Source organism: Sphingomonas sp. STIS6.2 (assembly GCF_000732685.2).
Lineage (GTDB): Bacteria > Pseudomonadota > Alphaproteobacteria > Sphingomonadales > Sphingomonadaceae > Sphingomonas > Sphingomonas aerolata.
Genome location: NZ_JPDP02000039.1, coordinates 5,623 through 62,507, shown reverse-complemented (window position 1 = coordinate 62,507; position 56,885 = coordinate 5,623). Strand labels below are relative to the sequence as shown.

Below are 56,885 nucleotides of genomic sequence, written 5' to 3'. Positions count from 1 at the left end.
TCGGCCTCGGCGAGCCGCGCATAGAAGTCGACGACGTCGGCCTTCTTCACTGGCTCACAGCCCCAGCACGTCGCCCATCCGGTAGCGGCCGGCGGGCTGGTCGGCGAGCCAGAGCGCGGCGCGCACCGCACCGCGCGCGAAGATGCTGCGATCGTCGCCGCGGTGGTTGAGCTCGATCCGCTCGCCTTCGCCCGCGAAGATCACGCTGTGGTCGCCGATCACCGATCCGCCGCGCAGCGAGGCGAAGCCGATCGTCCCCTCGCTGCGTGCGCCGACCAGCCCGGCGCGGCTGTCGACGCGCAGCTCGGCGAGCGTCGAATCGCGCCCGCGGGCGGCGGCCTCGCCGAGCAGGAGCGCGGTGCCCGAGGGGGCGTCGACCTTGTGACGGTGATGCATCTCGACGATCTCGACGTCCCAGTCGGGGCCGAGCCGCGCCGCGGCCTCGCGCACCAGGATGCCGAGCAGCGTGACGCCGAGCGAGGTGTTGCCGGTCTGGAGGATCGCGATGTCGGCAGCCGCCGCGTCGATCAGCGACTGGTGCTGCGGGGTCAGGCCGGTCGTGCCGATGACGAGCGCGGTGCCCGCCGCGCGCGCGGCGGCGAGATGCGCCTCGATCGCCGAGGGGGTCGAGAAGTCGACCAGCACGTCGGCGGCTGCCGCGAGCGGGCTGGGGTCGTCGCCCGCATCGACGCCGCCCGCGAGCGTCGCGCCCGCGGTCTCGATCGCGTCGGTGATCGCGCGGCCCATCCGGCCGGCGCTGCCATAGATGCCGATCGCGGTCATGCGGGCCCGGGGGGCGGACGGAGGCGAGGTCGGTGCAATCATGCGCGCGCTTTCGCACGAAGCGGGGGGTCGCGAATAGACCCCAAATCCGCGCGATAGCGTTATCGCGGGACGGACGGGAGCGACCGGACGAGGTCGAGATCGGCGGGCTTGTCGACATCGACCGCGGCCAGCCCGTACGGCGTCGCGACCGCCGCGGCGACCAGCCCCGCCTTGCGCCCGAGATGCGCGATCGCATCGCCGAGCGTGAGCCGGCCCAGCGCATAGCGCAGCAACAGCCCCGGGCCGAGCCGGCGGACGATCCGCCACGGCCGCTTGCGATCCGCCTCGACCTGCCGCCACAGATCGATCGCGGCGATCGACCTGGGGGTGGCGAAGCGGAACAGGTTGCACCCCGACCAGCCGCCATCGGCGAAGCGGAGATAGGTGCGCCGCGTCCCGGGCGCCGCCGCCTCGACCACGTCGCGGCGCGCGAGCAGCACCGCGACATCGGCGTCGGCGGGGATGTCGGCCTGGAACCGCGTGATCCATTCGGGCCGGAGCAGCGCATGATCCGCGGTGGTGACGAGCAGCGGGGTGCCGAGCGCGGCGATCCCGTCGCCGACGCTCAGACTCGGGCCGCTCGCGGCGTCGAGTACCCGCAGCCCCAGCGCGACCGCGTGATCGCGCACCGCGTCGTCCGATACCGATACCGCGATCACGCCCGCGCCGGCCTCGCGCAGCGCGTCCGCGACCCGCGCGAGCAAGGTCCGTCCCTCGAGCAGGATCAGCGCCTTGTGCGCGACGCCCGCATAGGCCGCGAGCGGATCGACGCCGCCGCGCGACCCGGCGAGGATCAGCGCGTTGAACGGGGTAGGCACCTCCGTCATACCGCCTGCCGCGCGCGCCAGACGCGCCACAGCACGCCGGGCGCGGCCAGGATCGGATGCCGCTCGGCCCAGGGCGACAGCGGCACGGCGATCCCGGTATGTCGCTCGATCTTCCACGCGCCGTAGCGTGCCGCGCCGTCGAAGGTGAAGGCGGCACGCATCAGCCGGGCGATGTTGATCGGCTTGCCCGCGCGCCGCCGCAGCCGCCACGCGCGCAGCACCGCGGCGCGGCGTGCGGGCGGCAGGGCAGGGCGCAGCGCCTCGCCCTCGGTCGTCACGACAATCCCGTCCGCCGCCCAGGCGAGCGGGAGCAGCCGGTCATAGCGGTCGGGGTCGAAGCCGATGATCTGATCCTCGCGCCCGCCCTTTTCGACGCGGAATTCGGCGGCATAGGTCTGGCGGAACAGCGCCTGCCAATAGTCGCGCGGGGTGCCCGTCTCGGGGCCGAGCGCGGCGGCGAACCGCGCGGCGGAGCGCGCGGCGGCGGCGATCGCCTCGGCGATCCGGGCGGTCGTCGCCTCGTCGCGCGACCAGACCAATGCACAGGGCTGGACGAAGCGCGTCCAGATCGTCGTGTCGAGCGTCCCCGCGTCCGCCGCCTTGGCGAAGGTCGACAGCCGCATCGTCGCGATCTTCGCGCGCAGCGTCTCGCCCGCCGCGTCGAACTCGCGGTAACTGACAGTCGGCCAGATGCCGCGTTCGGGCGGACCCGCGGTCAGCACGTAGAAGTCGAGCACGCCCTCGGTCGCCCCGGTCCGCAGGTTCGAGCCATAGAACAGGATGCCGACCGCGCCGGGCGTCGCCGCGAGCGCCTCGGCGACGTGCCGCACCGCAGGAATCACCGGGGCGGCGAGCTGGTCGCGGACGAGCGCGCCGAGCGTCGCGCTCACGGAACGACGAAGCTGATCGGCGCCGCCTGGCGGATCGTCAGCGCGCCGCCCGGATAGACTTCGCCGTCGAGGATGAAGCCCGCCTCCATCGTCACGTCGAGCGCGGGCGTGTCGATCCGGTGATAGCCCGCCCGGTCGAGCCATTTCGCCGGCGACCCTGCGACGATCAGCGGTGCGGCGGCGGCGAGCCAGCGCGGCGGCGCATCGACCAGCAGCGTCTTCAGCCCGTCGCGCGCCGCGCCGAATGGCTGGACGCCCAGCGGCATCCGCGTCAGCGTCGAGGCGAGCAGGATGTAGCGGTGCGTGTCGGTATCCGCGACCCGGCCGGCATCGGCGGCGGCATCGTAGCGGACGTGCATCCGGTTGCCCGCGCGCCACATCCCAGATGCGCGGCCGAACAGCGTCTGGACGATCGCCCAGCTCAGCGCGACGCCGACCGCGAACCCCTTGAACGCGCCCGCGCGGTGTGCGCGCTGGGCCAGTCCGGTCGCCTCGACGAACGCGCCCGCGCCGAACAGGAAGCCACGGAGTTTCTGGCCGGTGCCGGCGCGTTCGACCTCGACCGGGCGCCGGACGATGCTCGCGCCGTCGCGCGCCGCGGCGAGCGCCTGGTCGAGCGTCCAGTGATCGGGAATGCCGAGATCGAGCGCGAGCGCGTTAGTCTTGCCCGACGGGACGATCGCGACGCGCGGCATCGCGCCCGTCCACACCGTCGCCGCCGCGGTCAGCACGTCGCGGATCGTGCCGTCGCCGCCGTCGATCACCAGCAGCTCGATCCCGTGCTGCGCGAAATCGGTCAGCACCGCGGCCAGCTCGGCCTGGGTCCGCGGCGTGACCGCGAGCACCGTGCCCGACACGAAGGGACGCGTCGCCTCGACGCTGCTGCGGTTGCGGTGGCTCTTGGGGTTGCAGATGATCCCGGTGCGGATCTGCGACGCAGCACTGCGCGCGGTCACGTCCGGTGCCGCGCCGCGTCTGGCCGCTGGAAACGGCACGCCATCAAGGGCCTGGAAATTGGAAACGGCGTCGCTCACACTCTTGGCTACCTGTCGCAGGCTAGTATCGCTACATTTTTATGGCACGTCTGCCCCTGATCGACGCTAGCGCCGATACCGCATCTTCATCCGCACGACCGTCCCCCCGGCCGGCAACGCCACCCGCGCCGACGCGAAGGAGGGCAGGCCGACCGATGTGGGGGCGTCGTTCGAAAATCCAAACCCCTCCTTGGGCAGGAACAGCGTGCGGTTGAAATCATGGTCGCTGTTCTCGTCATGATATTGCGCGATCGCGTAATAGCCGGGTTTCAGCCAGAAACAGGCGTGCGGCTGCGCGGCGGGCACGCGCGCGCGCGCCAGCTTGCCGCCCTTGGACAGGAACCGGCCCTTGTCGTCGGGATAGACGGTGAACGCGACCTCGCCGACCGCATTGTGCAGCGTGGTCGCCTCGAGCACGAGCTTGGCCGCGCCGTTGCCGGGCGTGCCGACACATGTCTCCGCGGCAGCCGCGGACGTCGAGGCGAGCGTTGCACCCGCGGCGAGCGCGAGCAGGAGAGGCAGATTCGTCATGGGGGACCCTTGCAATCGCATAACGGCAATTTGGAGGCCAATGACGTCGGCTCTGTGAACCCGCGCTTTATCGACGGCGGCGGGGCGTGCCGCCCTCAGGGACGGCTGCGCGTCAGATTCGCCGCAGCAAAGCCGAGCAGGATCGCGACCGCGACCGAGCCGATCGCGACGCCCATCGCCACCCCGGACGAACCATAGAGCGGCATCAAGGCGAACGCGCCGATGAACAGCAGGACGACGCCCACGACGCGGATCGCGAACACCGTGCCCGCGCGGTTGACCGCGGTCAGCACGGTGTCGAGGCTGACGGTCGCCAGATCGAAACACCCCGCCGCCGCGAGCCACAACAGCACCGGATAGGCGCTGCCGAACGACTTGCCGCCGACCAGTTTGAGCATCGGCTCGCCGATCAGTGCGACGACCGCGAGGATCGCGAGCGCCGCCGCGCTGCTCGCCAGCATCGTCCGCACCAGGATATAGCGCAGCCGCTCGGGCGCCGCGGTCCGCACCGCGCGGACGATCTCGGGGAAGGCGGCGCGCGACAGGAGCTGCGACAATTTGGCGAGCGCCTGCGCGACCTGTGCCGCCAGCCGGAACGCACCCGCCGCGGCCGGGCCGATCGATGCGCCGACCAGCAGCAGCGGGATCTGCTTGCTCGACAGGCCGAGCGTCGCGCTGGCATTGGTGCTCAGCGCGAACTTCACCACGCCGGGATTTTCCGCGACCAGCGCGCGCCAGCCGCTGCGCCCGCCCAGCAGCAGTGCGAAGTCGCCGCTGCGCCAGACCATGATCCAGTAGGTCGCCGCGGTGACCAGCTCGGCCGCGGCCCAGGCGATCATGAAGCCGCGGATCGTCGGGTCGAACAGCATCGCTGCGCCTGCGCCGACGAAGCGGATCACCGGCGTCATGCTGTCGGCGAGCGCGGACAGCGAGAATTTGTCGCGCAGCCGCAGGATGCCGAGCGGGGTCGATCGGATCGTCAGCAGCTGGATCACCGCGAAGACGAGCGTGTAGTGCATCAGGTCGCGCGGGATGCCGAACGCGTTCGCCCAGATCTGCAGGATGCCGATCGTCAGCAGCGCGCCGAGGATCGCGCTCGACAGGTCGAGCCGCGCTGCCAGCCGGAACAGCCGCGCGAGCCGCGGGCTGTCACCGTCGTGGAGCGGCTGGACGCCGTACTGGACGATGATCTGCCACGTCTGGAAGCCGACGAACGTCGTCAGCGCCTGGACCGCGCCGGTGATCAGCGCGAACCGGCCGAAATCGACGACCCCCAATGTCCGCGTCGCAAAGCCGAGATAGAAGAGCGACAGGATCGCCAGCACGCTGCGGCTCGCGAGCAGCCAGCCCAGGTTGCGCGCCGCCGAACGCAGCACGCCACCGAAATCCTTGGTCGTGGGGGAAGGGGCGGGGGCCTGGGTCATGCGCCCTGCGGCCCCTAAAGCGCGCGGTGCGGTGCGGCAAGTCGCGGCCGCAAGACCGCCCGCCGAACCGCCCGATCCGACGCGATCAGGCGAGCCAGCTCGTGATCGCGCCGCCCTTCGCGCGCCGTGCCATCGCCTGGAACAGCCGGACGAGATGGACGACCAGCGAGATCGCGGTCCACGCCGCCACGCCGATGATCCCCCAGTCGGGCCGCGTCACGACCAGCCCCGCGAACAGGATCACCATGTTCGGGTTGCGCCGCGCGGTGATCAGCCGGAACCAGCTGTCGAAGCGTTCCCAGACATGGATGTGCATCCCGAACCGGACGATGAACGCCCCCTCGATCAGCCGCTGCGCGACATAGCCGAACAGCATCGTGCCGATCACCGCCCAGAAGGTCGCATCGTCGAGCGGCCGGCCATAGGGCGCGCAGCCCGCCGCCCAGGCCCACCACCAGAAGGGCGGATGGACCAGGTCGACGCCGTGATCCCACGCATTGCCGAGCTTCGACGCGGTGATCGTGCAGCGCGCGAGCTTCCCGTCGACGGTGTCGAGCACCATGAAGACGAGGCCGGTGGCAAGCCCGGTCCAGAACCAGCCATACCAGAAGGCGATCGTCGCGACGATGCACAGCACCGATCCCATCGCGGTGACCTGGTTCGGCGTGATCCCCGCACGCGCGCAGACCCGGGTGATCGCCAGCGCCCATTCGGGCCAGAGATATTTGGTCAGCAGGTCGGTGACGCCCTTGTACGCGCCGACATAGCTCGCCCGCTCGATCGCGGGGACCGCGGCGGGGACGAGCCGCTCGGCAAACGGCTTTTCGCGCTTGCGCAGCGCCTCGTTGAGGATCCCCTCGTCCGACTCGGCGGCGATGATCGTCAGCCCGCTGGCGGCGTCGAGGGTTGCGTCCGCGTGCATCGCCGCGGCGACCCGCGCGCGCTCCTCCGCGGTCCGGACATGCGCCAGCACGGGAACGCCCGCGCGCGTCATCACGGTGCCGGGGCGCGTCTTCAGATGCGCGGTCCAGACCGGGTCGAACGCGAACGCCATGTTGGCGAGGATCGCGGGGCCGTCTGCCGCGTCGCTTCCGGCAAAGCCCTGCGCCACGCCGATCCGACGCAGCCGCTCGTCGTTGCGCATCCCCCAGAGCAGGGTCGGATTGTCGCCCAGGGGCACGAGTGCTGGCATGTCTTGCATCCGCTGCCCGATAGCCGATTGCGCGCGGATTGCGAGCCCGGGCTGGTTCAGCGCAGCGCGGCGAGCACCGCCTGCGCCGCGCGCGCGGGTGCGCCGCCCGACACGTCGCCGAGCGCGGTCTCGACGAACCGCGTCTGGAAATCCCGATATCCGGGATGCAGCGCGGGCGCTGCGTCGATCGCCGGGATCAGCGCGTCGAGGCTGTCGACCACCGCGCCTGCGCCCCACATCGCATAAGAGGGGTCGCCCACCCAGTCGGCCCCCAGCGCGTTCAGGAACACGCACGGCCGCGGACGCATCATATATTCGACCACCTGGCTCGACGTGTCGCCCAGATACAGGTCGGCGGCGGCGGTGTAGCTGCCATCGACCATCGCGAAGCTGTCGAGATCGGCATGCACCCCCGCGCGGCCGGCGAGCCCGGCGACGAAGCCGCGCAGCTCGGGCGCGCGCTCGACCAGCCGCTGGTGCGGCGCGAAGATCAGGTTGTAGCGGCCATCGGCGAGGATCCGGTCGACCACCTCGGGCCCCCAGCGCCACCAGGACGAGCGGTGCGCCTGCCAGTGCGGGGTGTAGAGGATCACCGGCCGCGGATCGGCGAACAGCCGCGCGGCGGGGGTGCGCTGGCGGAACGCGGCCTTCACATAGCCGGTGGTGACGATCCGCTCGGGTGCATCGCCGCCGTCGATCAGCGCCTGTCGGTCGCGCTCGGCCGCGACCAAAGTGCGCCAGCCCGCGCGCCGCCGCCAGTGACCGCGCGCCATCATCGACCCCGCACCATGGAACGTGTCGATGAACCGCGTCCGCAGCGGCAGCGTCGCGGGCAGCCACAGGCTGGTCTGTTCCGCGCACACCACCACCGGCGTGCGCAGCAGATGCGGCAGGAGGCGGAACAGCGTCGGCAGCTTGGGCGGCAGCGGCGGGTTGTCGCCCTCGGCATGGTCGGGCAGCGCGCGAAACCCCGGTGCGCGCCGGATCGTGACCTGGCCAAGCCCCGTGCTCCAGCGTGCAAGCAGCGTCTCGTGCACCGAGGTGCTGACCCACAATTCGATCGGCAGCGTCGGCTCGGCGGCGGCGAGCGCCTCGACGATCGGATAGAGATGCGGGATCAGCAGCGTCTCGCCGAGGAACAGGAACGCGACCTTGCGGGTCATGGCGCCTGCCATTGGGCGATGTCTTCGGGCCGGTCGATCTCCTGCCAGCGCGCACCCGGAGGAATCCGCAGCGCGCGGACGCCGGCGCCTTCGGCAACGCGGCGGACGACCGCGTGGTGATAGGCGTGGATCCCTTCCTCCTCGCCGATCACCGCGTGCAGCGCGTCTGCATAGGCGGTGCCGCCGCCCGACAGGATCAGCCCGAGCGACCGGTCGGTCGCCTGATGCCCGACCAGATGCTTGCCGACCGCGATCACCCGCTCGCCCTCCGCCTCGACCAGCATGTCGTCGAGGCCGGGTTCGTGGAGCGGCTCGACCACCAGCGTCACGCCGGGCGCGGGCTCGGCACCCGCCGCCTGCAGGATCGCGGCGTCGAACAGCGTGTCGCCGTTCATCAGCGCGAACGCGGCGCCCAGATGCGCGCGCGCCGCCCAGACGCTGCCGATGCTGTTGGCGACCGACCAGAAGGGGTTGAAGATCAGCGTCGTCGGCGGATCGCCGCACCGCCCGGCCAGATGCGCGGCGATCTGGTCGATACGATACCCGCCGACGATCACCGCACCATCGAACCCCGCCGCCGCGACCGCGTCGAGCTGCGAATCGAGGATCGCCCGCCCGCCGACCTGCACCAGGCATTTCGGCGTGCTGAGCGTCAGCGGCAGGAGCCGCGATCCGTGGCCCGCGGCAAGGATGATGGCCTTCATGGCACCCGCTTATGCATCAACTGTGGCAGGAAAATGCAGCGCTTCGTCCGTGGATGCGGGGAGCAAAGTGGCGCGTGCCGTCCTGCTTGGCCTTGGACCCCCGCCTGCGCGGGGGAACGGTGGCGGATCCGGTGTGGCAGAAACTGTTCTCCCGCGAAGGCGGGAGCCCAAGGCCGCAAGCGGCGCCCTGCGTAACCCTCCTCAGCGCCGCACGATCGCCGCATCGTCGCGCGACCAGCCGCCGCCCATCGCCTGGTAGAGCGTCACATAGGCCGTCAGCCGGTCCGCGCGCGCCTGGACCAGCGACAGCTCCGCGGTCAGCAGCCCGCGTTGCGCATCGAGCTGGTCGATATAGGCCGAATAGCCCGCGCGGTAGCGGTTCGACGCGTTGCGCAGCGCGCCCGCGAGCGCATCGCGCTGCGCCGCGAACGCATTGGCCTGTTCGCCCGAGCGGCGGACGCCCGCAAGGCTGTCGTCGACCTCGCGGAACGCCTGGAGCGCGGTGCGGCGATAGGCGAACGCCGCCTGGTCGCGGCGCGCGGTCGCGGCATCGGCCTGCGCCCCCAGCCGCCCCCCGTCGAAGATCGGGCTGAGCACGCTCGCGCCGATCGAGAACACCGCGATCGGATCGGCGAGCGCACTCGACAGCACGACGCCCGCCGAGCCGGTGAGCGCGAGATTGGGCAGCATCGCCGCGCGCGCGCTGTCGAGCGAGCGGTCGGTCGCGACCAGGGTCTGTTCCGCCTGATAGAGATCGGGCCGGCGGCGGAGCAGGTCCGCGGGCAGCCCGTCGGGGATCGCGGGCGCGGCAAGCCGGTCGAGCGGCAGGCCGCGCGGAATCGGCCCGGGGACATCGCCGAGCAACAGGCTGAGCGCGTTTTCCTGGCGGCTGATCGACAGTTCGGCGGCGGGGACGAGCTGTTCGGTCGCGTGATATTCCGCCTCGGCCTGACGCAGTTCGAGGTTTGAGGTGTAGCCCGTCTCCGCCCGGCGGCGGGCGATGCGCAGCCCCTCGGCGCGCGCGTCGAGCGTCTGGCGCGCGACCGCTAGCCGCTGATCGAGCGCGCGCAGCGTGATGTAGCCGGTCGCGACGCTGCTCGCGATCGCAAGGCGGACGGTGTCGCGCGACGCTTCGCTCGCGAGCAGTTGCGCCTGTGCCGCGCGGCTCGCCTGGCGGAGCCGGCCGAACAGGTCGAGATCATAGCTGATGCTGACCGCGGGCTGCGCACCTATCGCATCGATCGGCGTGCCGAGCGCGCCGACCGTCTGCCCGGTGGTGCCGGGCGCCGACCCGTTGACCAGCGGCGTCTGCTGCGCCCGTGCCAGCCGCGCGGCGGCCCGCGCCTCGTCGATCCGCGCCGCCGCCGCCCCCAGATCAGGGCTGTTGGCAAGCGCCCGCGCGACGAGGCTCGTCAGCGCGGGATCACCAAACGCGCTCCACCAGTCCGCCCGGATCGGCGTACCCGGCCCCAGCGCGGTCCGCCACGCCGGCGGCGGCGCAACCGCGGTCGCGGCAGGCGCCTCGGGGCGGGGGCCGATACACGCGGAGGCGAGCAGCGCGAGGGGGAGGGCGGCGGCGGTCCGCCATGCGTGTTTGCGGCGCCACGTCCGCACGCCGCCCAACGTCCGCACTGCTAGCCACCACCCCGGCACGCCGCGCCGCACCCGCACTGTTAACCACCACCCCGGCGAAGGCCGGGGCCCAGTTGGGAAGGCCGCGGTAACGACGGACAGTGCTCCGTCATCGCCGTCCCCCAACTGGGCCCCGGCCTCCGCCGGGGTGGGGATACTCGCCGGGGTAGCGGTTTTGGTAGGGGTGGCGGCGTGAGGCGGCGCAGCGCCCTCCCTCAAGATGTCTCCCCGCGAAGGCGGGGACCCAGTCTGGGCTCCCGCCTTCGCGGGAGAACAGGACGCAAACGAAGCATCGGGTATCGCCCGCACCCCCTGCCACCACCCCGGCGAAGGCCGGGGCCCAGTTGGGAAGGTCGCAGTAACGGCGGACAGCGCTTCGTTATCGCCGTCCCTCAACTGGGCCCCGGCCTTCGCCGGGGTGGACGTTTTTGAGCGGTTTACCGTCTCTGCCAAAATGTCTCCCCGCGAAGGCGGCGATCCAGGCTGGGCTGGAGAACAGGGACCGAGGGGGGTTCGCGACATCACCGCGGCCCCGGCCCGCCGGCCGTATCGACCCGCGCCTGCACCGACATCCCCGGCCGCAATCGCGCACTCAGTGGCTGGCCCGGATCGACGCGGATGCGGACCGCGATCCGCTGCGGCACCTTGGTGAAGTTGCCTGTCGCATTGTCCGCCTTCAGCACCGCGAATTCCGAGCCGGCCGCGGGCGAAATCCGTTCGACGCGCCCGGTCAGCCGTTCGTTCGCGAGCCCGTCGACCGTAAACGACGCGGGCTGGCCGACCGCCATGCGCGCGGTCTGCGCCTCCTTGAAGTTCGCGATCACCCAGGTTTCGGGCGGCACGAGGAACATCAGCTGCGACCCCGCGGTCACATATTGGCCGAGCCGGACGCCGACCTCGCTGAGCCGCCCCGTCTCGGGCGCGCGGATCACCGTGTTGGCAAGGTCGATCCGCGCGAGCTGGCGCGCGGCCTCCGCGCCCGAGACGCCCGCCTCCTGGCCGCCGCGCCCGACCTCGACGGTGCGGATGTCCTGCCGGGCGATCTCGCGCGCGGCCTTGGCCTGCTGGACCTGCGCCTCCGCCTGGCGGAGCGCGGCGAGCGTCTGGTCGCGTTCGCGCAGACTGACCGAGCCGTCGGTGACGAGGTCGTTGACGCGCGCCATGTCCGCCTGCGCGCGCATCAGCTGCGCCGCGGCATTGGCGACTGCGGCGTCCTGCGCGGCAAGGCTCGCCTGGCGGCTGCGCGCGGTCTGCAGGCTGTTCGACAGCGTCGCCGCCTGCGCGTCGACCTGCGCCTGCGCCTGGTCGATCCGCTGGCGATAGATGCGGTCGTCGATCTTCACCAGCGGATCGCCCGCCTTCACATCGGCGAAGTCGCGGACGAGCACCTGCGTCACATAGCCGCTGACCTGCGGGCTGATCACCGTGGTGCGGCCGCGGACATAGGCATTGTCGGTCGACTGGTAGCTGGTCGCGAACGGCGGCAGCCGCCACGCCGCGAGCACCGCGCAGACGCCCGCGATCACGAGCAGGACGATGACGCCGATGACCCGCGGGCTTGGCGGCTGCGGTCGCCAGCCCGAGCCGACCGGGGTGGCGGGCGTCGCGGCGGGCGCAGGCGCGGCGGTCGGGGCGGCGGCCGTCTCCGCCTGTTTCTCCTCCGTCGCGGGTCCTTCTGCCACCGGGCTGCGGGCGTCGGTCATGTCGTCCTCTCAAGTCGCGCACGGCGTTCGCGTCGTTGGCGTCGCACCATCAGGAAGACGAGATACCCGAACGTCCCTCCGGCGAGAATCGCGACCAAGCGGAAGACGTCGGCATAGGCAAGCACGTTTGCTTCGCGCGTCGTGGTCTGCGACAAAATCGCCGCGCCTTCCGCGCTGCGCAGCGTCGGGTCGACGATCACCCGGCCGACCGCGGCGCCGCCCGCGGCGATGCGCTGCGCGACGATCGGGTCGGTCGGCGAGATCTGCTGGACCAGCGCTGCGCTGTTCGCCTTCTCGCGGATCACCTGATAGCTGCCGAGCAGCGCGGTACCGCCGAGCCCGCCCAATGAGTTGATGATCCCGAACAGCGCGATGAAGCTGATGATGTGCCCCGCCCCCTCCTTCAGCGCGCGCGTCATCCCGAACAGCAATGCGGGGCCGAGGAAAAAGGTCGCGGAGAAACCGATGATCGCCTGCGTCACGTACATCTGCGGCGCGCGCGTCAGGCTGGTCGCATAGGAGTCGAACCACGCTGCCACCGCGACGAGCCCGATCGCGAGCATGATCGGATGGCCGAGCCGCTCGACGTCGAGCGTCACCGCGCTCGCGATCACGCCCGCGACCGAGGCGACGAAGATGATCAGGAAGAAGGGGATGAGCTGGTCGTTGTTCTGCCCCAGCACGGTCAGCAGGCCGACCGCGGCATAGGTCTGTTCGGACAGCACGATCCGCGCCATCACGATGACGACCGTGAAGCGCAATATGTCCGCGCTGCCGAGCCAGCGGGTGTTGAGCAGCGGGTTGACGCGGTGATGCTCGACGACGATCGCGGCGGCGAACATCGGGATCGCGACGATCAGCGCCCAGCCGATCCACGGCGCATTGGTCCACCACAGGATCCGCCCCAGCCCGAGCACCGCGGCGAACAGCGCGGTCGACCCCGCGAACAGCACGAAGGTGAGGAAGTCGAGCGGCTCGAACGCCTTGCTCCGCGTCGTCGGCGGCAGCCGCAGCGCGGCGACCGCGGCGAGCGACAGCAAAGCGAGGCCGAGCTCGAACAAATACAGCGTGCGCCACTGCGACATGGCGAGCAGGTCGGGCGAGAACAGCCGTGCGAGCGGCGTCGCGCATTGCGGGATGCCGATGCCGAGCACCACCGCCTTCAGCCGCCATTTCGCGGGCAGCGACTGCATCACATAATAGAGGCACAGGCTGCTGAGCGCGGCGCCCGCCATCCCGCTGATCGCGCGCACCGCGATCGCGGTGGCGAACCCGTGGACGAACAGATGCGCGAGCGTCACCAGCACGTAGAGCGTGAGGAAGATCAGCGCGAAGGGCCTGAGCCCGAACTGCGCGCGAAACTTGATCATCAGCAGGTTGATGCTGACGTTCGTCATCACATAGACCGTCGGCAGCCATGCGATCTCTGCCGGATCGAGCCCAAGCGCGCCCTGCAGCGTGTAGGTGTTCGCACTGATCAGCGCATTGCCGAACCCGACCGTCAGCCCGAGGAGGATGCCGATCAGCGCATAGGCGATCTGGCGGTGCCGCGGATGTGCGGGCGAGCCCGGTGATCCGGGGAGGACGGGCAGTTCGTGCGGTGCGAACGTCCAGTCTTCCTCGCTCAGGAAGCGTCTGATTCTCCGGGCGATCATGATCGCCGTCTTGTGGCATGATCACGGAGGCGCGTCATCCGGGAAGACGGGGCGCGGCGAGCGATTTTCCCAGGGAAAACACCACCCCGGCGAAGGCCGGGGCCCAGTTGGGGGACGGCGGTAACGACGGGCCGCCCTCCATTACTGCGACCTTTCCAACTGGGCCCCGGCCTCCGCCGGGGAGGTGCTCATATCCAACGCGCCCCCCCCATGCTGCACCGCAGCGGAACATCCCCGCACCCGCACCGTTGCGCTGTCATGCGCATATTCAGATCGCTCCACATACCACCCGAATGGGTCTGGCTGGAAAGCGTCGCCGTGGTCTCCGCGGCGGTGCTCTTCGCGCTGGTCGCGCACTGGCTGACGATGCGGATCGCCGGCCATGCGCAACGGCGCTCGACCGCCAAGACCGACGGACTCGTCCTCGCGCGCGTCCGCCGGCCGCTGCGCGCGGTGTTCGTCGCGGTCAGCGTCGCGTTCGTCGCGCGGATCCTGCCGATGGACGACGATATCGAGGAATTGTGGAAGCAGCTGCTCGGCTTCCTCGTCCCCGCTCTGCTCGGCTGGCTCGCGGTCGCGGCCCTGCGCGCATTCCAGGACGTGATCGAGATCCGCTCGGACATCACCGTCGAGGACAATCTGCGCGCGCGGCGCAAGCGCACCCGTGCGGCGATCCTAGGCCGGATCGGCACCTTCTTCATCATCTTCATCAGCGTCTGCCTGATGCTACTCAGCGTCCCCGGCATCCGCTCGATCGGCGTCACGCTGATGGCCTCGGCGGGCATCGCCGGCCTCGTCGTCGGTGCGGCGGCTCAGCCTGCGCTCAAGAACCTGATCGCCGGCGTGCAGATGGCGTTCACCGAACCGATCCGGCTCGACGACGTGCTGATCGTCGACGGCGAATGGGGGCGGGTCGAGCAGATCAATCTGACCTTCGTCGTCATCAAGATCTGGGACGAACGCCGCCTCGTCGTGCCGGTGTCGAAGTTCCTCGAACAGAGCTTCCAGAACTGGACGCGCGAGACCAGCCAGCTGATGGGCTCGGTCTTCTGGTATGTCGATCCGTCGACCGACGTGCCGCGTCTGCGCGAGAAGCTCGCCGAAGTGGTGAAGGCCAATCCGCGTTGGGACGGCCGGTTCTTCAACCTGCAGGTCACCGACATGAAGGCGGACGCGGTCGAACTCCGCGCGCTGATGACCGCCAAGAACGCCTCGGTCGCGTTCGACCTGCGCTGCGACGTCCGCGAGGCGATGCTGGCGTATATTACGGCCGAAATGCCCGAAGCGATGCCCCGCGGCCGCCTGCTGATGGCCCCGGACCCGGTGCGCGGCACCGCGTCGTAACGCTGGCGCGGCGCACGACACCCGTCACCCTGACGAAAGTCAGGATGACGGGACGGGTCTTGGGGAGAACACGTCGCCGCTCGGCTCCATCCCTGATTCAAGCCGTCATCCCCGCGGAGGCGGGGATCCATATTGGCTGGCCATGGTGTGAACTCGCAGGGGTAGCCAGTCTGGATCCCCGCCTGCGCGGGGATGACGACGTTAGTTACGCCTCGACATGCTCCGGCGCATCTTCAAGCGCCGTAATGAACAGTTCGCACCACCACATCACGTCCTCCTTGCGGACGTTGTCGATCAGCTTCTCCCAGCGCGCCTTGCGCTCCGCCAGCGGCATTTTCAGCGCGCGCGCGATCGCGTCGGACATTTCCTCCGGGCTGTACGGGTTGACCAGCACCGCATCCGACAGCTGCGCCGCCGCGCCCGCGAACTGCGACAGGATCAGCACGCCGGGATCCTCGGGATCCTGAGCCGCAACATATTCCTTCGCGACCAGATTCATGCCGTCGCGCAAGGGGGTCACCAGCCCGACGCGTGCCGCGCGGTAGATCCCCGCCAGCACGTCGCGCGGAAAGCCCTGGTTGACGTAGCGGATCGGCGTCCAGTCGATATCCGAAAACTCGCCGTTAATCCGCCCCGACATCGAATCGAGGTTCGCGCGGATCTCCTGATAGGTGTCGACCTTCTCGCGCGAGGGCGGCGCGATCTGCAGCATATAGACCAGCCCGCGGTGATCGGGATGCGACGCCAGGAACCGCTCATAGCCCGAGAAGCGCTCGGCCAGGCCCTTCGAATAATCGAGCCGGTCGACGCCGACGATCAGGCTGCGCCCGGTCGCCGACATGTACATGCGCTCCTTCGCGTGGCGCGCGGTGTCGCTGCTCGCGGACTTCTCGAAATCCGCGGTCTCGATCCCGATCGGCGTCGTGATCGCCTTGATCGTCCGGTCGCCGACCGTCACCCAGCCATCCTCGCCGACCACGCCGTCAAGCTGGCTGGTGACGTAATGCAGGAAGCTGTCGAGCCAGTCCTGCGTCTGGAACCCGACCACGTCGTACGCGAACATCGATTCGACCAGCGCGCGGTGGCTCGGCAGCGACAGCAGCATCGCCATCGGCGGCCAGGGGATGTGGAGGAAGAAGCCGATCTTGTTCTCGACCCCCAGCTTGCGCAGTTCGCGCCCCAGCGGCACGTGATGATAGTCGTGCACCCAGACGAGGTCGTCGGGCTCGATCAGCGGCAGCACCGTCTCGGCAAAGCGCTTGTTCACGCGCGCATAACCGCTGGAGAAATCGCGTTCGAACTCGGTCAGGTCGATCCGGTAATGGAACAGCGGCCACAAGGTCCGGTTCGCATAGCCGTTATAATATTCGTCGAAATCCTGTTCCTCCAGGTCGATCGTCGCGGTGGTGACGCCCTTGCCCTGCTGGAAGTTGATATGCCCGGTAAAGGTCTCGGTGGTCGCGCCCGACCAGCCGAACCAGACCCCGCCCTTTTCACGCAAGGCGGCGAGCAGCGCGACCGCAAGGCCGCCCTGGTTGCCCGACGGCGCATCGACCGATTGCACGCGATTCGAAATAACGACCAGGCGACTCATCGTACGGCGCTCCAGGGTTTGCTGAGGAGGACGGCGCAGTTGATCAGCCCCACCAGCGAATAGGTTTGCGGATAATTGCCCCACAGCTCGCCGGTATTGGGGTCGATATCCTCGGACAACAGCCCCGCGGGCGTGCGCCGCGCGACCATCTCGGCGAACAGCGCGCACGCATCGGCGGTGCGGCCGGTCGCGTGCAGCGCCTCGATCAGCCAGAAGGTGCAGACGTTGAACGCGGTGTGCGGCAGGCCGAAATCATCCTCGGTCGCATAGCGCAGCATGTGGCTGCCGCGCCGCAGACCCTCTTCGACCGCCTTCAGCGTCGACTGAAAACGCGGATCGTCGGGCGCGAAGAAGCGCAGGTCGAGCAGCTGGATCAGGCTCGCGTCGAGATCGTCGCCACCGAACGTCGCGGAGATGCGCTGCGTCTCCTCGCGCCAGGCCGAGGTCTCGATCGTCTTGCGGATCGTGTCCGCGCGCGCGTTCCAGAAGGTCCGGCGATCCTCGAGCCCGAGCACGCCCGCCGCATTGGCGAGCCGGTCGCACGCCGCCCAGCACATCGCCGCCGAATAGGTGTGGACATGCGCCTTGGTGCGCAGCTCCCACAGCCCCGCATCGGGCTTGTCATAGGTCTCCCAGGCGCGATCGCCGACGAGCTCGAGGCTCTTGAAATCCTCGTGGCTCGACATGCGGAACAGCCGCTGGTCGAAGAACGCCTGGACGTCGGACAGGATGATCTGGCCATACGCATCGTGCTGGATCTGTTCATAGGCCTGGTTGCCGACGCGGACCGGACCCATGCCGCGATACCCCGGCAGCGCAGGCGCGACTCGCTCGACCAGCGTCGCCTCGCCGCCGACGCCGTAGAGCGGCTGGACATGCCCGCCCTTCGACGCGTCGACGATGTTGCGCAGATATTCGAGATACCCCTCGAGCACGTCGAGCGCGCCGAGCCGGTTGAGCGCCTGCACCGTGTAATAGGCGTCGCGAATCCAGCAGTATCGGTAATCCCAGTTGCGCTCGGACCCCGCATGTTCGGGGATCGACGTGGTGAGCGCGGCGACGATCGCGCCGGTCTCCTCGTGCTGGCACAGCTTCAGCGTGATCGCCGCGCGGATGACGACGTCCTGCCATTCGACCGGGGTCGCCAGCCCGCGCACCCAGTGGCGCCATTCGTCCTTGGTCCGCGTCAGCATCGCCTCGGCCGCCTCGTGCAGCACGCCGGCAAAGCTCTCGTCGGGCCCCAGGAACAGGTGCATCGGCCGCTCGAGCCGGAACCAGCGCTCGCCGACGATATGCCCGACCGGCGCATCGGTGGTGAGCCGCAGCGTCTGGTCGTCCATCAGGAAGCGGATATGGTTCGACCCCTGCGTATGCGTGGTCGGCTGGCCCCAGTTGGTTGCGACGCGCAGGCGGATGCGGATCCGCGGGCTGCCCGCGACGGGCTTCACCATCCGCACGAAGCTGGTCGGGCGATAGGTCCGCCCCTCGCGCACGAAGCGCGGACAGAAATCGGTCACCTCGACCGCGTTGCCCGCCTCGTCCTCGTGCCGGGTGACCAGGATCGGGGTGTTGCGGATATAGGCCTGCGTCGTCTTCGCGCTGCCCTCGAGCTCGATCGCCCACAGCCCCGTCTCGGGGGCGTCACCACCGAGCAGCGCGCAGAAGGCGGGGTCGCCGTCGACGCGGGGCACGCAGCCCCAGACGAACGTGCCGGTCCTGTCGATCAGCGCGGACACCTGGCAATTGCCGATCGGCCACAGGTTCATGTCCGGCGTCGGGTTGCTGTCAAACGGGCCAGTGTCGGACGGGCGGGCGGCGAGCGGGGTAGCGGTCATCATGATTCCAATATGGCGGCAATCCAGCCGCGTAGGGCCGCGACATCGTCGAGGCGGTAGGTGGCGGCGGTAGGGCGTTCGGGGCCGATCAGGATCCCGGCGCCGCCCAGCGCGTGTGCGGCGACGAAACCATCCTCGTCGGTGACGTCGTCGCCGAAGAAGAACGGGCGGCTGCCGACCAGCGCCGGTGCGGCGATCAGGTCGCGCAGCGCTGCGCCCTTGTCGCCGGGGGTGCGCAGCTCGACCATCATCTTGCCGCGCTGGAGCGTCAGGCCGTGCGTGCGGGCGAGCTCTTCGGCAAGGCTCACCGCATCCGCCTCGAACGCCGGCGCCATCCGGTAATGCAGCCCGGCGCCGAGCGACTTGGCCTCATAGACCAGCGCGTTCGCCTCGGCATAGACGCGCAGCGCCTCCGCGGCGGTTTCGAGCGAGGCGGGGCGTTCGGCGGAGACATGGCCATCCTCGGGCGTGCGGCGTTCCGCGCCGTGACTGCCCGCGACCGCGAACCGGCGCGCATGCTGGCCGAGCATTGCGTCGAGCTGCGCGATCGACCGCCCGCTGATGATCGCGACGCGCGCCGGAAAGCGCACGGCGAGCCGGTCGAGCTGGTCGAGCAGACCTTGGTCGACGACCACCGCATCGGGGGTCGGGGCCAGATCGACCAGCGTGCCGTCAAAATCGAAGAACAGGCTGGCGTCGTCGCGGACGTGCGGCGGGGGTGCGAGGACTTCAGTCGCAGGCTGGCGTTCGGCAAGCATGGTCGTCTAACCCCCGGCTGTGACGCTCCGTTCCGCTGCACTGCAAAATTGGAACGGGTGCGGTTCGATTGCCGCTCATAGCAGGGCTTGGGGTCCGGGGCGATGCTTCGGGGCCGTCACCAGCCCCGACCCCACCCACAGCTCGCCCCGGTTGCGACAGGTTGCGACACGAAACCACTGGACGAGGGAAGGGGCATTGCGTCATGCCTGCCGCCCATGTCCCGCGTCCGAGCTTTCCTCCTCATGCCCGTCCTGCTCGCCGGCTGCTCGGTCGGGCCGGATTATCGTCCGAAGGCGGCGGCCGAGCTGGGGGTGCCAGACGCCTATTCCGTCACCCCCGCGACCAGCCCCGAGGACCTGACGCGCTGGTGGCAGCGGTTCGACGACCCCGTGCTCGGCCAGCTCGTCGAGCAGGCGGCGGCGACCAATCTCGACATCGCGCAGAGCGTCGCCCGCCTCCGCCAGGCGCGCGAGAGCCTGATCCAGAACCGCGCGTCGCTGCTCCCCACGCTCAGCGGCTCGGGCGGTTATCAGCGCAACGAGAATCTGCGCGGCGGCGGGCGGTCGTTCACGCTGCCCGACGGCACCGTCGTCGATACCGGCGGCGGCGGCACCAACAGCTTCACGCTGGGGGCAAGCGCCAGCTACCAGGTCGGCGTGTTCGGCGAGATCCGCCGCACGATCGAGGCGAGCCGCGCGGAGTACGCCGCCTCTGGCTACGACTATGCGACCGTCCTCATCTCGATCGAGAGCGAGGTCGCGCGCAACTATGTGCTCGCCCGGCTGTATCAGCAGCAGCTCGCCAATGCGCGCGCCTCGCTGACGATCCAGGACGACAATCTCGAAATCGCCGGGTTCCGCGTCCAGGCGGGGCTCGTCTCCAGCCTCGACCAGGAACAGGCGCGTGCGCAGCGGGCCCAGACCGCCGCGACGATCCCGAGCCTTGACCAGCAATATGCCGCCGCGGTCGCGCGGATCGGCGTGCTGACCGGGCAGGCGCCGGGCGCGCTCCGGCCGCTGCTCGCGCCGGTCAAGCCGATCCCGGTCGGGCCGAAGGCGGTCGGCGTCGGCATTCCCGGTGACACGCTGCGCCAGCGTCCCGACATCCGCTCGGCCGAGCGCGCGCTGGCCGCCGCCACCGCGCGGATCGGCGTGGCCAAGGCGCAGCTCTATCCTGCGCTCGCGATCACCGGCAACATCAACACCAACGCCACCTCGATCGGCAATATCGGCGATGCGATCACCGGCGGGCTGTTCGCGGGGCTGACCCAGGCGATCTTCAACGGCGGCCGGCTGCGCAGCCAGGTGCGGACCAGCGAGGCCGCCGCCGACGGCGCGCTCGCCTTCTACAAGTCGACCGTGCTGACCGCGCTCGAGGATGTCGAGAATGCGGTCGTCGCACTCCAGACCGCACAGGAACGCGAGCGCCAGTTCGCCATCGCGCTCGATGCCGCGAACAACTCTGCGATCCTCAGCCGCAGCCAGTATCGCACCGGGCTGACCGACTTCACCACGCTCAACCAGCAGGAGGTCGCCCTGCTGTCCGCGCGCAACGGCGCGACCCAGGCGCGCGCCGACGCCGCGACCGCGCTGGTCGCGCTCTATGCCGCGCTTGGCGGCGGCTGGGACGCGACCGTGATCCCGCAAGCGCCCATCTCCAATCCAGAGGCACGCTGATGGCCGACGCATCGATCGACGACTTTCTGGGCGTGAGGCCGCAGGCCCCCTGGAAACGCTATATCAAATGGGTCGCGATCGCGGTCGGCGTCGTGCTGCTCTGCCTGCTGCTCGCGCGCTGCTTCGGCGCGAAGGAGCAGACGCAATATTCGACCCAGGCGGCCGAGCGCGGCAACCTGACGGTGACGGTGTCCGCGACGGGCAAGCTCGCGCCGACCAACCAGGTGACGGTCGGGTCGCAGCTGTCGGGGCTGGTCACCAAAGTGGTCGCCGACGTCAACGACCGCGTCGTCGCGGGCCAGCCGCTCGCGCTGATCGATCCCGAACAGCTCGACGACCAGATCCGCCAGGGCAATGCGCAGCTCGCCGCCAACCAGGCGCAGGTGAACCAGGCGCAGGCGACCGTCGCCGAATCGCGCGCACAGCTCAACCGGCTCGAGGAGGTCGCGCGGCTGTCGGGCGGGCGCGTGCCGTCCAAGACCGAGCTTCAGGCCGGCCGCGCCGACTATCAGCGCGCGCTCGCCGCGCAGAAGGTCGCCGAGGCCAATGTCGTCGCCAGCCGCGCCGCACTCGCGCAGAGCCAGACGCAGCGTGCGCGCGCGATCATCCGCTCGCCGGTGACCGGCGTCGTGCTCGCGCGGCAGATCGATCCGGGCCAGACCGTCGCGTCGTCGTTCAACACGCCGACGCTGTTCGTGATCGCCGAGGACCTGACCAAGATGAAGCTCGAGGTCGCGATCGACGAGGCGGACGTGGGCGAGGTCAAGATCGGCCAGCGTGCCAACTTCACCGTCGACGCCTTTCCCGGCAAGACCTTCCCCGCGACGATCACGCGTGTCGATCTCGGCTCGAACCTGACGGTCAGCTCGGCGACGTCGTCGAGTTCGAGCACCAGCACGACGACGACCACCGGCCAGGTCGTGTCCTACGCCGCCGACCTGACCGTGGCCAATCCGTCGCTCACGCTGCGCCCGGGGATGACCGCGACCGCCGATATCGTCACCTCGGACAAGCAGCGCGTGCTGCTCGTCCCCAACGCCGCATTGCGTTTCAAGCCGACTGCCGCGTCGGGCGATGCGGGCGGCGGCATTGCCGGGTCACTGACCTTCCGGCCGCGGCGCGGCGGCGGGGCCGAACGGACCGCGACGCTCGGCCGCGGCGCGCAGCAGACCATCTATGTGAAGGGCGCCGACGGCACGCCGCAACCGGTACAGATCACCACCGGCGACACCAACGGGACGATGACCGAAGTCCTGTCGGGCAATCTCCAGCCCGGCGCGCAGGTCATCACCGGCCAGCTCGCGAGCGGCTCGGACGAGACCAAGCGCGGTGGCGGCAGTGGCCGGCGCGGCGGTGGCGCGAGCAAGGGCGGGGGCGGTGGCCAGTAATCCGCCCCTGATCTCGCTGCGCGGCGTCACCAAGACGTACGGCGCGGGCGCGACGATGTTCCAGGCGCTGAAAGGCGTCGACCTCGACATTGCCGGCGGCGATTTCGTCGCGGTGATGGGCCCGTCGGGATCGGGCAAGTCGACGACGATGAACATCCTCGGCTGTCTCGACGTGCCGAGTGCCGGCACCTTCCTGTTCCGCGGCCATCATGTCGAGACGCTCGACCGCGACCAGCGCGCGCTGCTCCGCCGCAAATATCTCGGCTTCGTGTTCCAGGGCTTCAACCTCCTGTCGCGCACCTCCGCGCTCGAGAATGTCGAACTGCCACTGCTGTACCGCGGCGACGAGAAGCGCGCGCGGCGCGCGGCGGCGATGGCAAGCCTCGACACGGTCGGGCTCGCCGACTGGTGGGACCACACCCCCGCCGAGCTGTCGGGCGGCCAGCAACAGCGCGTTGCGATCGCGCGCGCGCTGGTGACGAACCCCGACGTGCTGCTCGCGGACGAACCGACCGGCAACCTCGACAGCGAACGCTCGGTCGAGATCATGCAGCTGCTGACGCGGCTCAACGCGGAACAGAACATCACCGTGCTGATGGTCACCCACGAACCCGACATGGCCGCCTTCGCGCGCACCGTCGTCCACTTCAAGGACGGTCTGGTCGAACGCATCGAAAGCCGCCACGAGCAAGGCGAAAGGGTCGAGTCGTGATGGCCCGGACACCATACACTCACGTCCCCACCCGACACCGTCATTCCCGCGCAGGCGGGAATCCAGACTGGCAACCGTCGCGGCAAGCCCGCCCGCCCTCGAGTATCTGGATCCCCGCCTGCGCGGAGATGACGGGTCCCTTTTGTCGGTCTTTTGGCCAGGTTCGACAGAACCCCGCAGGCGGGACGATCCGGTAATGTTCGGCATCACCCTCTCGCTCGCGCTGCGCTCGATCCGCCGCCACATCCTGCGGTCGTTCCTGACCATTCTCGGCATCGTCATCGGCGTCGGGGCGGTCGTGACGATGGTCACGCTCGGCAAGGCGACGACCGCGGCGGTACAGCAGTCGATCTCCGCGCTCGGCACCAACATCCTCCAGATCCGGCCGGGTCAGGGCTTTGGCCGCGGCGGCGGCGGGCCGCGGCCGCCCGACTTCAAGCCCGAGGACGTCACCGCGGTCGCCAACCAGATCGCCGGCGTCACTGCGGTCGCCCCCCAGGCGCAGGCGACCGCCACCGCGATCTATGAAGGCGCCAACTGGTCGACGACGATCAACGGCACCACCAGCGCCTATTTCCAGGTCCAGCCCTGGCCGCTGGCGACCGGGCGGATCTTCACGCCGGTCGAGGAGGCGTCGGGCAAGGCGGTGTGCATCATCGGCAATACCGTGCGCACCAACCTGTTCCGCGGGGGAGACGCCGTCGGCCTCCGGATGCGGATCGGCGCGATCAGCTGCGACGTAATCGGCGTGCTGTCGACGCGCGGGCAGGCGGGGTTCGGCGGCGATCAGGACGACGTGGTCATCATGCCGATCAAGGCGGTGCAGCGCCGCTTCACCGGCAATCGCGACATCCGGCTCATGCTGGTCGGCGTCGACCAGAAATTCTCGACCGCGACCGTGCAGGCGTCGATCACCGACCTGCTGCGCGAACGCCGGACGATCACCGCGGGCAAGGAGGATGATTTCAACATCTTCGACACCAAGCAGATCTCCGACACGCTGACCGGCACGACGACATTGCTGACCGGCATCGTCGCGGCGGTCGCGGGGATCAGCCTGGTCGTCGGCGGGATCGGGATCATGAACATCATGCTGGTGTCGGTGACCGAACGCACGCGCGAGATCGGCATCCGGCTCGCGATCGGCGCCGTGGCGCGCGAGGTGCTGTTGCAGTTCCTCGTCGAGGCGATCGTGCTGTCGTGCCTGGGCGGGCTGATCGGGCTGGTGATCGCGCAGCTGGCGATCGCGATCATCGCGCCGCTGATCAAGGTCCAGTGGCTGTTCGTGCCCGAGATCAACCTGTTCGCGTTCGGCATCTCGGCGGTGATCGGCGTCGTCTTCGGCTATTTCCCCGCACGCCGCGCCGCCGCGATGAACCCTATCGACGCGTTAAGGCACGAGTGATCGCCGCGCGCGGGTCATGGACCAGCGCCTGCAACCGCTCCAGATCCTCGGGCGTGTCGATGTCGATCAGCTCGGCCGGCGCGGTCACCACGTGCCGCCCCGCGCGCACCAGGTCGCGCGCGCCCGCATCGCCGTCGAGCGAGAGCAGGAAGTCGAACCGGTCGCGCCCGAACAGGGCAGGGGGCGACGGCTTCACCCCGTCGCTCGACGCGACCACCGCATCCGCGCTGTCGGCGGCGTCGAGCATCCGGTAGACATGCGCCGCGGTCACGCGCGGCATGTCGGCCAGCGCGATCAGCACCGCCTGCGCGCCGTCGTCCTTGGCGCGCTGCACGCCCAGCTTGACCGACTGCGCCATCCCCGCCGCGGGATCGTCGTTATGCACCACCGCATAGCCATGGCTCGCGAAGTCGAGCGTGCAGCCATCGGTGACGACCAGCCGGTCGCGGAACGGGATCGCCTCGAACGCGGTGACGACGTGCAGCCCGACCGGCTTGTTGAGGAACGGCACCTCCAGCTTGTTCGGGATGCCGAACCGCTGCGATCGGCCCGCGGCGAGCAGGATGAGGACGACGTCTTCAGCCGCGATCATGGAAGGCTCCGATCATGGCGGCGGCAACCGACAGCGCAATCTCGGACGGCCCGATCGCGCCGATGTCGATCCCGACGGGCGCGTCGATCCGGTCGATATTCTCAGGGGTCACCCCCGCCGCGGCCAGCCGTTCGCGTCGCCCCGCATGGCTCTTGCGGCTGCCGAGCGCGCCGACATAGGCGGCGTCGGTCGCCAGCGCGGCGATCAGCGCGGGATCGTCGATCTTGATGTCGTGGCTCAGCGTCACCACCGCGGTCGACGGACCCGGGCGCAGCGCGGCGATCGCCTCGTCGGGCCAGCGGTCGTCGAGCGTGACGCCGGGGAAGCGCTCGTCGGTCAGGAAGCGCGCGCGCGGGTCGATCACCACCGTCGCGATCCCCAGCTCGCGTGCGAGGCCCGCCAGCGCCTGCGCGATCTGCACCGCGCCGACGATCAGCAGGCGGCGTGGCGGATCATAGCGGTTGACGAACACCTCGCCCGTCTCCGCCGGCCGCGCATCGCTGAGCCCGGTGGCGAGGTCGGTGGTGACCGTCAGCGCATCGCCCTGGTCGCGCGCATCGGCGATCCGGTCGAACAATTCGGGGTCGAAGCCCTCGGCGGACACCGGCTGGACCATCACCGCGATCTCCCCGCCGCAGGGCAGGCCGACTTCCCACGCCGCCGCATCCGCGACACCGTAGTTCCGCAGCTGGAACGGCGCGCCCGCGATCACGTCGGCGGCGGTGGCAAGGATGTCGCTCTCGACACAGCCTCCCGACACGGAGCCTTCGAACCGGCCATCCTCGTGGACGAGCATGTGGCTCCCCTTGGGGCGCGGCGCGGAGCCCCAGGTCGAGACGACCGTGGCGATCGCCATCCTCTCGCCCTTCCAGGTCTTCGCCGCGGCAATCACGCTATCGTTTTCGGCCATCTCTTCTCTCTCTTCTCGTTCCTCCGCATCGGCGTGGGAACAGACGTTATACCGCGGGCAAGCCCTCAAGCAGCTTGTCGAGCGTCACCGGGAAATCGCGGACCCGCACACCCGTCGCATTGTAGATCGCGTTGGCGACCGCCGCGCCCGCGCCCGAAATGCCGAGCTCGCCGACCCCCTTGGCGCCCGCAGGGTTCGCCGAATCGTCGATCTCCTCGATGAAATAGGCCTCGAGCTGCGGAATGTCGGCGTTCACCGCGACGTGATATTCGCCGAAATCGGGATTCACGAACGCGCCGGTGCGCGTGTCGACAACGCCCTCCTCGGTCAGCGCATAGGCGATGCCCCAGGCCATGCCGCCGATGATCTGGCTGGTCGCGGTCTTGCGGTTGAGCACGCGGCCGACGTCGAACACGCCGAGCATCCGCCGCACCCGCACCTCGCCGGTGACCGCGTTGACCGCGACCTCGACGAAATGCGCGCCGTGGCTCGCCTGGCTGGTCCGCTTGCTCTCCTTGCCGGGGCCGGTCTTGCCGGTCGCGACGATCGGCGCCCCGCGCAGCAGGTCGGCGAGCTTCACCTGCCGCCCGCCCGCGCTGACGCACCCGTCCTTGAGGCTCAGCTCCTCGGGCGCCGCGTTCATCCGCAGCGCGAGCTCGGCCAGGATGTCCTCGCACGCCAGCACCACCGCGGACACTGCGCTGCCTGCGCCGAACGACCCGCCCGACCCCGCGGTCGGCGGGAAGTCGGTATCGCCCAGCCGGACGTCCACATCCGCGACCGGCAGCCCGAGCATCTCGCCCGCGGCCTGTGCCAGGATCGTGTAGGTGCCGGTGCCGATATCGGTCATGTCGCATTCGACCGCCGCACGGCCGTCCGCCTCGAGCCGCACGCGCGCCTGCGCCTGGACGGTGAAATTGCCGCGCAGGCTGGCCGACATGCCGATCCCGATCAGCCATTCGCCTTCGCGCACCGATGCGGGCGCGGGGACGGCGGCGGGCCAGCCGAACCGCTCGGCGCCTTGCGTGTAGCAGTCGAGCATGCGCCGTGTGGAGAAGGGCTTGCCGCTGCCCGGATCGCAGTCGGGCTCGTTGCGGCGGCGCAGCTCGATCGGGTCGATCCCGAGCTGCACCGCGAGCTCGTCCATCGCGCATTCGACGCCGAACGTGCCGACCGCCTCGCCCGGCGCGCGGACCGCACCGCTCGCGGGCAGGTCGACGCGGACGAGGTCGGTCCTGAACCGCCGCGATTCGCCGCGATAGAGCGGGATCGTCCCGAACGGCACGGGTTCGAGGAACGGCGCGTCGTCATTCTGCGCGGCGACGCTCTCATGCCCCATGCCCTGGATCACGCCACGTTCGTCCGCGGCGATGCGGATGCGCTGCGTCGTGTGCGAGCGGTGGTGGACGACATAGGCGGTCTGGCGCCGGGGCAGCGCGATCTTGACCGGGCGGCCGACCGCCTCCGCGGCGATCGCGGCGAGGATCGCCTCGGGGCCGACGCCGGTCTTGCCGCCGAAGCCGCCGCCGACATAGGGCGCGAGCACGCGGACCTTGTCGGCGTCGATCTTGAGCACCTTGGCGATCGTCTTGCGCGCGGCGCCGATCACCTGGTTGCTCGAGCGTACCGTCAGCCGGTCGCCGTCCCACCAGGCGGTGGTCGCGTGCGGTTCGAGCGCGGCGGGAAAATGCACCGGCGTCGTATAGGTCGCATCGAGCGTCACGGCCGCGTCGCGCATCGCCGCATCGAGGTCGCCCATGTCGACCGGCGGCACGAAGCCGATCGCGGGATCGGTATCGACCGGCTGCGCCTCGACGTCGAACCGGTCCTCGCCCGCCTCGGTCTCGACACGGACCAAGGCCGCGGCATCGCGCGCGATCGCCTGGTCCTCGGCGACGACGACCGCGACGGGCTGGCCGAGATGGAGGATGGTGTCGGTATCGAACAGCGGCAGCGCGCTGGAATTGGATTCGCCCGCGGGCATGCGCGGATCGCCGTGGATCACGGCGATCACCCCGGGCATCGCCTCGGCCGCACGCGCGTCGATGCTCAGGATCCGGCCACTGCCGACCGGCGTGCCGACGATCGCGGCATAGGCGATCCGCTCGGGCGTGCCCTCATAGGCATAATCGGCAACGCCGGTGACCTTCGCCGGCCCCTCGACCCGATCGATCCCGCGCCCGAGCACCCCCTGCGTCGCCCGGTCGAGCCCGGCCGGTCGAAACGCGGCGTCCATTACATGGTCGGTCATAGGCTCGTCCTCGGGTGTGGAGGGTCTGAGATAGGGGGGGCGGGGGTGTTTGACGAGGGTGGGGGGCGTGGTCTCAACACCACCCCGACGCAGGCCGGTGCCACGCCAGCCCGACTCAAACGAGGCTCGGTGCCGTCCCCTCACCACCACCCCGGCGAAGGCCGGGGCCCAGTTGGGAAGGTCGTCGTGACGAAGGACGATCCGCTGCCAGGAAAGTCCCCCAACTGGGCCCCGGCCTTCGCCGGGGTGGTAGTAAGGAGGGTGGCGCCCACCTCCACCTGTTTCCCCGCGGAGGCGGGGATCCAGGGTCACAAGCGACACCGCCCGTGACTCCTGGACCCCCGCCTCCGCGGCGGAACAGGTCAGACCGCCGGCAACTGATCCAGCAGCTTGTCCAACGTGATCGGGAACTCCCGCACCCGGATCCCCGTCGCATTATACACGGCATTCGCAACCGCCGCGCCCGCGCCCGAAATCCCCAGCTCGCCGATCCCCTTGGCGTGGATCGGGTTCGCATGGATGTCGCGCTCGTCGACGAAGTGGACGTCCATCTGCGGCACGTCCGCATTGGCCGGCACATGATATTCGCCGAGATCGTGGTTCACCAGCTTGCCGGTGCGCGTGTCGTGGATCAAATCCTCGGTCAGCGCGGTGCCGATGCCGAAGGTCATGCCGCCCAGGCACTGCGACCGCGCGGTCTTCGCGTTGAGCACGCGCCCTGCCGCGAACGACCCGAGCATCCGCCGCACGCGCGTCTCGCCGGTGATGACGTTGACCGCGACCTCGGCGAAATGCGCACCGAAGCCTGCCTGCGACGTCTCCTTCTCCTGCTTGCCCGGCTTGATATGCCCGGTCGCCTCGAGGCCCTTGCCGACCAGCTCGCCGATCGGCGTCGAACGGTTGTCGCCGATCGCCTTGCCGTCCTTCAGCGTCAGGCCGTCCTCGTCGACGCCCATCGCCTTGGCGATCTTGCCGCGCAGCATCTCGCAGGCGAGATAGACCGCGGTCCCCGACGAGGCCGCACCCCAGGACCCGCCCGAACCCGCCGCGGGGGGATCATTGGTGTCGCCCAGCGACATGGTGATATTCTCGACCGGGATGCCCAGGATCTCCGACGCGATCTGCGCGAGGATCGTGTAGCTGCCCGTGCCGATATCGGTCATCGCCGACGACACGGTGGCCGAACCGTCGGGATGGATCTCGACCTTGGCGGACGACTCCATCATCATGTTGCCGCGCACCGCGGACGATACGCCCATGCCGATCAGCCACTCGCCCTCGCGGCGCGTACCGGCCTTCTGGCGCTTGTCCCAGCCGAACCGAACCGCACCCTCGTCGAGCGCGCGCGTCAGGTTGCGCGACGAATAGGGGACGTCCTTCTCCGGATCGATCCGCGGATCGTTGCGCTTGCGCAGCTCGATCGGATCCATGTCGAGCTTTTCGGCGAGCTCGTCCATTGCACCCTCGAGCGCGAGCATCCCGACCGCTTCGCCCGGCGCGCGCATCGACCCTGACAGGACGAGGTTCACGTCGACCAGCTCATGCGTGATCAGCCGGTTCTCGCCGCCATAGAGCAGGTGCGTGCCGATGCCGGCGGGCTCGAAATAATCCTCGGTCGACTGGTTCGACGCGAGCGTCTCGTGCCCGATCGCGGTCAGCTTGCCCTCGGCATTGGCCGCGAGCCGGACGCGCTGCTCGGTGTTCGAGCGACGCACGGTCGCCTCGAACACCTGCGGGCGCGACATGACCGCCTTGACCGGACGACCAAGCTGCTTGGCGGCGATCGCCGCCGCGACGCTTTCGGGCGCGATACCGAGCTTCGACCCGAACCCGCCGCCGATATAGCGCGCGACGATCCGGACCTTCTTCTCGGACAGGCCGAGCGACTTCGCCAGCTGCTGCGCGTCCGACGTCGGCATCTGATAGGCGCCGTACAGCGTCAGCGAGCCGTCCTCTTCCCACACCGCGGTCGAGGCATGCGGCTCCATCGCCGCCGAATTCTGGCTCGGCGTGACATAGGTCGAATCGACCGTCACCGCCGCATCGGCCATCGCCGTGTCGACATCGCCCTGCTTGAAATGCGCAGGGGCGGCATCGTCGGGCGGGGTCCGCGTCTCGTCGCGGTGCGCGGCGAAGTCATACTGGCCCTCGGCCTCGTCATAGACGATCGGCAGGCGGGCCGCCGCATCGCGCGCGACCTCGAAACTCTCGGCGAGCACGATCGCGACGATCTGGCCGAAGAACGCGATGTCCTTGACGCCCTGCGTCGGTGCATCGGTCGCGCCGCCCTGTGCGGACACGCGGATGAACTGGTCGAAGTCGGTGACGACGTCGAGCACGCCGGGGATGCTCTTCACCGCGTCGACGTCGATCGACACGACCTTGCCCGCGGAGATCTTCGTACCGACGAGCACGCCGTAGGCCATGTCGTCGAACTGATATTCCGCCGCATAGGTCGCGGTGCCGCTGACCTTCAGCGGACCGTCGATCCGGTCGAGCGGCTTGCCGATGACGCCCTGGACGCCGCTGTCCAGAAGACTGTCCGGATGCGGCTTGTCCATCGTCAGGCTGTTAGTGGTTCCAAAACCGAACATGTTTATGCTCCCGTTACGGTGCGCAGCGTCGCGATAAGCGTGCGACGCGCGAGAGGGATCTTGAAGTCGTTCGAGCCATAGCCCTTGGCATCGGCGAGCAGCGCGGTCGCCGCGGCCTCGAAGGCCTCGTCCGACGGCGCCTTGCCGACCAGAGCGGCCTCGACCGCCGGATTGCGCCACGGCATCGGCCCGAGCCCGCCGAACGCGAGCGAGGCCGACGCGATCACGCCGTCCTGCACGTCGACCACGGCCGCGACCGAGACGAGCGCGAACGCGTAGGACGCACGGTCACGCACCTTGCGATAGGCCTGCTTGCCCTTGGGCGGTGCGGGCAGCTCGATATGCGTGATCAGCTCACCCGTCTCGAGCACGGTCTCGATCTCGGGCGTCGACCCCGGCAGGCGGTAGAATTCGTGCACCGAGATGCGCCGGCGATCGCCGTCCGCCTTCAAGGTCACGATCGTCGCGTCGAGCGCGCGCATCGCCACTGCCATGTCGCTCGGATGCGTCGCGATGCACTGCTCGCTCGTGCCGAGCACCGCGAGGATGCGGTTGAAGCCGCCGATCGCCGAACAGCCGCTGCCGGGCTCGCGCTTGTTGCACGCGGCGGCGGTGTCGTAGAAATAATAGCAGCGCGTCCGCTGGAGCATGTTGCCCCCGGTCGACGCCTTGTTGCGCAGCTGGCCGGACGCACCTGCGAGCAGGGCGCGGCTCAGCACCTCGTACTTGGCGACGACGCGGCGGTCGGCGGCGAGGTCGCTGTTCGGCACCAGCGCACCGATCGTCAGCCCGCCATCCTCGCGCTCCTCGATCTTCGCGAGATCGAGGCGGCTGATGTCGACGAGCGTGTCGGGCGTCTCGACCTGCAGCTTCATCAGATCGAGCAGGTTGGTCCCGCCCGCGATGAACCGCGCGCCGGTCGTCCCGGCATCCTTGACCGCGGCCTCGGGGGTCGCGGGTTTTTCGTAGGTGAAGGTCTTCATGCTACCAGCTCCCCGCGCGCATCGGCGTCCATCGCCGCGTCCTTCTCGTCCGCGGACCGGCCCTTGGGTGCGGTGTCGCCGACTTCGCGGATCGCATCGACGATGTTCGGATAGGCGGCGCAACGGCACAGATTGCCGCTCATCCGCTCCGAAATCTCGGCATCGTCGAACTTCGGATCGGTCAGGTCGCCCGAGGCGTGGCTGGCCCAGCCCTTCTTGACCTCGTCGAGCATGCCGACCGCCGAGCAGATCTGGCCCGGCGTGCAATAGCCGCACTGGTAACCGTCATGCCGGACGAACGCGTCCTGCAGCGCATGAAGGTTGCCCGGCTGGCCGAGCCCCTCGATCGTCGTGATCTCGTCGTCCTGGTGCATGACCGCGAGCGTCAGGCAGGAATTGACGCGGCGCCCGTTGATCAGGACGGTGCACGCCCCGCACTGGCCGTGGTCGCAGCCCTTTTTCGAGCCGGTGAGGCCGAGATGCTCGCGGCACAGGTCGAGCACCGAGGTGCGGATATCGGGCTCGGCGTCATATGATTGACCATTGATCGTGAAATGCATGGGGTCGCCCCTTCTGGAACCGGGAATTATGAGGACTGAACGCCGATGCGCCGAATGGTTTCCTATTGCGATTGGCTCTCACGGATCGCCGCGCTGGTACTTGGCGTCGCCGGCGGGCAATCTGTTGCGATGACACCGAAAAATTCTCCCTCGACGCCCCCGATCGTGATCGCGCACCGCGGGGCGAGCGGGCTCCGCCCCGAACATACGCTCGCCGCCTACGACCTCGCGATCGACCAGGGCGCGGACTTCATCGAGCCCGACCTCGTCCCGACGAAGGACGACGTGCTCGTCGCGCGGCATGAAAATGCGATCGCCGACACGACCGACGTCGCCGACCATCCTGAATTCGCCAGCCGCCGCACGACCAAGACGATCGACGGGCAGAGCCTCACCGGCTGGTTCGTCGAGGATTTCACGCTCGCCGAGCTGAAGACGCTGCGCGCGAAGGAGCGGCTGCCGAAGCTCCGCCCCGCGAACACCGCCTATGACGGCCGGTTCGAGATCCCGACGCTCGCCGAGATCATCGCGCTCGCCAAGCGGCGCTCCGCCGAGACGGGCCGCACGATCGGCATCTATCCCGAAACCAAGCACCCGACCTATTTCGCCGGCATCGGCCACCCGACCGACCTGCTGCTGGTCGCGCAGCTCGAGGCGGCGGGCTGGGATTCGGCGACGGCACCGGTGTTCATCCAGTCGTTCGAGGTGAAGAACCTCCAGCGGCTCCACGCGGTGACGCGGGTGCGGCTGATCCAGCTGATCGACGGCGAGGGCGGCCCCGCCGACGCCGCGCAGCCGAGCTATGCGGCGATGATCACGCCCGCGGGCCTGAAGGCGGTGGCGGGCTATGCCTACGGCATCGGCCCGAACAAGGGCATGTTGTGGGCGGGCACGACGCCGTCGCCGCTGGTCGCCGATGCGCATGAAGCGGGGCTGCGCGTCCATCCCTGGACCTACCGTGCGGAGAACATGTTCGTCCCCGACCGCTTCCGCCGCGGCACCGACCCCGCCGCGCAGGGCGATATCGCCGCGGAGATCGACGCCGGGCTCGCACAAGGTATCGACGGATTCTTCACCGATTTTCCGCTATACGGGGCGCAGGCGCGCGATCGGCTGCGCGCGGGAGTGAAGTAGATGCGTAAGGTTCTTCCCGTTCTGGCGATCCTGCCCCTGATGACCGCGGGCTGCATCAGCACCGCGACGTCGATCGTGAAGGCGCCGTTCCAGGTCGCGGGCAAGGCGGTCGACTGGACCACCACCAGCCAGGAGGAATCGGACCGCAATTACGGCCGCAAGATGCGCAAGCAGGAGGCCGAGGAGGGCAAGCAGCGCAAGGAACTCGCCAAACGCTGCAGGAAGGACCCGCGGCGTGGCGAATGCGGGCAATATCAGGGGTATCGCGCGGGGGAGTGATAGCCCAAAAAAAACACCACCCCGGCGAAGGCCGGGGCCCAGGTGGGAAACGGAAGTAACCTAGCGCTGCCCTCAGTCAGCAACGTCCCCCAACTGGGCCCCGGCCTCCGCCGGGGTGGTAAGGTGAAATCCCTCCCGCTTCCTGTTCTCCCGCGAAGGCGGGAGCCCAGTCTGGGTCCCCGCCTTCGCGGGGACACAAAGGGGGGGCAACCCTTCAAAACCACCACATCACCGTAGCCGGAAACGGCGTCCACCACCCGACCCGCACGCCCGCGAACCGCAGCGCATCCCCCGTCCAGGCGTTGCACGTCGCCACCCCGCTATAATGCCCCCGCGCGTCGTAGAACGCGTCATAACCGGCATAGCCCGGATAGGACCGCCCCCCCGGCCGGATCGTCGCCGCGATATACCCCGCCAGCCGCCGATACTCGCGTTCGCTCAGCAACACCGCGCGCAGATCGTCACCCGGCACCGGCGCGGCGAGATGCTCGACATGCAGCAGCACCGCGTCGCTGCCGGTCGCCGACGCCACCACGGTCCGCAGCTTCACGTCCGCCCAGGTCGGCGTCTCGAGGAAGAACGCCTTCTCCCCCCAGCCGATCGCGAGGTGATCGGACGCGGCATAACGCGGGTCGCGCAGGTCGCCGGGCCGGGCAAACCCACGCCAGTCCACCCCTGCCGCGACCTTTGGCACGATGATCCCGGTATGCACTCCGTTGCTCTCGACGAAGATGCGGATGCCGCGCGGGGAAGGGCGCCAGTCGCGGTTGGTCGGGATCGCCCCGCCGACCAGCCCCGCCACCGCATAGCCCGCAGCCAGTGCGAGGACGACCGCAAGGATCCTTAACGACCAATGAATCCAGCGCGTTTCCGTTGTCATTCGGTCATGCTAGACGATGGCCATGCTAGAAGAAACGCACGTGCTCAGCACGCCGCCCGAAGGGGCACCCGACTGGACGATCCCGCAGAACTGGTCGAGCTATACCGCCGAGGATCATGCGACCTGGGACACGCTGTTCGCGCGCCAGTCGAAGCTGCTCCCCGGCCGCGCGTCGAACGCGTGGCTGCGCGGGCTCGACGTACTCAAACTCTCGAAACCCGGCATTCCCGATTTCGAGGAACTGTCCGAACGGCTGATGAAGCTTACCGGTTGGTCGGTCGTCGCGGTGCCCGGCCTCGTCCCCGACGACGTCTTCTTCGATCACATGGCCAATCGCCGTTTCGTCGCGGGCAATTTCATCCGCCGTCCCGACCAGCTCGACTATCTCCAGGAACCCGACGTCTTCCACGACGTGTTCGGGCACGTACCCATGCTCGCCGACCCGGTCTTCGCGGATTATCTGGCCGCCTATGGCCGCGGCGGCCAGCGTGCGCTCGGGCTCGACGCGCTCAAATATCTCGGCCGGCTCTACTGGTACACGGTCGAATTCGGCCTGATCGCCGAGCCCGAGGGGCTGCGTATCTACGGCTCGGGCATCGTCTCGAGCTTCGCCGAGACCCGCTTCGCGCTCGACGACCCCAGCCCCAACCGCATCGCGCTCGACCTCGCGCGCGTCATGCGGACGGAGTACCGGATCGACGATTTCCAGCAGAACTACTTCGTCATCCCGAGCTTCGACGAACTGCTGCGCCTGACGGTCGAAACCGATTTCGCACCGCTGTACGAGGCGCTGAAGGCCCAGCCCGACATCCCCGTCGCGCAGATCGAACCCGGCGACGTCGTGCTGACACACGGCACGCAGGCCTATGCGAAGGCCAAGGCTGCGGCCTGAACCCAGCCGCTAACCCCAAACCCACCCCGGCGAAGGCCGGGGCCCAGTTGGGAAGGCTGTGCGATTCATGCGCGAAGGTTCACCCAACTGGGCCCCGGCCTCCGCCGGGGTGGCGTCGGGTGTGCGGCGAGACGCAGGCCGGTCAGATATCCAGCGCCCACCCGTCGCGCCCCTTGGGATCGAACGGCCCGTCCGCCACGAACCGCGTCGCCCCCGCGCGCAGCCGCAGCACGCTCCAGTCCCCGCGCCGGTCGACCGCCGCCAGCGAGCACCCGCACGCCTCATAGGCCGCGACCACGCCCGCGCGCTGCGTCTCGAGCAGCCCCGCCAGCACGATCGTCGCCCCCGCATCCGCGATCGACGCGATCTCGGGCGCCATCGACACCAAAGGCCCCGCCAGGATGTTGGCGATCACCAGATCATAGGGCGCGCGCGCGACGATCGCGTCGTCGAGCGTCCCGTCGGCCACCACCAGGTCGATCCCCGCAACCCCGTTCAGGTCCGCATTCTCCTGCGTCACCTCGATCGAGACCGGATCGATGTCCGTCCCCATCACCGCCGCCTCGGGCCACAGATGCGCCGCGGCAAAGGCGAGCAGCCCGGTCCCCGTGCCGATGTCGATGACGTTGGCAAAAGCCGCATCCGCCAGCCCGTCGAGCATCGCCAGGCACCCGCTGGTCGTCTCGTGATGCCCCGTCCCGAACGCGCGGCTCGCCTCGATCAGGAAGGCGCGCTTGCCCGCGGGCACCGCATCGGCATGCGCGCGGGTGTGGACGAAGAATCGGCCGACCGACAGCGGCTCGAGCCCCGCCTGGCTCATCGTCACCCAGTCCGCCGCGGCCAGCCGCTCGACCGCGATTCCGGCCCCCGCCGCGCTCGGCACCAGCGCGCGCACCGCCGCGACCGTGTCGGCGCCCGGCTCATGTTCGAAATACGCGTCGAGCCGCCAGGATTCGACGTCGTCCTCGATCTCCTCGGTGGTCATCAGCACCGCGTCGGCGGGAATCGCGTCGCCCAGATCGCCGCTCACGTCGATCGCCTCCGCCTCCGCGCGCGTGCAGGGGAGGGTGAGTTTCCAGCTCTCAGCGGACATGGCTGGCCCCGTTCACGTCGATCACCGCGCCGGTCATCGAGGCCGGCGCCTCGAGCGCGCAATAGCGCGCGACCGAGGCGACTTCGGCGGGGTCCGCGACCTTGCCGAGCGGAATGTCGGCGAGCAGCGCATCACCGCCGCGGCTCGACAGATAATCCTCCGCCATCCCGGTCATCGTGAAGCCGGGGCAGATCGCGAACGCCAGGATCCCCTCGCGGGCATAGCCGCGCGCGATCGTCTTGGTCATCGCCACCATGCCCGCCTTCGACGCGGCATAATGCCAGTGCGCGGGCGAATCGCCGCGATAGGCGGCGCGGCTGGCGATGTTGACGATCCGGCCCGCGAACCCGCGCGCCTGCCAGTGCAGCACCGCGAGCCGGCAGAGCTCGGCGGACGCGGTCAGGTTGATCCGCATCGTCCGCTCCCACTGAGCGGTCCAGTCGCCGTCACCCAGCGGGCTCGCCTCGAACACTCCGGCATTGTTGATCAGCACGTCGATCGTGCCGCCCGCCTGTTCCAGCGCGGCGGTCCACAAAGCGGTCGGCCCGGCGGGATCGGCAAAGTCGGCGGGGATCCCGCTCGCGCTGCCCCCGCTGGTGCTCTTGTGCCCGATGACGGTGGCGCCCGCGTCGGTCAGCGCCTGGTGAATGGCCGCGCCGATGCCCCGGCTCGACCCTGTGAGTAGGATGGTCATGCCCGGGGCCTTAGCGCGCCCGGTAAGGGTCCGTCACCTGCCCGATTGCACTGCGGTGAGGTCGTTCACGCGACGCTGGACGAAAACCCGTCGGCGGCGCCGCGCAGCACGCTCAGCTTGTCGTCGATCAGCCCGAAATCCTGGCCCAGCAGCGTGATCTCGTTGGCGACCGCCTCCGCGTCGCCGCGGATCATGTCGATCGTCGCGGACATGGTGTCGGCGGCCAGCGCGGTCTCGTCGACCGCGGCGGTGATCGACGCGACGGTCCGCGCCTGCGCGTCCATCGCCTGGCGGATCCGCACCGCGCTGTCCTGGACCTCGCCGACGGTCGTGCGGATGCCGACGCTGGTCGTCACCGAGCTGTGCGTCGCGGCCTGGATCGCGGCGATCTTGGTCGCGATGTCGTCGGTCGCGCGCGCCGTCTGGCTGGCGAGGCTCTTCACCTCCTGCGCCACCACCGCAAAGCCGCGCCCGGCATCGCCCGCGCGCGCCGCCTCGATCGTCGCGTTGAGTGCGAGCAGGTTGGTCTGCCCCGCGATCGTCCGGATCAGCCCCAGGATCGACTCGATCGACTGGGCATGCGCGCTCAGCGTCTCGGACATGCCGACCGCGTCGGTCGCCTGCGCCGACGCGCGGTTGGCGATCTCCGCCGCCGCCTCGACCTCGATCCGCGCGCCCTCGATCGCACAGATCAGTCCCGAGGCGGTGTGCGCGGCCTCGCGCATCGCCAGCGCGGACTGTTCGGCGGCGGCGGCGACCTCGCTCGTCTTGCCCAGCACGCTGCGGGTCGAGGTCGACGCGCCCATCGCCTGAACGCGAATCCGCGCGCCCAGCTCGGCGGTGTCCTCGATCGACGAGGCGATGCTGTCGCGGAACGCCGCCGCCCGCGCGCTGCGGGCGATCCGCGCCGCCTCGGCATCGGACGCGCTCAGATGCGACGCCATGATGTCCGCCTCGATCAGCGCGAGCCGCTGGATCACGTCGCCCAGCATCCGCATCGACGCGGTGTCGGTGCCGACCCGTTCGGCGATCAGCCCGAGCGTGACGCTGTGCGCGAACGCCAGCGCGGCGAGCAAGGCGGGCAGCGGGATGTTCGCCTTGCGCGACTGGACCGCATGGTCGATTGCGATGTCCCGCCACGCCAGGTCATAGGGGGAGAGATATTTCAGCCGGACATAGTCCGCGCTTGCGACGATGCTGCGCTCGAGTCGCTCGGGGGTGAAGGCGGGCCGGACATGGAGTGCGCTCTCGAGCGAGAGGTAATGCCGCCAGAACGTCTCCGCGATCAGCCGGTGATCGGCGGCATCCAGCATCGCAGTCAGCGTCGCGCAGCTCGGCCCGATCGCGCCGTCCCAGTCATAGTCGCGCACGCGTTCGTACAGCGGCCGGCCATCATTGCCCCAGTCCAGCGTGCCGTGCGGCACGCCATTGCTCATGCGGTCGATTGGCGCGGTCATGCTCCCCCCTTGTGCCGTCCGTTATGCAGCCACCTTCGCGATGAATACGCCCGCGCTGGTCTTGAGATTGCTCAGCCGGCTGTCGAGCATGTCGAAGCCCCGGCCGACGCCGTCGATCTCGGTCGCCACCATTTCGGTATCCGCCCTGATCGCCGCGATCGTCGTCGACATCGAATCGGCGGCGAGCGCGGTCTCGTCGACCGCCGCGGTGATCGCGGTGACGGTCTGCGCCTGCGCCTCCATCGCGTGACGGATCCGGTCGGCGCTGTCCTGCACCTCGGCGACGGTCGCCTTGATGCTCGCATTGGTCGCGACCGTGCCGCGCGTCGCCGACTGGATCGCGGCGATCTTGGCGGCGATGTCGTCGGTCGCGCGTGCGGTCTGGCTGGCGAGGCTCTTCACCTCCTGCGCCACCACCGCGAAGCCGCGCCCGGCATCGCCCGCGCGCGCCGCCTCGATCGTCGCGTTGAGCGCGAGCAGATTGGTCTGGCCGGCAATGTCGCGGATCAGCCCCAGGATCGACTCGATCGACTTGGCGTGATCGCTCAGCGCCTCGGACATGCCGACCGCGTCGGTCGCCTGTGCGGATGCGCGATTGGCGATCTCGGCCGCGGCCTCGACCTCGCTGCGCGCATCCTCGATCGCGCGGATCAGCCCCGCGGCGGTCTGTGCGGCCTCGCGCATCGCCACCGCGGACTGTTCGGCGGCGGCGGCCACCTCGCTCGCCTTGCCCAGCACCGCGCGGGTCGAGGCCGAACTGCGGACCGCCTGTTCGCGCAGGACATGCCCCTCGTCGGTCGCGGTCTCGACCATCGTCGCGATTCCGTCGCGGAATTCGACCGCCAGCGTGTCGCGCGCGCCCTGCGCCGAGAAGTTGCGATATTTGGTATAGATCGCCACGGTGATCTCACCTTCCAGCGCCGACAGCCTCATCAGCGTGTCGATATACAAGGAAAGTCGGTCATTGTCGCGCGCCACGCTCTGCATCAGCACGCCGAGCGCGGCACGGTCGCTCGCGCTGATCATCGACAGCAACGCCATCGGCGACACGTCGGCGGCATAGGCCGCGGCGACCGACCGCTCGACCGATTCGACCCAGCCGCGCGCATTGGTGTTGAGGAAGCGGTCGCGCAGGAAATTGCAGCCGACCTCGATCATCGCGTCGGCCTCGTGCGGCGACCAGATCCGCTCGTTGCTGAAACAGCGCTGCCACTGTTCCCAATAGGCCTGGGAGATCGTGACGACATGCGGTTCGATCAGCGCCCAGAGCTCGCGGCTGGCCGCCGCGAGCGAGCCGTCAAAGTCGAACGCGCGCAGCCGTGCGGCCAGGTCGATCTGGGTGGCGATCGACCCGGGGGCCGGCATGTCGAGTGAGGTCAAAGGGTAAACTCCGGATCGCGTTGCCCGGCCAGCGCTAACGGTGATTCCTTAAGGCCAGGTTAGGGATCGATGCCGCGGGGCAGGGGCGCCCGCCGCCCCGCCCGACCAACCGCCCATCGGCCCCTGTGCATTGCCCTGGGTTATCAAGCCGGGCGGCGATGGGTTGCATCGCAGCACATGGCGTCTAATAGACCGGCAAACCGTTCGTTACTCGCCCTTCGTACTCGAGGACACAGCCCTTGGCATCGCGCAACCCGGCACGCCCGCTTTCTCCCCATCTGCAGGTCTATAAATGGGGCCCGCACATGCTGGTCTCGATCCTGCACCGCGCGACCGGCAGCGGCATGGCGACCGTCGGCAGCCTGCTGCTCGTCTGGTGGCTCGCCGCGATCGCCTCGGGGGATCAGGCCTATGCGACCTTTGTCGACGTGTTCACGACCGATACGGGCGGGCTCAACATTCTGGGCTATGTCATCGGCATCGGCCTGACCTGGTCGCTGCTCCAGCACATGATGACGGGCATCCGCCATCTGGTGATGGACACCGGCGCCGGATTCGAACTCAAGCGCAACCGCATGGGTGCGCGCGCGACGATCCTGGCCAGCACGCTGCTGACGGTCGCCTTCTGGCTCTACATGGGGATGAAGTAATGGGTTCGGGTACGCCAGTCGGCCGCGTCCGCGGTCTGGGCAGCGCCAAGCACGGCACGCAGCATTGGTGGCAGCAGCGGCTGACCGCCGGCGCCAACATCTTCCTGATGGCCTGGCTGATGGTCGCGATCGCGCGGATGCCCGCCTATGACTATGCCTCGGTGCATCTTTGGCTCCAGTCGTCCTGGGCGGCGATCCCGATGGCGCTGCTGATCCTGTCGGTCTTCTACCATTTCCGTCTCGGTCTTCAGGTCGTGATCGAGGATTACATGCACGGCGAAAGCCGCGTCGTGACGATGATCCTGCTCAACCTGTTCACCTTCACGCTGGGCGGCATCGCCCTGTTCGCGATCCTGAAGGTCGCCTTCTCCGGAGCTCCTGCGTAATGTCAGCTGCCTACAAGATCATCGATCATACCTATGATGCGGTCGTCGTCGGGGCCGGCGGCTCGGGCCTCCGCGCGACGATGGGCATCGCCGAGAGCGGGCTGAAGACCGCGTGCATCACCAAGGTCTTCCCGACCCGGTCGCACACCGTCGCCGCCCAGGGCGGCATCGCCGCGTCGCTCGGCAACAACTCGCCGGATCACTGGACCTGGCACATGTTCGACACCGTCAAGGGTTCCGACTGGCTCGGCGACCAGGACGCGATCGAATATCTGTGCCGCGAAGCGCCGCAGGCGGTCTACGAGCTGGAACATGCCGGCATGCCGTTCAGCCGTAACGAAAACGGCACGATCTATCAGCGTCCGTTCGGCGGCCACATGCAGAACATGGGCGAGGGCCCCCCGGTCCAGCGCACCGCCGCTGCCGCCGATCGCACCGGCCACGCGATGCTCCACGCGCTCTACCAGCAGAGCCTGAAGTACAATACGGACTTCTTCGTCGAATATTTCGCGCTCGACCTGATCATGGAAAATGGTGTCTGCCGCGGCGTCATCGCGCTGTGCATGGAAGACGGCTCGATCCACCGCTTCCGCAGCCACCAGACCGTGCTCGCCACCGGCGGTTACGGCCGCGTCTATTTCTCGGCGACCTCGGCGCACACCTGCACCGGCGATGGCAATGCGATGGTGCTCCGCGCCGGCCTGCCGCTGCAGGACATGGAGTTCGTCCAGTTCCACCCGACCGGCATCTACGGCGCGGGCGTTCTCATCACCGAGGGCGCGCGCGGTGAGGGCGGCTATCTGACCAACTCCGAGGGTGAGCGCTTCATGGAGCGCTATGCCCCGTCGGCGAAGGACCTCGCCTCGCGCGACGTCGTCAGCCGCTCGATGGCGCTCGAAATGCGCGAAGGCCGCGGCGTCGGCAAGAATGGCGACCACATCTTCCTGCACCTCGATCACATTGATCCGAAGGTTCTGGCAGAGCGCCTGCCGGGCATCACCGAGACCGGCAAGGTCTTCGCGGGCGTCGATCTCACGCGCCAGCCGCTGCCCGTCACGCCGACCGTGCACTACAACATGGGCGGCATCCCGACCAACTTCCACGGCGAGGTCGTCAACCTCGTCGCCGGCAACCCCGACGCGGTCGTCCCCGGCCTGTTCGCGGTCGGTGAGGCCGCCTGCGTCTCGGTCCACGGCGCCAACCGCCTCGGCTCGAACAGCCTGATCGATCTCGTCGTGTTCGGCCGCGCGACCGGTCTGCGGATCCGCGACACGCTCAAGCCCGGCACCGCGCACGCGCCGCTGCCCAAGGGGTCGGAGGAGCTCGCGCTCACGCGTCTCGACACGTTCCGCAATGCGAGCGGCGGGTCGCCGACCGCGCAGATCCGTCTCGACATGCAGCAGACGATGCAGAAGCATTGCGCCGTGTTCCGCGATACCGAGCTGCTCAACCAGGGCGTCGAGAAGATGGCCGGCATCTACAACCGGATGACCGACGTCGCCGTGAAGGATCGCAGCATGATCTGGAACACCGATCTGGTCGAGACGATGGAGCTCGACAATCTGATCGGCCAGGCCGTCGTGACCATGAACTCGGCCGCCAACCGCACCGAGTCGCGCGGCGCGCACATGCACGAGGATTTCCCCGAGCGTGACGATGCCAACTGGATGAAGCACACCATCACGACCTTCGACGGCTGGGGTGGCAAGGGCGGTCAGACCAAGATCGATTTCCGCCCGGTGCACGACTACACGCTCACCGACGACGTCGACTACATCAAGCCCAAGAAGCGGGTCTATTGATGATTTGGGCCATCATCGCGATCGGGTTCCTCGTGCCCGTCGCGGTGGGGCTGCTGACGCGGTTCCCGCCGATGATCGCCGGCTTTCTCTGGCCGGCGATCGTCGCGATCGGGACCGCGATCTATATCTACGGCATCGAAACGCGCGCGCCCGGCGAAGACCCGCAGAAGATCGCCATCACCTTCTTTGCGCTCTTCTCGCTCGCCGGCGGCGTCCCCGGCGGCCTGGTGGGCTGGATCCTCCAGCACAAGCGACAGGCCGATCCGGCACTCGACCGGGACGTCTGACCTCAGGGGGCGGCGGGCGCATTCGCTGCCGCTTCCAGACGATCTGCCAGCCACATCTTGATGAGCGCCTGACGCGTGACGCCACGCTTGCGGGCTTGCACGTCGAGACTCTCTACCATCCACGTGGGGAAATCGACGTTCACGCGCTTGGCCTCCAGCGCAGGCTTGCGTGGGCTGGACCAGTCGAAATACGCGCTGACATCCTCTCCCTCGTCGAACCGCCGGTCGAGTTCGTCGGCTGAGATAGCCTTGTGCAGCACGGATTTAGCCGGTGCGGGCGCGTTCATAAGCCAGTTCCTCATAATCTCTCGCGCGGCGAACCGAGATGATCCGGGTCGCCGTACCGCGATCGGTGACGATCGCCGTCCACAGGCGATCGCCGATCCGGCCGATCACCAGTTGCCGGTCTTCGCCCACATGGCGCTGGGCCGATCCGACGACGATCCGCTCGTCATCGCCCCACAGCGCCTGAGCTTCGACGAAATCAATCCCGTGCTTGACCGCGTTGGCCGCGCTCTTGTCCGGGTCGAATTCGAACATGGCCAACTCTACCGCAATTTCGGTATAGAATCTATACTCCCGGTCTTTTGCGGACGACATTGGAACCGCGCGATACCGCGGTAAGTTTGCCCGCGCATGACCGACACCTCCCCCGCTTCGAACGCGCGCAACTATCCATTGCTCGCCGTCCCCCATGTCCAGCTGCACGGCCCCGTCGACGACGCGATGTACGACAGCTTCAAGGCGCAGGTCGCGGCTGCGCCGACTGAGGGCCCGCTCGTCGTCTCGATCACCACGCTCGGCGGCGATCCCGAAATGGCGCGCGCGATGGGCGACCATATCCGCCTGCTGCGCGAATATACCGATCGCGAGACGCTGTTCCTCGGCAAGGTCGCGGTCTATTCGGCCGGCGCCACCTTCATGTCGGCCTTCCCCGCCGACAGCCGCTTCCTCACGCGCAACAGCCGCCTGATGATCCATGAGCGCCAGATGACGAGCACGATCCAGCTCAACGGCCCGCTCAACGCGCTGTCCTATACGCTGAAGGCCAAGCTCCACGAGATCGAGGATTCGATCAACATCCAGGAAGAGGGTTTTCGCGATCTCGTCCGTGGTACCAAGGTCGATATCGAGGAGCTGAAGGCCAAGGCACCGTCCAACTGGTATATCGAGGCGGAGGAAGCGCGCGATCTCGGGCTGATCCTCGACATCATCTGACGGTTGCGGTGGTCCGTGCCGCGCCCCACATGTGACTCATGTTGCACCCGCGAAGCTAAGGATTTGCGGGCAGGGCCCCTGTCATGTATCGGCTCTGACAACCTTGTCATCACACCACGGACGGACCGCTCGCAATGGCCGAATTCTCGCTCCCGAAAAACAGCGTCGTTAAGAAGGGCGTCAAGCACGCCTCGACCAGCGGGGGCAAGCGGCTGAAATCGTTCAAGGTGTATCGCTACGATCCCGATAGCGGCGAAAATCCCCGCTACGACACGTTCGAGCTCGACCTCGACGAGACCGGCCCGATGGTGCTCGACGCGCTGATCAAGATGAAGGGCGAGCAGGACAGCTCGCTGACCTTCCGCCGTTCGTGCCGCGAGGGGATCTGCGGTTCCTGCTCGATGAACATCGACGGCAAGAACGGTCTCGCCTGCACCACCGCGATCGAGGATTGCAAGGGCGAGGTCCAGATCACGCCGCTGCCGCACATGGACGTGATCAAGGATCTCGTCCCCGACTTCACGCATTTCTACGCGCAATATTCGTCGATCAAGCCCTGGCTCCAGACCGTCACCCCGCCGCCCTCGGGCAAGGAGCGTCTCCAGTCGCCCGAAGACCGCTCGAAGCTCGACGGCCTGTACGAGTGCATCCTGTGCGCCTGCTGCTCGACCTCCTGCCCGAGCTACTGGTGGAACGCCGACAAGTTCCTCGGGCCGGCGATCCTGCTCCAGGCCTATCGCTGGCTCGCCGACAGCCGCGACGAGATGACCGGTGAGCGGCTCGACGAGCTCGAGGATCCGTTCCGCCTCTATCGCTGCCACACGATCATGAACTGCGCCAACGCCTGCCCCAAGGGCCTCAACCCCGCCAAGGCGATCGCCGAGATCAAGAAGATGGAAGCCGAACGGATCGTCTGATCCGGCAGGGGGAGGGCGGTCCCCTCCACCCCGCTCTCGCCCCGCCTCGCTCCACCCTCCGTTCGTGCTGAGCGAAGTCGAAGCACAGGCCCGGGGCAGGGCGCGGCGCTCCCCCACCCCCGTTCGTGCTGAGCGAAGTCGAAGCACAGGCCCGGGGCAGGTGGTGGCGCTCCCCCAACCCCGTTCGTGCTGAGCGAAGTCGAAGCACAGGCCCCGGGGCAGGGGGTGGCGCTCCCAAAAGTCCTTCGACTTCGCTCAGGACGAACGGAACTCATGACCGATACCCCCCATTTCCTCGACGCCGAAGACCCCGCAAACCCCGGCTGGCGCAGCTGGACCCTGTCCGACCCGACCCGGTTCAACACGCTGCTCGGCCCCATGCTCTACCGCGTCGACGGCCACCTCGTCCGCGTCCGCATCACGCCAGAGCGTCGCCATTCGAACCTGCAGGACAATGTCCATGGCGGCGCACTGCTCGGCTTCATCGACGTCGCTTTGTTCGCCGCCGCGCGCGGCTTCGGGCTGATCACCGCCGGCACCGCGGTGACGCTCGACCTCAACACCCAGTTCATCGGTGGCGGCCGGATCGGCGCCCCGATCGAGGCGCAGGTCGAGGTGCTCAAGGAAACCGGCCGCCTCTTGTTCCTGCGGGGCCTCGTGGTGCAAGGCGACGACGAGGCAAAGATCGCGGCCTTCTCCGCGACGATCCGCAAGCCGTCGCCTAAGCCGCCGAAGAGCTGACCCCGACCGCTATCACCACCCCGGCGAAGGCCGGGGCTCAGTTGGGACACGATCATTGTTCAAGCGTAGCGCTCCATTACGGCAACCTTTCCCCCTGGGCCCCGGCCTCCGCCGGGGTGGTAAAGACCAATGACCGTCCTTGCCGCCTACGAAGCGCTCGTCGCATCGGGTGAACTCCGCCCCGACCCCGAACAGGCCGCCGCCGCCGCGCGCCTGAACACGCTCGCCACCGAACTCGCCGCACCCGTCGCGACCGGCTTCTTCGCGCGCTTCACGAAAAAACCGGCCCCGCGCGGCGTCTATCTCTGGGGCGGTGTCGGCCGCGGCAAGTCGATGCTGATGGACCTGTTCTTCGCCGAGGTTGCGGTCGACCGCAAGCGCCGCGTCCATTTCGGCGAGTTCATGCTCGAGGTCCATGCGCGCATCGCCGCCGAGCGTCGCAAGGAGGTCGGCGACCCGATCGTCCCCGTCGCCACCGCGATCGCCGAGGAGACCCGGCTGCTCGCGTTCGACGAGATGATGGTCACCAACAGCCCCGACGCGATGATCCTGTCGCGGCTCGTCACCTCGCTGCTCGATTCCGGCGTGACGATCGTCACCACCTCGAACCGCCCGCCCGCCGATCTCTACAAGAACGGCCTCAACCGCGAGCATTTCCTCCCCTTCATCGCGACGATCGAACAGCGGCTCGACGTCCTCCCGCTCAACGGCCCCGTCGATTACCGCCGCGACCGGCTCGGCAGCCAGGACACCTGGCTCGTCCCCAACGGCCCCGAGGCGACCGCGCAGCTCTCCGCCGCGTTCTTCCGCCTCACCGACTTCTCGCCCGACGACAGCGAGCATGTCCCGTCCGAGGAGCTGATCGTCCAGGGCCGCGCCCTGCGCGTGCCCAAGTCGCTGAAAGGCGTCGCGGTGTTCAGCTTCAGGAAGCTGTGCGGCGAGGCGAGGGGCGTCGCCGACTATCTCGCGATCGCGCGCAAATTCCACACGATCATCCTCGTCGGCATTCCCAAGCTCGGGCCCGAGAACCGCAACGAGGCGGCGCGCTTCGTCGGCCTCATCGACGCGCTCTACGAACACAAGGTCAAGCTGCTCGCCGCCGCGGATGCGCAGCCGGGCGACCTCTACGCGAGCGGCGACGGCCGGTTCGAATTCGACCGCACGATCAGCCGGCTGGAAGAGATGCGCTCCGAGGAGTATCTGGCGGAAGGGCATATCTGACGCACCCCAAACACCACCCCGGCCTCCGACGGGGTGGTTCAGCGCACGCCGGCAAGCTTATTGCTCCTGCGAACGATTTGCAATAACACCAGCACTTTTCCGCTTTAACGGTTGCCGTAACGCCATAATGCGCGTAACCGGCGTCACCAATCACCCCGCACATCAGACGGAGACGGATTGGAATGGCTCGCAAGAAGATCGCGCTGATCGGCGCCGGTAACATCGGCGGCACGCTCGCGCACCTCGCAGCACTCAAGGGTCTGGGCGATATCGTCCTGTTCGACGTGGCCGAGGGCATCCCCCAGGGCAAGGCGCTCGACCTGTCGCAGTGCGGCCCGGTCGAAGGCTTCGACTCGACGATCACCGGCTCGAACGACTATGCCGACATTGCCGGCGCGGACGTCATCATCGTCACCGCCGGTGTCGCGCGCAAGCCCGGCATGAGCCGCGACGACCTGCTCGGCATCAACCTGAAGGTCATGAAGGCCGTGGGCGAGGGCATCAAGGCCAACGCGCCGGGCGCCTTCGTCATCTGCATCACCAACCCGCTCGACGCGATGGTGTGGGCGCTGCGTGAGTTCTCGGGTCTGCCGCATCACATGGTCGTCGGCATGGCCGGCGTGCTCGACTCGTCGCGCTTCAGCCACTTCCTCGCCGACGAGTTCAAGGTCTCGGTCAAGGACGTCACCAGCTTCGTGCTCGGCGGCCATGGCGACACGATGGTCCCCGTGATCCAGTATTCGACCGTCTCGGGCATCCCCGTCCCCGATCTCATCGCGATGGGCATGTCGAGCCAGGAAAAGATCGACGCGATCGTCAAGCGCACGCGCGGCGGCGGCGGCGAGATCGTCGCGCTGCTCAAGACCGGCTCGGCCTATTACGCGCCCGCCACCAGCGGCATCGCGATGGCGGAGGCCTATCTCTACGACCAGAAGCGCGTCCTGCCCGCCGCGGCCTACGTCTCGGGTGAATACGGCCTCGACGACCTGTATGTCGGCGTGCCCGTCGTGATCGGCGCCGGCGGCGTCGAGAAGATCGTTGAGATCAAGCTCGACGACGAAGCCAAGGGCAACCTCCAGGTCTCGGTCGACGCGGTCAAGGAACTGATCGTGGCCTGCAAGGGTATCGACGGTAGCCTGAACTGATTTGAGGACATGAGCCGATCTGCTGTTCCCCGGCGAAGGCCGGGGTCCAGTTGGGAGAAGTCCCGTGATGCATACCGCCTTCTGCGTCTACATCATGGCCAGCAGGCGTAACGGCACGATCTATCTCGGCGTCACCAGCAATCTTCCCAAGCGTGCTTGGGAGCATCGCAACGGGGTCGTCGCAGGATTTACGAAGAAATACGGTTGTCATCTACTCGTCTGGTACGAAGTCTATGATGATCTGGACGCCGCCCGGCAGCGTGAGCTGCAGATGAAGGAATGGAAACGGGCCTGGAAGGTGAAAGCGATCGAAGGGATGAACCCGAACTGGGATGATCTGTTTGATACGCTGACGCCAGACTGACCTGCCTTCCCAACTGGGCCCCGGCCTCCGCCGGGGAACGAGAGAGAGAAAACTAGATGAGCATCCTCGTCGACAAGAACACCAAGGTCATCACGCAGGGCATGACCGGCGAAACCGGCAGCTTCCACACCAAGATGGCGCTGGAATACGGCACGCAGATGGTCGGTGGCGTCACCCCCGGCAAGGGCGGCACGACCCACCTCGACCTCCCCGTCTACAACACCGTCGCCGAGGCGAAGTCGGTCACCGGCGCGACCGCGTCGGTCATCTACGTGCCGCCTCCCTTCGCCGCCGACTCGATCCTCGAGGCGATCGACGCACAGATCGAGCTGATCGTCGCGATCACCGAGGGCATTCCGGTGCTCGACATGGTCAAGGTCAAGCGCGCGCTCGCGGGTTCCAAGTCGCGCCTGATCGGCCCGAACTGCCCCGGCGTGCTGACCCCCGGCGAGTGCAAGATCGGCATCATGCCCGGTTCGATCTTCAAGAAGGGCTCGGTCGGCGTTGTCAGCCGTTCAGGCACACTCACCTATGAGGCGGTCTTCCAGACCTCGAACGCAGGCCTTGGTCAGACGACCGCGGTCGGCATCGGTGGCGATCCGGTCAACGGCACGAACTTCATCGACGTGCTCGAGCTGTTCCTCGCGGACGACGAGACCAAGTCGATCATCATGATCGGCGAAATCGGCGGCGACGCCGAGGAGCAGGCCGCGCAGTTCCTGATCGACGAGGCCAAGCGTGGCCGCAAGAAGCCGATGGCCGGCTTCATCGCGGGCCGCACTGCCCCTCCGGGTCGTCGCATGGGTCATGCCGGTGCGATCGTTTCGGGCGGCAAGGGCGATGCCGAGAGCAAGATCGCGGCAATGGAAGCTGCCGGGATCAAGGTCTCGGAAAGCCCCAGCCTGCTCGGCGAGACGCTGCTGAGCGTGCTGAAGGGTTGATCTTACTACCCCTCTCCCCCCGGGGAGAGGGAAGGAGCCGCCATTTGGCGGCGGAAGGGTGAGGGCACGTGACCGCCCGTGCCCTCACCCTCCCACCCGCAAGTGCGGGCGGGCCCCTCCCTCTCCCCCGCGGGGAGAGGGCACTGAGGACGAGAACGATGGGCTACGAAGGCCAGGATTTCAGCGATATCGCAGCCGGCGTCAGCCCGGCGTTCGTAGAGACGCTCTACGCCAAGTTCACCGCCGATCCGGCCTCGGTCGAATCCGGCTGGCGGACGTTCTTCGAGGGGCTCGAAGGCTCCGCGCAGGGCCCGAGCTGGGAAAGCGCGCGCTGGCCGCTGACCACCACGGACGATCTGACCGCGGCGCTCGACCCGACCCAGATGGAGCCCGCGCCCAAGCCCGCAAAGGGTGGCGGCAAGCCCGCGCCCGCCGCCGCCGCGCCCGCGCCCGTCTCGAAGGACGAGATCGCCAAGGCCGCGGCCGACGCGATCCGCGCGCAGCTGCTGATCCGCACCTACCGCGTCCGCGGTCACCTCGCCGCCAATCTCGATCCGCTCGGCCTGTCGAAGCGCGAGATGCCCGAGGATCTGAAGACCGAATATCACGGCTTCTCCGACGCCGACATCGACCGCAAGGTCTATCTCGGCGGCACGATGGGCTTCGAATGGGCCACCATCCGCGAGCTCGTCGACACGCTGCGCAAGAATTACTGCGGCAATGTCGGCCTCGAATACATGCATATCGCCGATGTCGAGGAGCGCCGCTTCCTCCAGGAGCGCATGGAGGGCCAGGACAAGGCGATCGAATTCTCCGTCGACGGCAAGAAGGCGATCCTCAACAAGGTCATCGAAGCCGAGCAGTGGGAGAAATTCCTCGGCAAGAAATATGTCGGCACGAAGCGCTTCGGGCTCGACGGCGGCGAATCGATGATCCCCGCGCTTGAATCGGTCATCAAGTACGGCGGCCAGATGGGCGTGCGCGAGATCGTCATCGGCATGGCGCATCGCGGTCGTCTGAACGTGCTCGCCAACGTGATGGCAAAGCCCCTGCGCGTCATCTTCCACGAATTCGCCGGCGGTTCGGCCAACCCCGATGACATCGGCGGTTCGGGCGACGTGAAGTACCACCTCGGCACCAGCACCGACCGCGAGTTCGACGGCCACAAGGTTCATATGAGCCTCGTCGCCAACCCCTCGCATCTCGAGGCTGCCGATCCGGTCGTGCTCGGCAAGACGCGCGCGATCCAGACGCTCAACAACGATCTGAAGGACCATGTCGCTTCGCTCCCCGTGCTGATCCACGGCGACGCGGCGTTCGCAGGGCAGGGGATCGTCTGGGAGTGCCTCGGCTTCTCCGGCATCCGCGGCTACAACACCGGCGGCTGCGTCCACTTCATCATCAACAACCAGGTCGGCTTCACGACCAGCCCACAGTTCGCGCGCTCGTCGCCCTACCCGTCGGACGTCGCCAAGGGCGTCCAGGCGCCGGTCTTCCACGTCAATGGCGACGATCCCGAGGCGGTGACCTTCGCCACCAAGATGGCGATGGAATTCCGTCAGAAGTTCCACCGCGACATCGTCATCGACATGTGGTGCTATCGCCGCTTCGGTCATAACGAAGGCGACGAGCCCTCCTTCACCCAGCCGCTGATGTACGACATCATCCGCAAGCACCCCGGCGTCAGCTCGGTCTATGGCAACCGCCTGATCAAGGAAGGCGTCATCGACCAGCCCTGGATCGACGAGAATGTGAAGCAGCTCACATTGCGGCTCGAGGGCGAGTTCGAAGCGGGTGCGTCGTACAAGCCGAACAAGGCCGACTGGTTCGGCGGTCGCTGGACCGGCCTCAGCGCGCCGACCGATGGTGCGTCCGCGCGGCGCAACGTCGAGACCGGGCTCAGCCAGAAGCTGTTCGACTCGCTCGGCCGCACGCTGACGACGGTTCCCGAGAGCGTGAAGATCCACAAGACGCTCGCGCGCGTGCTCGATGCCAAGCGCGAGATGTTCAAGTCGGGCAAGGGCTTCGACTGGGCGACCGGCGAGGCGCTCGCGTTCGGCGGCCTGCTGTCCGAAGGATACGGCGTGCGTCTGTCCGGCCAGGATTCGGGCCGCGGCACCTTCTCGCAGCGTCACGCGGTCTGGGTCGACCAGACCGACGAGCACAAGTACGTGCCGCTCCAGGAGATCGAGCACGGCAATTTCGAGGTGCTCGACAGCCCGCTGTCCGAGTACGGCGTGCTCGGTTTCGAGTACGGCTATGCGCTCGCCGACCCGAAGACGCTCGTCCTTTGGGAGGCGCAGTTCGGCGATTTCGTCAACGGCGCGCAGATCATGATCGATCAGTTCATCACGTCGGGCGAGTCGAAGTGGCTCCGCGCCAACGGCCTCGTGATGCTGCTCCCGCACGGCTATGAAGGGCAGGGGCCAGAGCACAGCTCGGCACGTCCCGAGCGCTTCCTCCAGTCCTGCGCGGACGACAATATCCAGGTCGCGAACTGCACCAGCCCGGCGAACTATTTCCACCTGCTCCGCCGGCAGATGCACCGCAACTTCCGTAAACCCCTGATCGTGATGACGCCCAAGTCGTTGCTCCGTCACAAGCTCGCGGTGTCGAACGCCGAGGACTTCCAGTGCGACAGCCACTTCCGTCGCCTCCTGTCCGACACCAACGGTGCAGCCGACGTCGACACTAAGCGTCTCGTCCTGTGCACCGGCAAGGTCGCCTATGACCTGATCGAGGCCCGCGATGCGGCGGGCGACACCGACACGCAGATCGTCCGCGTCGAGCAGCTCTATCCCTTCCCCGGCAACCCAATCGCCGAGCGCGTCGCCAAGATGCCGAACCTGGAAGAGATCGTCTGGGCGCAGGAAGAGCCGAAGAACAACGGCTACTGGTTCTTCGTCGAGCCGCTGATCGAGGAGGCGCTGGCCAGCGTGAATTCGCCGGTCAAGCGCGCGCGCTACGCCGGGCGCAGCGCCTCGGCCTCGCCCGCGACCGGCCTGATGAAGCGTCACCAGGCCGAGCAGGGCGCGCTCGTCGCCGACGCACTCGGCCACAGCGTCCGCGACGAAATCCGCCGCACCCGCGCGAACTGAACCTTTTCTACCACCCCGGCGAAGGGGCACCCATCAAAGTAATACTTTGATGGGACCCAAGCCGGGGCCCAGTTGGGATGGTAGATATAATTGAGCGAAACGCCGGCCAATCAGCGTTTCGTAACTGGACCCCGGCCTACGCCGGGGTGGAGGAACCGAGAAAATGGCAACCGAAGTCACCGTCCCCGTCCTGGGTGAATCGATCACCGAAGCCACCCTCGGCGAGTGGCTGAAGCAGCCCGGCGATCCCGTCGCCGTCGACGAGCCCATCGCCAGCCTCGAGACCGACAAGGTCTCGGTCGAGGTGCCGTCGCCGGTCGCCGGCGTCATGGGCCAGCACGCCGTCGCGGTCGGCGACACGGTCCAGGTCGGCGCGATGCTCGCCACGATCGACTCGGGTGACGGCGCCGCTGCCGCTCCCGCCCCAGCCCCCGCAAAGGCCCCCGAGCCCGCCGCAACCGCAACGCCCGCGGCGCCCGCCAAGGACGAGTCCGGCGCAGGCTACGGTGACCAGCCCGGCGCCGGCACCAGCGACTCCCCCGCCGCGCTCTCGCCGTCGGTCCGCCGCGCGGTCCTCGAGCACGGCGTCGACCCCGGCACCGTCAAGGGCACCGGCCGCGACGGTCGCATCACCAAGGAAGACGTGACCGCCGCCGCCTCGAGCAAGCCCGCTCCGGCCGCAGCACCTGCGCCCGAACCGGCCGCAGCGCCCGCAGCCTCGGGCCGCGGTGAAGAGCGCGTCCGCATGACGCGCCTGCGCCAGACGATCGCCAAGCGCCTCAAGGAAGCGCAGAACACCGCCGCGATGCTGACGACGTTCAACGACGTCGACATGACCGCGGTGATCGAGGCGCGCGCCAAGTACAAGGATCTGTTTGAGAAGAAGCACGGCGTCCGCCTCGGCTTCATGGGCTTCTTCGTGAAGGCCGCGACCATGGCGCTGCGCGACATCCCGTCGGTCAACGCGTCGATCGACGGCGACGACATCGTCTATCACGATTACGCCGACATCTCGGTCGCGGTCTCGTCGCCCGGTGGCCTCGTCGTCCCCGTGATCCGCGATGCCGACCAGATGTCGGTCGCGACGATCGAGAAGACGATCGGCGACTTCGGCAAGCGCGCCAAGGACGGTGCGCTCAAGATGGACGAGATGAAGGGCGGCACCTTCACCATCTCGAACGGCGGCGTGTTCGGTTCGCTGATGTCGACCCCGATCATCAACCCGCCCCAGTCCGCGGTCCTCGGCCTCCACCGCATCGAGGAGCGCCCGGTCGTCGTCAACGGACAGATCGTCATCCGCCCGATGATGTACCTCGCGCTCAGCTACGATCACCGCCTGATCGACGGCCGCGAAGCCGTGACGTTCCTCGTCGCGCTCAAGAACGCGATCGAAGACCCGACGCGGATCCTGATCGACCTGTAAGTATCTAACCACCCCGGCGCAGGCCGGGGCCCAGTGGGGAAGGCCGCGGTGACGAAGCGCCTCGCCCTCCCCATATATCTCCCAACTGGGCCCCGGCCTGCGCCGGGGAAGTAAGAGAGAAGCGACAATGGCTGACTATGACTATGACGTCCTCGTAATCGGCGCAGGCCCCGGCGGCTACGTCGCCGCGATCCGCGCCGCACAGCTCGGGCTGCGCACCGCCTGCGCCGAGAGCCGCGACACGCTCGGCGGCACCTGCCTCAACGTCGGCTGCATCCCGTCCAAGGCGCTGCTCCACGCGTCCGAGCTGTACGAGGAGGCCAAGGCCGGTCACATGACCAAGTTCGGCGTCGAGTTTACCGGCGTCTCGCTCAACCTCGACCAGATGCACGCCGAGAAGGCCAAGGCCGTCAAGGAACTGACCGGCGGCGTCGAATTCCTGTTCAAGAAGAACAAGGTGACCTGGCTCAAGGGCAAGGCCGCGTTCCAGGACGCGCACACCGTCGACGTCAACGGCCAGACCGTCACCGCCAAGAACATCGTCATCGCCACCGGCTCGAGCGTCATGCCGCTCCCCGGCGTCGCGGTCGACCAGACGACCGTCGTCGACTCGACCGGCGCGCTCGCGCTCCCCAAGGTGCCCGAGCACATGGTCGTCATCGGCGGCGGCGTGATCGGTCTCGAGCTCGGCAGCGTCTGGCGTCGCCTCGGCGCGAAGGTCACAGTCGTCGAGTTCGTCGACCAGATCCTCCCCGGCTTCGACGGCGAAGTCCGCCGTGAGAGCGCCAAGCTGTTCAAGAAGCAGGGCATGGAGCTGAAGCTCTCGACCAAGGTCACCGGTGTGACCGTCGACAACGGCGTCGCGACCGTCACCGTCGAGCCCGCCGCGGGTGGTGCGTCCGAGACGATGACCGCCGACGCAGTGCTCGTCTCGATCGGCCGCAAGGCCAATGTCGACGGCCTCAACCTCGAAGCCATCGGCCTCGAGCTCAACAAGCGCGGCCAGATCGAGACCGACCACAGCTTCAAGACCAAGGTCGACGGCGTGTGGGCGATCGGCGACTGCGTCCCTGGCCTGATGCTCGCGCACAAGGCGGAGGACGAGGGCGTCGCGGTGGCGGAGAACATCGCCGGCCAGACCGGCATCGTCAACGAGGACGTCATCCCGTCCGTCGTCTACACGATGCCCGAAATCGCCGGCGTCGGCCTCACGGAAGAGGCTGCGAAGGACATGACCGAGATCAAGGTCGGCAAGTTCCCCTTCGCCGCCAACAGCCGCGCCAAGACCAACCGCGACACCGACGGCTTCGTCAAGGTCATCGCGGATGCCAAGACCGACCGCGTGCTGGGCGTCTGGATCGTCTCGAGCCTCGCCGGCACGCTGATCGCCGAAGCCGCCATCGCGATGGAATTCGGCGCGACCAGCGAAGACATCGCCTACACCTGCCACGCGCATCCGACGCACGCCGAGGCGCTGAAGGAAGCGGCGATGGCTGTACAGGGCAAACCGATCCACATCTGACCGCGCAAAGCCGTAGCGAAGCTACGGCCGAGCACCCCGCGGTCGGACCGGCCGGCGGCGCTCCAGCGCCGTCCGACGACAGGGGCTTAGCCCCTGTCCGGCCAAGCCCCGGCAAAGTTGAGTTTCGGAAGGGCGTCGGTGGCAATCCCACCGGCGCCCTCTCCACGTCTCCCGATCGCGCGCGAAACGTCCACGCTCTCAAGCCCAAACCCCATGAGCGACCCGCACCCCCATCCGTCATCCTGGCGAAAGCCGGCACCCACGGTCACGGCGAACCCGGCGATACCGCGCCGTCATAACCCGGCCCGCGACCATGCGTCCCGGCGTCCGCCGGGATGACGGGGGGTGGGGGCGGGGGGCGTGCGATAAAATCCCACCCGCAATCCCCGGAGCCGCGGCGTTCGCCCCCCGGCAGCCCGCACCCGCACCCGCAGCCCCGAACCCGCACCCGCAGCCCCCGGACCGAGTGATCCACTCCGAAGCAGCCCGCCCCCACAACCCCCCGGAGCCGCAACGACCTTCAACCCCATCCGTCATCCCGGCGAACGCCGGGACCCAGAGCCCCAAGCGCACCCGCCCGCGGCCCCGGGTCCCGGGTCGAGCCCGGGATGACGGCATGGGGGGTGGGCGCATCGCGGCTTTCGCTATCGGTCGCATTGCCGGTGCGGCTGGCAAACTAGCGACGACCCGCCCCAGCAACAGCACGCACTTCTCGGTCACGCCCTATCCAATCCCCGTCATCCTGGCGAAAGCCAGGATCCAGAGCCGCAAGCGTAACCCCCTGCGGCTCTGGATCCTGGGTCGAGCCCAGGATGACGGAAGAGGTGGGCGCAGTATGTGTCTCTCGCCATCGATCGCTTGGCCACCGCGGCTGCTAAACCCGCAACGACCCGCCCCCCATCCGTCATCCCGGCGAACGCCGGGACCCATGGTTACGGCGGACCCGGCGATCCCGTGCTGCCATAACCCGCTCCGCGACCATGGGTCCCGGCGTCCGCCGGGATGACGGGGGATGGGGGTAGGAGCGGGGGCGGGGGGCGCGCGATAAAATCCCACCCGCAATCCCCGGAACCGCGGCGTTCGCCCCGCGGCACCACGCACCCGCAGCCCCCGAACTTGCAGTGTTCCACTCCGGTACAGTCCGCTCCCCCTACCCCCCGAGCCACAACGACCTTCAA

General features: G+C 68.5%; 51 protein-coding genes (1 of these 51 running past the window's edge). 22 read left to right on the top strand and 29 right to left on the bottom strand.

The genetic code is table 11. From position 1 onward, the window contains the following. From nth to sphst_RS05835, 13 genes are all read right to left on the bottom strand, one after another. Positions 1–50, bottom strand: the 5' end (the start) of a protein-coding gene (nth, locus tag sphst_RS05895; RefSeq protein ID WP_031395807.1) for an endonuclease III. It extends 640 nt beyond the left edge of the window; only the first 50 of its 690 coding nucleotides appear in the window; its start codon is at positions 48–50; its stop codon lies off the left edge, out of view. Positions 51–54: 4 nt separating this feature from the next. Beyond that, positions 55–783, bottom strand: coding sequence for a 4-hydroxy-tetrahydrodipicolinate reductase (gene dapB, locus sphst_RS05890; RefSeq protein ID WP_056405144.1), 729 nt, complete (start codon positions 781–783; stop codon positions 55–57). 101 nt (positions 784–884) lie between these two features. Beyond that, the gene (locus sphst_RS05885; RefSeq protein WP_107045308.1) at positions 885–1,652 is read right to left on the bottom strand and encodes a nucleotidyltransferase family protein; all 768 of its coding nucleotides are present in this window, start codon (positions 1,650–1,652) and stop codon (positions 885–887) included. Continuing rightward, positions 1,649–2,542, bottom strand: a complete 894-nt coding sequence (locus sphst_RS05880; RefSeq protein WP_107045294.1) for a hypothetical protein — start codon at positions 2,540–2,542, stop codon at positions 1,649–1,651. The genes sphst_RS05885 and sphst_RS05880 overlap by 4 nt, the downstream gene beginning before the upstream one ends. After that, positions 2,539–3,576 (bottom strand): diacylglycerol/lipid kinase family protein, encoded by a 1,038-nt coding sequence (locus sphst_RS05875; RefSeq protein ID WP_107045293.1) that lies wholly within the window; start codon positions 3,574–3,576, stop codon positions 2,539–2,541. Before sphst_RS05875 ends, sphst_RS05880 begins: the two co-directional genes overlap by 4 nt. A 66-nt stretch (positions 3,577–3,642) precedes the next feature. After that, positions 3,643–4,107, bottom strand: coding sequence for a DUF2141 domain-containing protein (locus sphst_RS05870; protein ID WP_042467124.1), 465 nt, complete (start codon positions 4,105–4,107; stop codon positions 3,643–3,645). A gap of 95 nt (positions 4,108–4,202) precedes the next feature. After that, the gene (locus sphst_RS05865; protein ID WP_051916461.1) at positions 4,203–5,531 is read right to left on the bottom strand and encodes a lipopolysaccharide biosynthesis protein; all 1,329 of its coding nucleotides are present in this window, start codon (positions 5,529–5,531) and stop codon (positions 4,203–4,205) included. A gap of 85 nt (positions 5,532–5,616) precedes the next feature. Beyond that, positions 5,617–6,723, bottom strand: coding sequence for a CDP-alcohol phosphatidyltransferase family protein (locus sphst_RS05860; protein WP_442800384.1), 1,107 nt, complete (start codon positions 6,721–6,723; stop codon positions 5,617–5,619). Between the two features lie 56 nt (positions 6,724–6,779). Continuing rightward, the gene (locus tag sphst_RS05855) at positions 6,780–7,886 is read right to left on the bottom strand and encodes a hypothetical protein (protein WP_107045307.1); all 1,107 of its coding nucleotides are present in this window, start codon (positions 7,884–7,886) and stop codon (positions 6,780–6,782) included. Continuing rightward, positions 7,883–8,590 (bottom strand): phosphocholine cytidylyltransferase family protein, encoded by a 708-nt coding sequence (locus sphst_RS05850; protein WP_107045292.1) that lies wholly within the window; start codon positions 8,588–8,590, stop codon positions 7,883–7,885. Before sphst_RS05850 ends, sphst_RS05855 begins: the two co-directional genes overlap by 4 nt. A 201-nt stretch (positions 8,591–8,791) precedes the next feature. After that, positions 8,792–10,213 (bottom strand): efflux transporter outer membrane subunit, encoded by a 1,422-nt coding sequence (locus sphst_RS05845; RefSeq protein ID WP_442800385.1) that lies wholly within the window; start codon positions 10,211–10,213, stop codon positions 8,792–8,794. A gap of 530 nt (positions 10,214–10,743) precedes the next feature. Next, positions 10,744–11,925 carry an HlyD family secretion protein gene (locus sphst_RS05840; RefSeq protein ID WP_107045290.1) on the bottom strand — a complete coding sequence of 394 codons (1,182 nt, stop codon included), beginning with the start codon at positions 11,923–11,925 and terminating at the stop codon, positions 10,744–10,746. Then, positions 11,922–13,580, bottom strand: coding sequence for an MFS transporter (locus sphst_RS05835; protein ID WP_056679760.1), 1,659 nt, complete (start codon positions 13,578–13,580; stop codon positions 11,922–11,924). The genes sphst_RS05840 and sphst_RS05835 overlap by 4 nt, the downstream gene beginning before the upstream one ends. 258 nt (positions 13,581–13,838) lie before the next feature. On the opposite strand from sphst_RS05835, the gene sphst_RS05830 reads away from it, so the two are divergent. After that, complete coding sequence (locus sphst_RS05830; protein ID WP_031394051.1) at positions 13,839–14,924, top strand: mechanosensitive ion channel family protein; 1,086 nt, start codon at positions 13,839–13,841, stop codon at positions 14,922–14,924. Between the two features lie 205 nt (positions 14,925–15,129). Here the strand turns inward: sphst_RS05830 and sphst_RS05825 are convergent, their stop codons facing one another. The 3 genes from sphst_RS05825 to otsB all read right to left on the bottom strand — a co-directional run bounded on the left by sphst_RS05825 (position 15,130) and on the right by otsB (position 19,111). Continuing rightward, entirely contained in the window at positions 15,130–16,518 is a 1,389-nt protein-coding gene (locus sphst_RS05825) for an alpha,alpha-trehalose-phosphate synthase (UDP-forming) (RefSeq protein WP_031394052.1), read from the bottom strand. Further along, positions 16,515–18,284, bottom strand: a complete 1,770-nt coding sequence (locus tag sphst_RS05820) for a glycoside hydrolase family 15 protein (protein WP_056680793.1) — start codon at positions 18,282–18,284, stop codon at positions 16,515–16,517. Before sphst_RS05820 ends, sphst_RS05825 begins: the two co-directional genes overlap by 4 nt. A 68-nt stretch (positions 18,285–18,352) precedes the next feature. Then, on the bottom strand, positions 18,353–19,111 hold the full coding sequence (gene otsB, locus sphst_RS05815; RefSeq protein WP_107045289.1) for a trehalose-phosphatase: 759 nt from the start codon (positions 19,109–19,111) through the stop codon (positions 18,353–18,355). A 243-nt stretch (positions 19,112–19,354) separates the two neighbouring features. Between otsB and sphst_RS05810 the strand changes: the two genes are divergently transcribed. The 4 genes from sphst_RS05810 to sphst_RS05795 all read left to right on the top strand — a co-directional run bounded on the left by sphst_RS05810 (position 19,355) and on the right by sphst_RS05795 (position 24,293). Then, positions 19,355–20,788, top strand: a complete 1,434-nt coding sequence (locus tag sphst_RS05810; protein ID WP_234387473.1) for an efflux transporter outer membrane subunit — start codon at positions 19,355–19,357, stop codon at positions 20,786–20,788. Further along, positions 20,788–22,176, top strand: a complete 1,389-nt coding sequence (locus sphst_RS05805) for an efflux RND transporter periplasmic adaptor subunit (protein WP_107045287.1) — start codon at positions 20,788–20,790, stop codon at positions 22,174–22,176. The genes sphst_RS05810 and sphst_RS05805 overlap by 1 nt, the downstream gene beginning before the upstream one ends. Positions 22,177–22,231: 55 nt before the next feature. Next, positions 22,232–22,888: an ABC transporter ATP-binding protein gene (locus sphst_RS05800; protein WP_081874217.1), complete on the top strand. Its 657-nt coding sequence runs from the start codon at positions 22,232–22,234 to the stop codon at positions 22,886–22,888. Between the two features lie 196 nt (positions 22,889–23,084). After that, positions 23,085–24,293 carry an ABC transporter permease gene (locus tag sphst_RS05795; RefSeq protein WP_107045286.1) on the top strand — a complete coding sequence of 403 codons (1,209 nt, stop codon included), beginning with the start codon at positions 23,085–23,087 and terminating at the stop codon, positions 24,291–24,293. Here sphst_RS05795 and sphst_RS05790 read toward each other — a convergent pair. The 6 genes from sphst_RS05790 to sphst_RS05765 all read right to left on the bottom strand — a co-directional run bounded on the left by sphst_RS05790 (position 24,268) and on the right by sphst_RS05765 (position 32,183). Continuing rightward, positions 24,268–24,885 carry a nucleotidyltransferase family protein gene (locus tag sphst_RS05790; protein ID WP_031440130.1) on the bottom strand — a complete coding sequence of 206 codons (618 nt, stop codon included), beginning with the start codon at positions 24,883–24,885 and terminating at the stop codon, positions 24,268–24,270. The genes sphst_RS05795 and sphst_RS05790 overlap by 26 nt on opposite strands. Next, entirely contained in the window at positions 24,872–25,795 is a 924-nt protein-coding gene (locus sphst_RS05785) for an XdhC family protein (protein ID WP_031396591.1), read from the bottom strand. Before sphst_RS05785 ends, sphst_RS05790 begins: the two co-directional genes overlap by 14 nt. A 46-nt stretch (positions 25,796–25,841) precedes the next feature. After that, the gene (locus sphst_RS05780; RefSeq protein ID WP_107045285.1) at positions 25,842–28,046 is read right to left on the bottom strand and encodes a xanthine dehydrogenase family protein molybdopterin-binding subunit; all 2,205 of its coding nucleotides are present in this window, start codon (positions 28,044–28,046) and stop codon (positions 25,842–25,844) included. Between the two features lie 362 nt (positions 28,047–28,408). After that, entirely contained in the window at positions 28,409–30,640 is a 2,232-nt protein-coding gene (locus sphst_RS05775) for a xanthine dehydrogenase family protein molybdopterin-binding subunit (protein WP_107045284.1), read from the bottom strand. Between the two features lie 2 nt (positions 30,641–30,642). After that, positions 30,643–31,623 (bottom strand): FAD binding domain-containing protein, encoded by a 981-nt coding sequence (locus tag sphst_RS05770; protein WP_107045283.1) that lies wholly within the window; start codon positions 31,621–31,623, stop codon positions 30,643–30,645. Next, complete coding sequence (locus sphst_RS05765; protein WP_081877755.1) at positions 31,620–32,183, bottom strand: 2Fe-2S iron-sulfur cluster-binding protein; 564 nt, start codon at positions 32,181–32,183, stop codon at positions 31,620–31,622. Before sphst_RS05765 ends, sphst_RS05770 begins: the two co-directional genes overlap by 4 nt. Before the next feature lie 129 nt (positions 32,184–32,312). On the opposite strand from sphst_RS05765, the gene sphst_RS05760 reads away from it, so the two are divergent. Both sphst_RS05760 and sphst_RS05755 read left to right on the top strand, forming a co-directional pair. Next, entirely contained in the window at positions 32,313–33,317 is a 1,005-nt protein-coding gene (locus sphst_RS05760) for a glycerophosphodiester phosphodiesterase (RefSeq protein WP_107045306.1), read from the top strand. Beyond that, positions 33,318–33,596 carry a hypothetical protein gene (locus tag sphst_RS05755; protein ID WP_031396071.1) on the top strand — a complete coding sequence of 93 codons (279 nt, stop codon included), beginning with the start codon at positions 33,318–33,320 and terminating at the stop codon, positions 33,594–33,596. 214 nt (positions 33,597–33,810) lie between these two features. Here sphst_RS05755 and sphst_RS05750 read toward each other — a convergent pair whose 3' ends face one another. Next, positions 33,811–34,476, bottom strand: a complete 666-nt coding sequence (locus sphst_RS05750) for a TIGR02117 family protein (protein WP_107045282.1) — start codon at positions 34,474–34,476, stop codon at positions 33,811–33,813. 22 nt (positions 34,477–34,498) lie between these two features. Here sphst_RS05750 and phhA point away from each other — a divergent pair, with 22 nt between their 5' ends. Continuing rightward, a complete protein-coding gene (phhA, locus tag sphst_RS05745; protein WP_031396072.1) occupies positions 34,499–35,368 on the top strand; it encodes a phenylalanine 4-monooxygenase in 870 nt (289 codons plus the stop codon). Positions 35,369–35,510: 142 nt separating this feature from the next. Here the strand turns inward: phhA and sphst_RS05740 are convergent, their stop codons facing one another. From sphst_RS05740 to sphst_RS21545, 4 genes are all read right to left on the bottom strand, one after another. Further along, a complete protein-coding gene (locus sphst_RS05740; RefSeq protein WP_107045281.1) occupies positions 35,511–36,461 on the bottom strand; it encodes a 50S ribosomal protein L11 methyltransferase in 951 nt (316 codons plus the stop codon). Further along, positions 36,451–37,155 (bottom strand): SDR family NAD(P)-dependent oxidoreductase, encoded by a 705-nt coding sequence (locus sphst_RS05735; RefSeq protein WP_107045280.1) that lies wholly within the window; start codon positions 37,153–37,155, stop codon positions 36,451–36,453. Before sphst_RS05735 ends, sphst_RS05740 begins: the two co-directional genes overlap by 11 nt. 65 nt (positions 37,156–37,220) lie before the next feature. Further along, on the bottom strand, positions 37,221–38,612 hold the full coding sequence (locus sphst_RS05730; RefSeq protein WP_199848925.1) for a methyl-accepting chemotaxis protein: 1,392 nt from the start codon (positions 38,610–38,612) through the stop codon (positions 37,221–37,223). Between the two features lie 21 nt (positions 38,613–38,633). Next, complete coding sequence (locus sphst_RS21545; RefSeq protein WP_031393659.1) at positions 38,634–39,977, bottom strand: methyl-accepting chemotaxis protein; 1,344 nt, start codon at positions 39,975–39,977, stop codon at positions 38,634–38,636. 320 nt (positions 39,978–40,297) lie between these two features. Between sphst_RS21545 and sdhC the strand changes: the two genes are divergently transcribed. The 4 genes from sdhC to sphst_RS05705 are packed head-to-tail and all read left to right on the top strand — an operon-like array spanning position 40,298 to position 43,117. After that, on the top strand, positions 40,298–40,642 hold the full coding sequence (gene sdhC, locus sphst_RS05720; RefSeq protein WP_031393660.1) for a succinate dehydrogenase, cytochrome b556 subunit: 345 nt from the start codon (positions 40,298–40,300) through the stop codon (positions 40,640–40,642). Next, positions 40,642–41,028, top strand: a complete 387-nt coding sequence (sdhD, locus tag sphst_RS05715) for a succinate dehydrogenase, hydrophobic membrane anchor protein (RefSeq protein WP_031393661.1) — start codon at positions 40,642–40,644, stop codon at positions 41,026–41,028. Before sdhC ends, sdhD begins: the two co-directional genes overlap by 1 nt. After that, positions 41,028–42,830 (top strand): succinate dehydrogenase flavoprotein subunit, encoded by a 1,803-nt coding sequence (sdhA, locus tag sphst_RS05710; protein ID WP_031393662.1) that lies wholly within the window; start codon positions 41,028–41,030, stop codon positions 42,828–42,830. Before sdhD ends, sdhA begins: the two co-directional genes overlap by 1 nt. Next, positions 42,830–43,117, top strand: coding sequence for a hypothetical protein (locus sphst_RS05705; RefSeq protein ID WP_031393663.1), 288 nt, complete (start codon positions 42,830–42,832; stop codon positions 43,115–43,117). The genes sdhA and sphst_RS05705 overlap by 1 nt, the downstream gene beginning before the upstream one ends. A 2-nt stretch (positions 43,118–43,119) precedes the next feature. Here sphst_RS05705 and brnA read toward each other — a convergent pair whose 3' ends face one another. Next, positions 43,120–43,404, bottom strand: coding sequence for a type II toxin-antitoxin system BrnA family antitoxin (brnA, locus tag sphst_RS05700; RefSeq protein WP_197976043.1), 285 nt, complete (start codon positions 43,402–43,404; stop codon positions 43,120–43,122). After that, on the bottom strand, positions 43,382–43,717 hold the full coding sequence (locus sphst_RS05695; protein ID WP_081874214.1) for a BrnT family toxin: 336 nt from the start codon (positions 43,715–43,717) through the stop codon (positions 43,382–43,384). The genes brnA and sphst_RS05695 overlap by 23 nt, the downstream gene beginning before the upstream one ends. 36 nt (positions 43,718–43,753) lie before the next feature. Between sphst_RS05695 and sphst_RS05690 the strand changes: the two genes are divergently transcribed. From sphst_RS05690 to lpdA, 10 genes are all read left to right on the top strand, one after another. After that, positions 43,754–44,335, top strand: coding sequence for a ClpP family protease (locus sphst_RS05690; RefSeq protein ID WP_031393666.1), 582 nt, complete (start codon positions 43,754–43,756; stop codon positions 44,333–44,335). Between the two features lie 134 nt (positions 44,336–44,469). After that, positions 44,470–45,252 carry a succinate dehydrogenase iron-sulfur subunit gene (locus tag sphst_RS05685; RefSeq protein WP_031393667.1) on the top strand — a complete coding sequence of 261 codons (783 nt, stop codon included), beginning with the start codon at positions 44,470–44,472 and terminating at the stop codon, positions 45,250–45,252. Positions 45,253–45,525: 273 nt separating this feature from the next. After that, a complete protein-coding gene (locus sphst_RS05680) occupies positions 45,526–45,993 on the top strand; it encodes a PaaI family thioesterase (RefSeq protein ID WP_031393668.1) in 468 nt (155 codons plus the stop codon). 129 nt (positions 45,994–46,122) lie between these two features. Next, positions 46,123–47,214 (top strand): cell division protein ZapE, encoded by a 1,092-nt coding sequence (gene zapE, locus sphst_RS05675; RefSeq protein ID WP_107045279.1) that lies wholly within the window; start codon positions 46,123–46,125, stop codon positions 47,212–47,214. Positions 47,215–47,396: 182 nt separating this feature from the next. Then, on the top strand, positions 47,397–48,359 hold the full coding sequence (mdh, locus tag sphst_RS05670) for a malate dehydrogenase (protein ID WP_107045278.1): 963 nt from the start codon (positions 47,397–47,399) through the stop codon (positions 48,357–48,359). Between the two features lie 67 nt (positions 48,360–48,426). Next, complete coding sequence (locus sphst_RS05665; protein ID WP_031395406.1) at positions 48,427–48,723, top strand: GIY-YIG nuclease family protein; 297 nt, start codon at positions 48,427–48,429, stop codon at positions 48,721–48,723. A 56-nt stretch (positions 48,724–48,779) separates the two neighbouring features. Continuing rightward, entirely contained in the window at positions 48,780–49,664 is an 885-nt protein-coding gene (gene sucD, locus sphst_RS05660) for a succinate--CoA ligase subunit alpha (RefSeq protein ID WP_031395407.1), read from the top strand. 158 nt (positions 49,665–49,822) lie between these two features. Then, positions 49,823–52,762, top strand: coding sequence for a 2-oxoglutarate dehydrogenase E1 component (locus sphst_RS05655; protein WP_031394514.1), 2,940 nt, complete (start codon positions 49,823–49,825; stop codon positions 52,760–52,762). Between the two features lie 163 nt (positions 52,763–52,925). Then, positions 52,926–54,185, top strand: coding sequence for a 2-oxoglutarate dehydrogenase complex dihydrolipoyllysine-residue succinyltransferase (gene odhB / locus sphst_RS05650; protein ID WP_107045277.1), 1,260 nt, complete (start codon positions 52,926–52,928; stop codon positions 54,183–54,185). A 127-nt stretch (positions 54,186–54,312) separates the two neighbouring features. Next, positions 54,313–55,707, top strand: a complete 1,395-nt coding sequence (gene lpdA / locus sphst_RS05645) for a dihydrolipoyl dehydrogenase (RefSeq protein ID WP_031394829.1) — start codon at positions 54,313–54,315, stop codon at positions 55,705–55,707. The last annotated feature ends 1,178 nt before the right edge of the window (positions 55,708–56,885 follow it).

What these genes read in the sequence shown, in the direction of transcription:
- sphst_RS05855 (WP_107045307.1), bottom strand. Translation starts at nt 7,886, where the DNA reads ATGACCCGCAAGGTCGCGTTCCTGTTCCTCGGCGAGACGCTGCTGATC.
- phhA (WP_031396072.1), top strand. Translation starts at nt 34,499, where the DNA reads ATGCTAGAAGAAACGCACGTGCTCAGCACGCCGCCCGAAGGGGCACCC.
- sphst_RS05760 (WP_107045306.1), top strand. Translation starts at nt 32,313, where the DNA reads ATGACACCGAAAAATTCTCCCTCGACGCCCCCGATCGTGATCGCGCAC.
- sphst_RS05885 (WP_107045308.1), bottom strand. Translation starts at nt 1,652, where the DNA reads ATGACGGAGGTGCCTACCCCGTTCAACGCGCTGATCCTCGCCGGGTCG.
- sphst_RS05810 (WP_234387473.1), top strand. Translation starts at nt 19,355, where the DNA reads ATGCCCGTCCTGCTCGCCGGCTGCTCGGTCGGGCCGGATTATCGTCCG.
- sphst_RS05765 (WP_081877755.1), bottom strand. Translation starts at nt 32,183, where the DNA reads ATGCATTTCACGATCAATGGTCAATCATATGACGCCGAGCCCGATATC.
- odhB (WP_107045277.1), top strand. Translation starts at nt 52,926, where the DNA reads ATGGCAACCGAAGTCACCGTCCCCGTCCTGGGTGAATCGATCACCGAA.
- sphst_RS05705 (WP_031393663.1), top strand. Translation starts at nt 42,830, where the DNA reads ATGATTTGGGCCATCATCGCGATCGGGTTCCTCGTGCCCGTCGCGGTG.
- sphst_RS05785 (WP_031396591.1), bottom strand. Translation starts at nt 25,795, where the DNA reads ATGGCCGAAAACGATAGCGTGATTGCCGCGGCGAAGACCTGGAAGGGC.
- sphst_RS05755 (WP_031396071.1), top strand. Translation starts at nt 33,318, where the DNA reads ATGCGTAAGGTTCTTCCCGTTCTGGCGATCCTGCCCCTGATGACCGCG.
- sphst_RS05835 (WP_056679760.1), bottom strand. Translation starts at nt 13,580, where the DNA reads ATGATCGCCCGGAGAATCAGACGCTTCCTGAGCGAGGAAGACTGGACG.
- sphst_RS05680 (WP_031393668.1), top strand. Translation starts at nt 45,526, where the DNA reads ATGACCGATACCCCCCATTTCCTCGACGCCGAAGACCCCGCAAACCCC.
- sphst_RS05740 (WP_107045281.1), bottom strand. Translation starts at nt 36,461, where the DNA reads ATGTCCGCTGAGAGCTGGAAACTCACCCTCCCCTGCACGCGCGCGGAG.
- sucD (WP_031395407.1), top strand. Translation starts at nt 48,780, where the DNA reads ATGAGCATCCTCGTCGACAAGAACACCAAGGTCATCACGCAGGGCATG.
- sphst_RS05685 (WP_031393667.1), top strand. Translation starts at nt 44,470, where the DNA reads ATGGCCGAATTCTCGCTCCCGAAAAACAGCGTCGTTAAGAAGGGCGTC.
- mdh (WP_107045278.1), top strand. Translation starts at nt 47,397, where the DNA reads ATGGCTCGCAAGAAGATCGCGCTGATCGGCGCCGGTAACATCGGCGGC.
- sdhD (WP_031393661.1), top strand. Translation starts at nt 40,642, where the DNA reads ATGGGTTCGGGTACGCCAGTCGGCCGCGTCCGCGGTCTGGGCAGCGCC.
- sphst_RS05820 (WP_056680793.1), bottom strand. Translation starts at nt 18,284, where the DNA reads ATGAACCTGTGGCCGATCGGCAATTGCCAGGTGTCCGCGCTGATCGAC.
- sphst_RS05775 (WP_107045284.1), bottom strand. Translation starts at nt 30,640, where the DNA reads ATGTTCGGTTTTGGAACCACTAACAGCCTGACGATGGACAAGCCGCAT.
- sphst_RS05780 (WP_107045285.1), bottom strand. Translation starts at nt 28,046, where the DNA reads ATGACCGACCATGTAATGGACGCCGCGTTTCGACCGGCCGGGCTCGAC.
- sphst_RS05870 (WP_042467124.1), bottom strand. Translation starts at nt 4,107, where the DNA reads ATGACGAATCTGCCTCTCCTGCTCGCGCTCGCCGCGGGTGCAACGCTC.
- lpdA (WP_031394829.1), top strand. Translation starts at nt 54,313, where the DNA reads ATGGCTGACTATGACTATGACGTCCTCGTAATCGGCGCAGGCCCCGGC.
- sphst_RS05750 (WP_107045282.1), bottom strand. Translation starts at nt 34,476, where the DNA reads ATGACAACGGAAACGCGCTGGATTCATTGGTCGTTAAGGATCCTTGCG.
- sphst_RS05860 (WP_442800384.1), bottom strand. Translation starts at nt 6,723, where the DNA reads ATGCCAGCACTCGTGCCCCTGGGCGACAATCCGACCCTGCTCTGGGGG.
- sphst_RS05800 (WP_081874217.1), top strand. Translation starts at nt 22,232, where the DNA reads ATGTTCCAGGCGCTGAAAGGCGTCGACCTCGACATTGCCGGCGGCGAT.
- sphst_RS05690 (WP_031393666.1), top strand. Translation starts at nt 43,754, where the DNA reads ATGACCGACACCTCCCCCGCTTCGAACGCGCGCAACTATCCATTGCTC.
- dapB (WP_056405144.1), bottom strand. Translation starts at nt 783, where the DNA reads ATGACCGCGATCGGCATCTATGGCAGCGCCGGCCGGATGGGCCGCGCG.
- sphst_RS05825 (WP_031394052.1), bottom strand. Translation starts at nt 16,518, where the DNA reads ATGAGTCGCCTGGTCGTTATTTCGAATCGCGTGCAATCGGTCGATGCG.
- otsB (WP_107045289.1), bottom strand. Translation starts at nt 19,111, where the DNA reads ATGCTTGCCGAACGCCAGCCTGCGACTGAAGTCCTCGCACCCCCGCCG.
- sphst_RS05865 (WP_051916461.1), bottom strand. Translation starts at nt 5,531, where the DNA reads ATGACCCAGGCCCCCGCCCCTTCCCCCACGACCAAGGATTTCGGTGGC.
- brnA (WP_197976043.1), bottom strand. Translation starts at nt 43,404, where the DNA reads ATGAACGCGCCCGCACCGGCTAAATCCGTGCTGCACAAGGCTATCTCA.
- sphst_RS05850 (WP_107045292.1), bottom strand. Translation starts at nt 8,590, where the DNA reads ATGAAGGCCATCATCCTTGCCGCGGGCCACGGATCGCGGCTCCTGCCG.
- sphst_RS05655 (WP_031394514.1), top strand. Translation starts at nt 49,823, where the DNA reads ATGGGCTACGAAGGCCAGGATTTCAGCGATATCGCAGCCGGCGTCAGC.
- sphst_RS05730 (WP_199848925.1), bottom strand. Translation starts at nt 38,612, where the DNA reads ATGACCGCGCCAATCGACCGCATGAGCAATGGCGTGCCGCACGGCACG.
- sphst_RS05790 (WP_031440130.1), bottom strand. Translation starts at nt 24,885, where the DNA reads ATGATCGCGGCTGAAGACGTCGTCCTCATCCTGCTCGCCGCGGGCCGA.
- sdhA (WP_031393662.1), top strand. Translation starts at nt 41,028, where the DNA reads ATGTCAGCTGCCTACAAGATCATCGATCATACCTATGATGCGGTCGTC.
- sdhC (WP_031393660.1), top strand. Translation starts at nt 40,298, where the DNA reads ATGCTGGTCTCGATCCTGCACCGCGCGACCGGCAGCGGCATGGCGACC.
- sphst_RS05840 (WP_107045290.1), bottom strand. Translation starts at nt 11,925, where the DNA reads ATGACCGACGCCCGCAGCCCGGTGGCAGAAGGACCCGCGACGGAGGAG.
- zapE (WP_107045279.1), top strand. Translation starts at nt 46,123, where the DNA reads ATGACCGTCCTTGCCGCCTACGAAGCGCTCGTCGCATCGGGTGAACTC.
- sphst_RS05770 (WP_107045283.1), bottom strand. Translation starts at nt 31,623, where the DNA reads ATGAAGACCTTCACCTACGAAAAACCCGCGACCCCCGAGGCCGCGGTC.
- sphst_RS05830 (WP_031394051.1), top strand. Translation starts at nt 13,839, where the DNA reads ATGCGCATATTCAGATCGCTCCACATACCACCCGAATGGGTCTGGCTG.
- sphst_RS21545 (WP_031393659.1), bottom strand. Translation starts at nt 39,977, where the DNA reads ATGCCGGCCCCCGGGTCGATCGCCACCCAGATCGACCTGGCCGCACGG.
- sphst_RS05795 (WP_107045286.1), top strand. Translation starts at nt 23,085, where the DNA reads ATGTTCGGCATCACCCTCTCGCTCGCGCTGCGCTCGATCCGCCGCCAC.
- sphst_RS05805 (WP_107045287.1), top strand. Translation starts at nt 20,788, where the DNA reads ATGGCCGACGCATCGATCGACGACTTTCTGGGCGTGAGGCCGCAGGCC.
- sphst_RS05695 (WP_081874214.1), bottom strand. Translation starts at nt 43,717, where the DNA reads ATGTCGTCCGCAAAAGACCGGGAGTATAGATTCTATACCGAAATTGCG.
- sphst_RS05665 (WP_031395406.1), top strand. Translation starts at nt 48,427, where the DNA reads ATGCATACCGCCTTCTGCGTCTACATCATGGCCAGCAGGCGTAACGGC.
- sphst_RS05735 (WP_107045280.1), bottom strand. Translation starts at nt 37,155, where the DNA reads ATGACCATCCTACTCACAGGGTCGAGCCGGGGCATCGGCGCGGCCATT.